The 56,601-nt window shown below is 70.5% G+C and carries 56 protein-coding genes and 2 pseudogenes (1 of these 58 only partly in view); 30 read left to right on the forward strand and 28 right to left on the reverse strand.

Annotated features, from left to right (window positions below; translation table 11 throughout):
- Window positions 1-116 precede the first annotated feature (116 nt).
- Complete coding sequence (locus ABZX37_RS34420; RefSeq protein ID WP_354746739.1) at window positions 117-1,142, reverse strand: bile acid:sodium symporter family protein; 1,026 nt, start codon at window positions 1,140-1,142, stop codon at window positions 117-119.
- A gap of 100 nt (window positions 1,143-1,242) precedes the next feature.
- On the opposite strand from ABZX37_RS34420, the gene ABZX37_RS34425 reads away from it, so the two are divergent.
- A complete protein-coding gene (locus tag ABZX37_RS34425; RefSeq protein WP_354746741.1) occupies window positions 1,243-2,109 on the forward strand; it encodes a LysR substrate-binding domain-containing protein in 867 nt (288 codons plus the stop codon).
- Here ABZX37_RS34425 and shbA read toward each other — a convergent pair.
- On the reverse strand, window positions 2,083-2,766 hold the full coding sequence (gene shbA, locus ABZX37_RS34430) for an RNA polymerase sigma factor ShbA (RefSeq protein WP_354746867.1): 684 nt from the start codon (window positions 2,764-2,766) through the stop codon (window positions 2,083-2,085). The genes ABZX37_RS34425 and shbA overlap by 27 nt on opposite strands.
- Window positions 2,767-2,817: 51 nt before the next feature.
- A pseudogene (locus ABZX37_RS34435) lies at window positions 2,818-3,342 on the reverse strand (sigma factor-like helix-turn-helix DNA-binding protein); the annotation flags it as partial.
- Window positions 3,343-3,675: 333 nt separating this feature from the next.
- Between ABZX37_RS34435 and ABZX37_RS34440 the strand changes: the two are divergent.
- Window positions 3,676-3,945, forward strand: coding sequence for a WhiB family transcriptional regulator (locus ABZX37_RS34440; protein WP_037812602.1), 270 nt, complete (start codon window positions 3,676-3,678; stop codon window positions 3,943-3,945).
- Between the two features lie 167 nt (window positions 3,946-4,112).
- Here the strand turns inward: ABZX37_RS34440 and ABZX37_RS34445 are convergent.
- From ABZX37_RS34445 to ABZX37_RS34470, 6 genes and pseudogenes are all read right to left on the reverse strand, one after another.
- Window positions 4,113-5,177 (reverse strand): annotated as a pseudogene (locus ABZX37_RS34445) (RNA polymerase subunit sigma-70); the annotation flags it as partial.
- A 44-nt stretch (window positions 5,178-5,221) separates the two neighbouring features.
- Window positions 5,222-6,781: an MDR family MFS transporter gene (locus ABZX37_RS34450; RefSeq protein ID WP_354746743.1), complete on the reverse strand. Its 1,560-nt coding sequence runs from the start codon at window positions 6,779-6,781 to the stop codon at window positions 5,222-5,224.
- 28 nt (window positions 6,782-6,809) lie between these two features.
- Complete coding sequence (locus ABZX37_RS34455) at window positions 6,810-7,418, reverse strand: TetR family transcriptional regulator (RefSeq protein ID WP_354746744.1); 609 nt, start codon at window positions 7,416-7,418, stop codon at window positions 6,810-6,812.
- Window positions 7,419-7,469: 51 nt separating this feature from the next.
- Entirely contained in the window at window positions 7,470-8,675 is a 1,206-nt protein-coding gene (locus tag ABZX37_RS34460) for an FAD-dependent monooxygenase (RefSeq protein WP_354746746.1), read from the reverse strand.
- Between the two features lie 12 nt (window positions 8,676-8,687).
- On the reverse strand, window positions 8,688-10,148 hold the full coding sequence (locus tag ABZX37_RS34465) for an MFS transporter (protein ID WP_354746748.1): 1,461 nt from the start codon (window positions 10,146-10,148) through the stop codon (window positions 8,688-8,690).
- A 103-nt stretch (window positions 10,149-10,251) separates the two neighbouring features.
- On the reverse strand, window positions 10,252-10,737 hold the full coding sequence (locus tag ABZX37_RS34470) for a MarR family transcriptional regulator (RefSeq protein ID WP_354746749.1): 486 nt from the start codon (window positions 10,735-10,737) through the stop codon (window positions 10,252-10,254).
- 128 nt (window positions 10,738-10,865) lie between these two features.
- Here ABZX37_RS34470 and ABZX37_RS34475 point away from each other — a divergent pair, with 128 nt between their 5' ends.
- Both ABZX37_RS34475 and ABZX37_RS34480 read left to right on the forward strand, forming a co-directional pair.
- A complete protein-coding gene (locus ABZX37_RS34475) occupies window positions 10,866-11,609 on the forward strand; it encodes an SDR family NAD(P)-dependent oxidoreductase (protein WP_354746751.1) in 744 nt (247 codons plus the stop codon).
- 158 nt (window positions 11,610-11,767) lie between these two features.
- Complete coding sequence (locus tag ABZX37_RS34480; protein WP_354746753.1) at window positions 11,768-12,991, forward strand: LCP family protein; 1,224 nt, start codon at window positions 11,768-11,770, stop codon at window positions 12,989-12,991.
- On the opposite strand, the gene ABZX37_RS34485 is transcribed toward ABZX37_RS34480, so the two are convergent.
- The 4 genes from ABZX37_RS34485 to ABZX37_RS34500 are packed head-to-tail and all read right to left on the reverse strand — an operon-like array spanning window position 12,988 to window position 15,639.
- On the reverse strand, window positions 12,988-14,346 hold the full coding sequence (locus tag ABZX37_RS34485) for a HAMP domain-containing sensor histidine kinase (protein WP_354746755.1): 1,359 nt from the start codon (window positions 14,344-14,346) through the stop codon (window positions 12,988-12,990). The two genes, ABZX37_RS34480 and ABZX37_RS34485, sit on opposite strands and share 4 nt — an antisense overlap.
- Window positions 14,343-15,023 (reverse strand): response regulator transcription factor, encoded by a 681-nt coding sequence (locus tag ABZX37_RS34490; RefSeq protein WP_354746757.1) that lies wholly within the window; start codon window positions 15,021-15,023, stop codon window positions 14,343-14,345. Before ABZX37_RS34490 ends, ABZX37_RS34485 begins: the two co-directional genes overlap by 4 nt.
- A 50-nt stretch (window positions 15,024-15,073) precedes the next feature.
- On the reverse strand, window positions 15,074-15,247 hold the full coding sequence (locus tag ABZX37_RS34495; RefSeq protein WP_354746759.1) for a hypothetical protein: 174 nt from the start codon (window positions 15,245-15,247) through the stop codon (window positions 15,074-15,076).
- The gene (locus tag ABZX37_RS34500) at window positions 15,244-15,639 is read right to left on the reverse strand and encodes a hypothetical protein (RefSeq protein ID WP_354746761.1); all 396 of its coding nucleotides are present in this window, start codon (window positions 15,637-15,639) and stop codon (window positions 15,244-15,246) included. Before ABZX37_RS34500 ends, ABZX37_RS34495 begins: the two co-directional genes overlap by 4 nt.
- Window positions 15,640-15,781: 142 nt before the next feature.
- Here ABZX37_RS34500 and ABZX37_RS34505 point away from each other — a divergent pair, with 142 nt between their 5' ends.
- Window positions 15,782-16,153: a helix-turn-helix domain-containing protein gene (locus ABZX37_RS34505; protein ID WP_344284560.1), complete on the forward strand. Its 372-nt coding sequence runs from the start codon at window positions 15,782-15,784 to the stop codon at window positions 16,151-16,153.
- 22 nt (window positions 16,154-16,175) lie between these two features.
- On the opposite strand, the gene ABZX37_RS34510 is transcribed toward ABZX37_RS34505, so the two are convergent.
- Entirely contained in the window at window positions 16,176-16,943 is a 768-nt protein-coding gene (locus tag ABZX37_RS34510) for an IclR family transcriptional regulator (protein ID WP_354746763.1), read from the reverse strand.
- A 157-nt stretch (window positions 16,944-17,100) separates the two neighbouring features.
- Between ABZX37_RS34510 and ABZX37_RS34515 the strand changes: the two genes are divergently transcribed.
- Window positions 17,101-17,811: a CoA transferase subunit A gene (locus ABZX37_RS34515; RefSeq protein ID WP_354746764.1), complete on the forward strand. Its 711-nt coding sequence runs from the start codon at window positions 17,101-17,103 to the stop codon at window positions 17,809-17,811.
- Window positions 17,808-18,437 carry a CoA transferase subunit B gene (locus tag ABZX37_RS34520; RefSeq protein WP_354746766.1) on the forward strand — a complete coding sequence of 210 codons (630 nt, stop codon included), beginning with the start codon at window positions 17,808-17,810 and terminating at the stop codon, window positions 18,435-18,437. The genes ABZX37_RS34515 and ABZX37_RS34520 overlap by 4 nt, the downstream gene beginning before the upstream one ends.
- Before the next feature lie 236 nt (window positions 18,438-18,673).
- Here ABZX37_RS34520 and fahA read toward each other — a convergent pair whose 3' ends face one another.
- From fahA to ABZX37_RS34565, 9 genes are all read right to left on the reverse strand, one after another.
- On the reverse strand, window positions 18,674-19,843 hold the full coding sequence (gene fahA / locus ABZX37_RS34525; protein ID WP_354746768.1) for a fumarylacetoacetase: 1,170 nt from the start codon (window positions 19,841-19,843) through the stop codon (window positions 18,674-18,676).
- Complete coding sequence (locus ABZX37_RS34530) at window positions 19,840-20,697, reverse strand: hypothetical protein (RefSeq protein ID WP_354746869.1); 858 nt, start codon at window positions 20,695-20,697, stop codon at window positions 19,840-19,842. The genes fahA and ABZX37_RS34530 overlap by 4 nt, the downstream gene beginning before the upstream one ends.
- On the reverse strand, window positions 20,664-21,863 hold the full coding sequence (locus ABZX37_RS34535) for a cupin domain-containing protein (RefSeq protein ID WP_354746770.1): 1,200 nt from the start codon (window positions 21,861-21,863) through the stop codon (window positions 20,664-20,666). Before ABZX37_RS34535 ends, ABZX37_RS34530 begins: the two co-directional genes overlap by 34 nt.
- 83 nt (window positions 21,864-21,946) lie before the next feature.
- Complete coding sequence (locus ABZX37_RS34540) at window positions 21,947-22,486, reverse strand: MarR family transcriptional regulator (protein ID WP_354746772.1); 540 nt, start codon at window positions 22,484-22,486, stop codon at window positions 21,947-21,949.
- 43 nt (window positions 22,487-22,529) lie between these two features.
- On the reverse strand, window positions 22,530-23,864 hold the full coding sequence (locus ABZX37_RS34545; protein WP_354746774.1) for an MFS transporter: 1,335 nt from the start codon (window positions 23,862-23,864) through the stop codon (window positions 22,530-22,532).
- A gap of 36 nt (window positions 23,865-23,900) precedes the next feature.
- Complete coding sequence (locus tag ABZX37_RS34550) at window positions 23,901-25,307, reverse strand: FAD-dependent oxidoreductase (RefSeq protein WP_354746776.1); 1,407 nt, start codon at window positions 25,305-25,307, stop codon at window positions 23,901-23,903.
- A complete protein-coding gene (locus ABZX37_RS34555) occupies window positions 25,304-26,098 on the reverse strand; it encodes an SDR family NAD(P)-dependent oxidoreductase (RefSeq protein ID WP_354746778.1) in 795 nt (264 codons plus the stop codon). Before ABZX37_RS34555 ends, ABZX37_RS34550 begins: the two co-directional genes overlap by 4 nt.
- Window positions 26,091-26,924 carry an SDR family oxidoreductase gene (locus ABZX37_RS34560; RefSeq protein ID WP_354746780.1) on the reverse strand — a complete coding sequence of 278 codons (834 nt, stop codon included), beginning with the start codon at window positions 26,922-26,924 and terminating at the stop codon, window positions 26,091-26,093. Before ABZX37_RS34560 ends, ABZX37_RS34555 begins: the two co-directional genes overlap by 8 nt.
- 23 nt (window positions 26,925-26,947) lie before the next feature.
- Window positions 26,948-27,367, reverse strand: coding sequence for a nuclear transport factor 2 family protein (locus tag ABZX37_RS34565; protein ID WP_354746782.1), 420 nt, complete (start codon window positions 27,365-27,367; stop codon window positions 26,948-26,950).
- Window positions 27,368-27,484: 117 nt separating this feature from the next.
- Between ABZX37_RS34565 and ABZX37_RS34570 the strand changes: the two genes are divergently transcribed.
- Complete coding sequence (locus ABZX37_RS34570) at window positions 27,485-28,162, forward strand: helix-turn-helix domain-containing protein (RefSeq protein ID WP_354746784.1); 678 nt, start codon at window positions 27,485-27,487, stop codon at window positions 28,160-28,162.
- Here ABZX37_RS34570 and ABZX37_RS34575 read toward each other — a convergent pair whose 3' ends face one another.
- Together ABZX37_RS34575 and ABZX37_RS34580 are read right to left on the reverse strand one after the other, a co-directional pair.
- Complete coding sequence (locus ABZX37_RS34575) at window positions 28,163-28,813, reverse strand: response regulator transcription factor (protein WP_354746786.1); 651 nt, start codon at window positions 28,811-28,813, stop codon at window positions 28,163-28,165.
- Window positions 28,810-30,021 (reverse strand): histidine kinase, encoded by a 1,212-nt coding sequence (locus tag ABZX37_RS34580; RefSeq protein ID WP_354746787.1) that lies wholly within the window; start codon window positions 30,019-30,021, stop codon window positions 28,810-28,812. Before ABZX37_RS34580 ends, ABZX37_RS34575 begins: the two co-directional genes overlap by 4 nt.
- 168 nt (window positions 30,022-30,189) lie before the next feature.
- Between ABZX37_RS34580 and ABZX37_RS34585 the strand changes: the two genes are divergently transcribed.
- From ABZX37_RS34585 to ABZX37_RS34605, 5 genes are all read left to right on the forward strand, one after another.
- Window positions 30,190-31,629, forward strand: a complete 1,440-nt coding sequence (locus tag ABZX37_RS34585) for a glycosyltransferase family 39 protein (protein WP_354746789.1) — start codon at window positions 30,190-30,192, stop codon at window positions 31,627-31,629.
- Window positions 31,626-32,255, forward strand: coding sequence for a GPP34 family phosphoprotein (locus ABZX37_RS34590; RefSeq protein WP_354746791.1), 630 nt, complete (start codon window positions 31,626-31,628; stop codon window positions 32,253-32,255). The genes ABZX37_RS34585 and ABZX37_RS34590 overlap by 4 nt, the downstream gene beginning before the upstream one ends.
- 79 nt (window positions 32,256-32,334) lie before the next feature.
- The gene (locus ABZX37_RS34595) at window positions 32,335-33,099 is read left to right on the forward strand and encodes an isocitrate lyase/phosphoenolpyruvate mutase family protein (RefSeq protein WP_354746793.1); all 765 of its coding nucleotides are present in this window, start codon (window positions 32,335-32,337) and stop codon (window positions 33,097-33,099) included.
- A 10-nt stretch (window positions 33,100-33,109) separates the two neighbouring features.
- A complete protein-coding gene (locus ABZX37_RS34600) occupies window positions 33,110-34,120 on the forward strand; it encodes an aminotransferase class V-fold PLP-dependent enzyme (RefSeq protein ID WP_354746795.1) in 1,011 nt (336 codons plus the stop codon).
- A 45-nt stretch (window positions 34,121-34,165) separates the two neighbouring features.
- Window positions 34,166-34,846 carry a hypothetical protein gene (locus ABZX37_RS34605; RefSeq protein WP_354746797.1) on the forward strand — a complete coding sequence of 227 codons (681 nt, stop codon included), beginning with the start codon at window positions 34,166-34,168 and terminating at the stop codon, window positions 34,844-34,846.
- A 95-nt stretch (window positions 34,847-34,941) separates the two neighbouring features.
- Here ABZX37_RS34605 and ABZX37_RS34610 read toward each other — a convergent pair whose 3' ends face one another.
- Window positions 34,942-35,835 (reverse strand): ferritin-like domain-containing protein, encoded by an 894-nt coding sequence (locus tag ABZX37_RS34610; RefSeq protein ID WP_354746871.1) that lies wholly within the window; start codon window positions 35,833-35,835, stop codon window positions 34,942-34,944.
- A gap of 161 nt (window positions 35,836-35,996) precedes the next feature.
- Between ABZX37_RS34610 and rimP the strand changes: the two genes are divergently transcribed.
- The 7 genes from rimP to ABZX37_RS34645 all read left to right on the forward strand — a co-directional run bounded on the left by rimP (window position 35,997) and on the right by ABZX37_RS34645 (window position 42,739).
- Window positions 35,997-36,524: a ribosome maturation factor RimP gene (rimP, locus tag ABZX37_RS34615; RefSeq protein ID WP_354746798.1), complete on the forward strand. Its 528-nt coding sequence runs from the start codon at window positions 35,997-35,999 to the stop codon at window positions 36,522-36,524.
- On the forward strand, window positions 36,521-37,579 hold the full coding sequence (gene nusA / locus ABZX37_RS34620) for a transcription termination factor NusA (RefSeq protein WP_344284628.1): 1,059 nt from the start codon (window positions 36,521-36,523) through the stop codon (window positions 37,577-37,579). Before rimP ends, nusA begins: the two co-directional genes overlap by 4 nt.
- A gap of 89 nt (window positions 37,580-37,668) precedes the next feature.
- Window positions 37,669-37,971, forward strand: coding sequence for a YlxR family protein (locus tag ABZX37_RS34625; protein WP_354746799.1), 303 nt, complete (start codon window positions 37,669-37,671; stop codon window positions 37,969-37,971).
- 88 nt (window positions 37,972-38,059) lie between these two features.
- Window positions 38,060-41,026 (forward strand): translation initiation factor IF-2, encoded by a 2,967-nt coding sequence (infB, locus tag ABZX37_RS34630; protein ID WP_354746873.1) that lies wholly within the window; start codon window positions 38,060-38,062, stop codon window positions 41,024-41,026.
- Between the two features lie 65 nt (window positions 41,027-41,091).
- Window positions 41,092-41,385, forward strand: coding sequence for a DUF503 domain-containing protein (locus tag ABZX37_RS34635; protein WP_354746800.1), 294 nt, complete (start codon window positions 41,092-41,094; stop codon window positions 41,383-41,385).
- 42 nt (window positions 41,386-41,427) lie between these two features.
- The gene (rbfA, locus tag ABZX37_RS34640) at window positions 41,428-41,901 is read left to right on the forward strand and encodes a 30S ribosome-binding factor RbfA (protein ID WP_354746802.1); all 474 of its coding nucleotides are present in this window, start codon (window positions 41,428-41,430) and stop codon (window positions 41,899-41,901) included.
- Between the two features lie 4 nt (window positions 41,902-41,905).
- Window positions 41,906-42,739, forward strand: coding sequence for an alpha/beta hydrolase-fold protein (locus ABZX37_RS34645; protein WP_354746804.1), 834 nt, complete (start codon window positions 41,906-41,908; stop codon window positions 42,737-42,739).
- Between the two features lie 95 nt (window positions 42,740-42,834).
- Here the strand turns inward: ABZX37_RS34645 and ABZX37_RS34650 are convergent, their stop codons facing one another.
- Both ABZX37_RS34650 and ABZX37_RS34655 read right to left on the reverse strand, forming a co-directional pair.
- A complete protein-coding gene (locus tag ABZX37_RS34650; RefSeq protein ID WP_354746806.1) occupies window positions 42,835-45,813 on the reverse strand; it encodes a hypothetical protein in 2,979 nt (992 codons plus the stop codon).
- Between the two features lie 165 nt (window positions 45,814-45,978).
- Window positions 45,979-47,013, reverse strand: a complete 1,035-nt coding sequence (locus ABZX37_RS34655; RefSeq protein ID WP_354746808.1) for an SAM-dependent methyltransferase — start codon at window positions 47,011-47,013, stop codon at window positions 45,979-45,981.
- Between the two features lie 25 nt (window positions 47,014-47,038).
- Here ABZX37_RS34655 and ABZX37_RS34660 point away from each other — a divergent pair, with 25 nt between their 5' ends.
- The 10 genes from ABZX37_RS34660 to ABZX37_RS34705 all read left to right on the forward strand — a co-directional run.
- On the forward strand, window positions 47,039-48,049 hold the full coding sequence (locus tag ABZX37_RS34660) for a DHH family phosphoesterase (protein WP_354746810.1): 1,011 nt from the start codon (window positions 47,039-47,041) through the stop codon (window positions 48,047-48,049).
- A gap of 481 nt (window positions 48,050-48,530) precedes the next feature.
- Window positions 48,531-49,868, forward strand: coding sequence for an MATE family efflux transporter (locus ABZX37_RS34665; RefSeq protein ID WP_344284655.1), 1,338 nt, complete (start codon window positions 48,531-48,533; stop codon window positions 49,866-49,868).
- Between the two features lie 57 nt (window positions 49,869-49,925).
- Window positions 49,926-50,747 carry a PhzF family phenazine biosynthesis protein gene (locus ABZX37_RS34670; protein WP_354746813.1) on the forward strand — a complete coding sequence of 274 codons (822 nt, stop codon included), beginning with the start codon at window positions 49,926-49,928 and terminating at the stop codon, window positions 50,745-50,747.
- 112 nt (window positions 50,748-50,859) lie between these two features.
- Window positions 50,860-52,179: an MFS transporter gene (locus ABZX37_RS34675; protein ID WP_354746815.1), complete on the forward strand. Its 1,320-nt coding sequence runs from the start codon at window positions 50,860-50,862 to the stop codon at window positions 52,177-52,179.
- Between the two features lie 653 nt (window positions 52,180-52,832).
- A complete protein-coding gene (gene truB, locus ABZX37_RS34680) occupies window positions 52,833-53,753 on the forward strand; it encodes a tRNA pseudouridine(55) synthase TruB (RefSeq protein ID WP_354746817.1) in 921 nt (306 codons plus the stop codon).
- A 41-nt stretch (window positions 53,754-53,794) separates the two neighbouring features.
- Window positions 53,795-54,760, forward strand: a complete 966-nt coding sequence (locus tag ABZX37_RS34685; RefSeq protein WP_354746819.1) for a bifunctional riboflavin kinase/FAD synthetase — start codon at window positions 53,795-53,797, stop codon at window positions 54,758-54,760.
- 159 nt (window positions 54,761-54,919) lie between these two features.
- On the forward strand, window positions 54,920-55,396 hold the full coding sequence (locus ABZX37_RS34690) for a helix-turn-helix transcriptional regulator (RefSeq protein WP_344284669.1): 477 nt from the start codon (window positions 54,920-54,922) through the stop codon (window positions 55,394-55,396).
- A 3-nt stretch (window positions 55,397-55,399) separates the two neighbouring features.
- Window positions 55,400-55,882 carry an RNA 2',3'-cyclic phosphodiesterase gene (thpR, locus tag ABZX37_RS34695; RefSeq protein ID WP_354746821.1) on the forward strand — a complete coding sequence of 161 codons (483 nt, stop codon included), beginning with the start codon at window positions 55,400-55,402 and terminating at the stop codon, window positions 55,880-55,882.
- A gap of 164 nt (window positions 55,883-56,046) precedes the next feature.
- A complete protein-coding gene (gene rpsO / locus ABZX37_RS34700) occupies window positions 56,047-56,316 on the forward strand; it encodes a 30S ribosomal protein S15 (protein ID WP_037812514.1) in 270 nt (89 codons plus the stop codon).
- Between the two features lie 236 nt (window positions 56,317-56,552).
- A protein-coding gene (locus tag ABZX37_RS34705) for a polyribonucleotide nucleotidyltransferase (RefSeq protein ID WP_354746823.1) crosses the window boundary here: on the forward strand, window positions 56,553-56,601 show its 5' end (the start). Its footprint extends 2,201 nt past the window's final position; 49 of the gene's 2,250 nt are visible here — the first part of the coding sequence; it begins with the start codon at window positions 56,553-56,555; its stop codon lies off the right edge, out of view.

Below are 56,601 nucleotides of genomic sequence, written 5' to 3' on the forward strand. Positions count from 1 at the left end.
CCACCAGTCCTACCGGGAGCTCACCCAACCTCAGGGCATCACCACGCCAACCACCCCATCCAGTTCTCAGACGCCCTCTCAGGGTTCCCCTCACGTACCGCGGAGGCGTATTAGCGTCAGCCGACTGCGGCGAGTGCGCCTGGTTCCTCCGCGGCCGCCTGCCGGGCGTAGCGGCGCGCCATCGCCGCGCACACGATCAGCTGAATCTGGTGGAACAGCATCAGCGGCAGCACGATCAGCCCGACCTCGGCGTGCCCGAACAGCACCGTCGCCATCGGGAGGCCGCTCGCGAGGCTCTTCTTCGAACCGCAGAACATGATCGTGATCCGGTCGGCGCGGTCGAACCCGAGCAGCCTCGCGCCGCCGCTGGTCGCGCCGAGCACGGCCGCCAGCAGGACGCAGCAGACCGCGACGAGCGCGAGCAGCGGGCCGACGTCCAGCTGGTGCCAGATGCCCTCGGTCATGCCCTCGCTGAACGCGGTGTACACCACCAGCAGGATCGAACCGCGGTCGACGATCTTCAGCGGCGCGGAATGCCGCTGCACCCAGCCGCCGATCCAGCGGCGCGCGAGCTGGCCGGCGACGAACGGCACCAGCAGCTGCAGCACGATGTCCAGCACCGCCGAACCGCTCACGCCCGGGCCGTCGGTGGCCAGCAGCAGCGCGACGAGCAGCGGCGTCAGCACGATGCCCAGCAGGTTGGACAGCGACGCGCTGCAGATCGCCGCCGCGACGTTGCCCTTCGCGATCGAGGTGAACGCGATCGACGACTGGACGGTCGACGGCAGCAGGCAGAGGAACAGCACGCCGGTGTACAGCGGCGACGTCAGCAGCCCGGGGGAGAGGAACGACGCGGCGAGCCCCAGCAGCGGGAAAAGCACGAAAGTGGCGCAGAGCACCGTGACGTGCAACCGCCAGTGCCGCATCCCCTCGACCGCTTCCTGACTGGAAAGCCTTGCGCCGTAAAGGAAGAACAACATCCCGACGGCGATCTTGGTCGCCACGCCGAACCCGGTCGCCACCGCGCCGGACGCCGGCAGCAGCGAGGCGATGCCCACGGTGACGAGGATCAGGGCGATGAAGGGGTCGATCCGCAGCTTGGCGAGCAAGGCCGAGACGGGGCGGGCGAACGAAGCGAGCACGGTGGATCTCCTTTCCCAGCCATTCTCTCGTCGCCGTCGGTCATTCGGAACCCCGATGACCGTACTGACTGCCATTGCGAAAGCCGATAAGATGTGACGCATGCTGGATCCGCGGCTGTGCCGTTCTTTCCTTGCTGTGGCGGAAACTCGCAGCTTCACCGCGGCGGCGAGGCGTTTGGGTGTGGGGCAGCCCACAATCAGCCAGCACATCCGGCGGCTCGAGTCCGAGGCCGGCGGATTGCTGTTCGCCCGGGACACGCACGCGGTCGACCTGACCGCGCGCGGACAGGCGATGCTCGGGTTCGCCCAGACCATTGTGGACACCGAGGACCGCGCGGCCCGGCATTTCCGCGGCGCGCAGGTGCGCGGCCGGGTCCGGTTCGGCGTGTCCGAGGACTTCGCGCTCGGCGAGCTGCCGGAAATCCTGCGGCGGCTGCGGGAAAGCCATCCGCTGGTGGACGTGGAACTGCACGTGGAACTGTCCGATGTGCTCGCCCGCCGCATCGCCGACGGCCGCCTCGACCTGGTGCTCGGCAAACGCCGCCCAGGCGCGCCCGGCCCCGGACGGCTGCTGCGGCGGGAACCGCTGGTGTGGATCGGCTCGGCGGCGACGGACCTCACACCCGGCCAGCCGGTGCCGCTGGTGCAGTACCCGATGCCGTCGGTCACCCGGCAGCTGGCGGTGGAAACGCTGGAACGCGCGGGCCTGGAATGGCGGGCGGCCTGCCTGACCTCGAGCCTGACCGGCCTGCGCGCGGCGGCGGCCGCCGGGCTCGGGATCACGGTGCACGCGCGGAGCCTGGTGCCGTCCGATCTGGTCGAATTGCCTGCCGAACTCGGCCTTCCGGACCCCGGTGACGTCGATTTCATCCTGCTGTCGAAAGACGGCGGCGAAGGCCCGGCGGCGGCACTGGCGGAGTTCGTGGTGGCGCGGATCGGGTCAGCGACGTCGTCGTTCGAGGGCTGACCGAAGCCGCAACAACGCCCGGTGCTGCGCCACGCGGACCGCGCCCGGCGTCGAGCTGACCGCTTCAGCCGCCTCCTCCGCGGAGAGCCCGACGACAACCCGCAGCAACACAATCTCCCGCTGCCGCTCCGGCAACAGCCGCAGCAACCGAGCCAGATGCCGATTCAGCTCAGCCCGCAACGCCCGTTCCTCCGGCCCGTCGGCAAGGTCAACCGCCTCCGGCAACTCCGCCATGGCGTCAGTCCGGTTACGCGCGTGCGCCCGATGCGCGTCAGCCACCTTGTGCTGCGCGATCCCGTAAACGAAAGCGAGGAACGGCCGCCCCTGGTGCCGATAGCCGGGCAGCGCGGTCAGCAACGCCAGGCAGACTTCCTGCGCCACATCGTCCGCCGACGAATACGCGTCGGCTCCGCCTAACCGCGCCCGGCAGTAGCGCACGATCAGCGGCTGCACTGAGGCGAGCAGGTCCTGCGCCGCGTCCGGATCGCCTTCGACTGCGGCGCGCACCGGGCCGTCGAAGCTGAAGCGGCCTGCCGGTACTCGTGGTGCGGCCAAGGCGGTCGCCTCGGTTTTCACCCGGGTCAACGCTTCTTCGACGTCTAGCGCCGAGCGCAGCGCGCCGACCAGTGCGGCGTCGGCCTCGCGCAGTGCGGTCATGAGGGCCTCCTCGCGCTCGGCCGGGCCGAGCCGGTGTTTCAGCCGTTCCCGGGCGTGCCGCAGGTTCGAGCGGACTGTGGTGCCCGCCATGCCGAGCGCTGCCGCGATCGCGGCGGGGGAGAACCCGTCGAGCGACCACGTCAGCACCGTGCGCTGGGTTTCCGGCAGCGTCGAGAGCAGTTCGACCCCGCGCGCGTTCCGCTCCACGACCGCGGCCAGCCGGTCGCCCGGCGGCTCCGCGGACGGGGCGCCGCCGTCGAACCACGTCTGCTCGGCGGCGAGCCGGACGGCGGTCAGCCGCACCGCCACGCGCGGGTCGCCCGGCGGCGGCCACGTCCCGGTTTCCTGGACGAACGCCTCCACCGCCACCTCGCGCGCGGTGCCCGGCCCGAGCCCGCCCGCGCACAGGAACGCCACGAGGCGAGGGAAATCGCCCCGGAAAAAGCCGTCGAACCCCGCCACGCGCACCCCCTCCCGAACCCGGACCCTGTCGAACAGGTGCGGTGGCGCGCCCGTGGGATGTAACGATCCGGTCACGGAAATGTGGTTAAGGGCGGGACGGGTGGGTACCTGCATCGAACGGGCAGTTCGCCCGAGACGGCGGCGGAAGGGGGAAACGGTGCGCGGAAAAGGAAATCCCGGACTCTTCGGCGTCGCCGGACGGCGGACGAGGGGGCCGTAGCACGCCCGGCGGCAACCGCGTCCGCGATGTGAGCTGAATCGAAATTTCGCGCGCGGACGGTGATCGGTGGTAACTTGGAAAGCCGGTCGTCCGCCGGGTCCTTTGCGGCCCGGGGCGGTTCGGCCGAAAAGCCCACCGAACACCCTCCGAAGGCATGGCTTGCCCGTGCGCGCGGAGAAGTCGGTTGACCACGGTTCGACAATGAGGACAGGAGGTGAAAAGCAACAATGGAACTCACGGCCACCAGCTGGCTCGCCCGCGCGGCGTGCCAGGACGAGGACCCGGAACTGTTCTTCCCGATTTCCGACATGGGTCCGGGGGCGCAGCAGGTCGCGAAGGCCAAGGCGGTCTGCGCGCGATGCCCGGTCCGCGCGGAATGCCTTTCCTATGCTCTCGACAACGGTCTCGGCAACGGGATCTTCGGGGGAACCACCGAGCTGGAGCGCCGGAAGCTGGTGCGAACCGGCTCCGCCGCCGCACGGCATCGAGTCGCCTGACCGCGAGCCGGTGACCATTTCCCGGCGGCGAGGGCGCTAGCAGTTTCCCCCACCACAACCGGCACGAAGCCCGGAACTCGGTGGTTGCGCCCGGGCGGCGATCGCATCAGCGGTCGCCGCCCGGGCGTTTTTTATTGCCGATCCGGCCGGAAGCAGGTGCGAACCGGTCAGCCGCCGATCCGCCCGAGGCGACCGGTTTCCGCCGTGGCGGTAGCCGGATCGGCAATCGTCGGCACAGTTTCTTCGAACGTTTCGGCGAGTCCGTACGGCGCCAATGCCGCCGTTTCGAACGCGGCCATCGCCGTGACCAGTCCGTTTCGCACGGTGAGCACGCAGACGCCGAAAGCGCGATAAACCGATTCGCCGGGCCGGCGCAGATATCCGGCGACGGCGGGCTGCCGGTTCGCCCGTACCGGCACCATCCGGAAACTGCCCCGGTAGTACGGCGAGGCGGGATCGAAACTCGGCCCGAGCGCGCCGAGAATCCGATCGCGACTGTCGAACCACAACGAGTACGGCGGCATCACCGCACGCGCGTCCTCGCTCAGCACCGCGGCCACGGCCCGCACGTCCGCCGATTCGTAGGCGGCGACGAACTTCCGCAGCAGTGCCGTTTCCTCGGCGGTCGTGCTGTCCGGAGCGGACCATTCGGCGCGCCGGGCGGGCAGCTTGGCGCGCAAGGTCTCCCTGCCCCGCTGCAGCGCGCTGTTCGCCGAGGCCACCGAAGTGCCCAGCAGTTCGGCAGTGTCCTTTGCGGACCAATCGAGCACGTCGCGAAGGATCAGCGCGGCGCGCTGCCGCGGCGGGAGCAACTGGATAGTGGCGAGGAACGCCAGTTCGATGGTTTCCCGTTCGACGACCGCGGCGCCGGTGTCGTCCGGCGCCGCGGGGTCGAGCAGCAGATCGGGAAACGGGCCGAGCCACGGCACGTCGAGCGCGGAGATCTGGCCCGCCGGGTCGGCCGCCGGACCCAGTTCGTCCGGCAGCGCGCGCCGCGGGCGGCGGGCGAGCGCGTCGAGGCAGACGTTCGTGGCGATCCGGTACAGCCACGTCCGCACGCTCGCCCGCCCGGCGAAGCCGCGGCGGCCTTTCCAGGCCCGGAGAAACGCCTCCTGGGTGAGGTCCTCGGCCTCCTCGAACGAACCGCTCATCCGGTAGCAGTGCACGCGGATCTCGCGCCGGTGCCGCATCAGGAGGGCGCTGAACTCCTCGTCGCTGGTCACCCGGGCAACGGTAGCTCGTGAGTGGCGATGCCGGTTCTAACCGGCGTCGCCACTCACGAGACCGCTTCGTCCGCGAGCCGTTCCAGGCCGCTCTTCGTCTTGAGCGGCACGTGCTTCAGGAACGCGACCGCGACCACCACGAGCAGCGCGATCGGCGCGCTGATCAGGAACAGATCGCTCGTCGCGACGCCGTAAGCGTCCCGGATCACCGCCACGACCGGAGCGGGCAGCTGCGCCAGGTCAGGCACCTTCCCGCCACTGCCGGACCCGCTGGCCGCGGCGGGCCCGAGCCCGTCGGCGATGAGCGTGCCGACCCGGCTGGCCAGCACCGCGCCGAGCGCGCTCACGCCGATCGACCCGCCGAGGCTGCGGAAGAACGACAGCGTCGAGGTCGCCGCGCCCAGGTCGGCGGCGGGCACGTCGTTCTGCGTCACCAGCACGAGGTTCTGGTTGAGCATGCCCACGCCGACGCCGAGCACCAGCATGAACAGGCTCAGCTCCAGCAGCGAGGTGTGCGCGTCGATCAGCCCGAGCAGGCCGAGCCCCGCCGCCATCAGCACCGCGCCGAGCAGCAGGAACGGCTTCCACTTGCCGGTGCGGCTGATCAGCTGGCCGGACACGGTCGACGACACCAGCAGCCCGAAGATCATCGGCAGGCTCATCAGCCCGGCCACCGTCGGCGATTTGCCGAGCGCCAGCTGGAAATACTGGGACAGGAACACGGTGCCGCCGAACATCGCGACGCCGACCAGGAAGCTCGCGACGGTGGCGAGCGTGACCGTGCGGTTGCGGAACAGCGCCAGCGGCACGACCGGCTCGCGCACCTTCGACTCCACCCACACCGCGAGCACCAGCACGAGCACGCCGGCGGGCACGAGCACCGAGGTCTGCCAGGAACCCCACTCGAAAGTCGAACCGGCCAGCGACGACCACACCAGCAGCGTCGAAACGCCGAGCATGATCAGGAACGCGCCGAGGTAGTCGACATGCACCTCGCGGCGCAGCGTCGGCAGATCCAAAGTGCGCTGCAGCAACAGGATCGCCGCGATCGCGAACGGCACGCCGAGGAAGAAGCACCAGCGCCAGCCGAGCCACGAGGTGTCCACCAGCACGCCGCCGATCAGCGGGCCCGCGACCGTGCCGACGGCGAAGACCGCGCCGAAGACGCCGGAGAACTTGCCCAGCTCGCGCGGCGAAACGATGGCCGCCATGATCACCTGCGCGAGCGCGGTGAGCCCGCCGCCGCCGATGCCCTGGGCGATCCGGCTGAGGATCAGGATGTCGATGTTCTGCGCGAACCCGGCCACCAGCGAGCCGACCACGAACAGCCCGAGCGAGAGCTGGATCAGCAGTTTCTTGTTGTACAGGTCGGAAAGCTTGCCCCAGAGCGGGACGGTCGCGGTCATCGCGAGCAGTTCGGTGGTGACGACCCAGGTGTAGGACGACTGGCTGCCGCCCAGCTCGGACACGATCCGCGGCAGGGCGTTCGCGACCACAGTGGACGCGAGGATGGCGACGAAAATGCCCATCATCAGGCCGGACATCGCCTGCAGCACTTGGCGGTGGCTCATCGCCGGGGAAGCCGCGGGCGGTTCCGCGGTGGACAGGGACATGACAGTCCTTTCCGGACTACGAAGGGTTTCAGCGAGGGTCGGGCAGGCCGGCGGCAGCGGTGGCGGCGGCCTCGTCGAAGATTTCGAGCAGCGGCTGGGCCCCGTCGCGGGCGGCCCAGCGGCTGAGCGAGGTGTTGAGCACTCCGCCGGCCACCGCGAGCAGCAGCGACGGGAACAGGTCGTTCTCCGCGTCGGTGCCGCTGCGCTGGGCGATCGCGGCGATCATCGGGTCGCGCGAGCCGGAGTTGAGCACGGTCGCCCGGATGAGCAGCGACGGATCGCCGTGGATGATGCGCAACCGGGTCAGCCATTCGTCGCGGTCCCGCTCGACGTCCGCGAGGTCCTCCCGGACGGTCGCGATGAACGCCGGAAAGGCGTCGATCCCGTCCGGCTGCGCCACGAACCGGGCGATCGTCTGCGCGGCCCGCTCCGCGTGGTCGGCATACGCGAGGAGCACGGCGTCTTCTTTGACCGCGAAGTAGTTGAAGAACGTGCGCGCGGACACGCCTGCTTCGGCGGCGATGTCGTCGACGGTGACCTGGTCCAGACCACGCTCGTCGATCAGCCGAAGCGCCGCGAGAGCGATGGTGCGGTGGGTTTCGAGCTTCTTGCGCTCGCGAAGGCCGGGAGTGGGCACGGGATCAGCGTAGCGAGATCTTGCAGAGTCTGCAAAGTTGCAGTTTGTGAATCAGGGCACCTCGTGCCGGGCGCAGGGGTAGGCGGGGAGGTCGACGGCTTCCGCGGGCGGGCTGGCGAACCGGGCCGTGACGCGGCTGATCCCGGGGCGGGCGGCGAGGCCGGCGACGGTGGTGAGGAGCCGGATGCCGGCGCGGGTTTTCGGGGCGGCCAGCCGCGGTGCGAACCAGGAGACGCGCTGGGCCTGGGCGACGTAGGGCCGCATGATGGTTTCGTAGCAGCGGAAGGCGTCGTGGTGGGCCGAGTGGCGGCTGAGTTCGCCGGCGAGGACGTAAGCGCCGACGAGGGCGAGGCTGGTGCCCATGCCGCTGAGCGGGGAGGCGCAGTAAGCGGCGTCGCCGACGGCGGCGATCCGGCCGCGCGACCAGTGCTCCAGGCGCAGCTGCCCGACGGATTCGAAGTAGAAGTCCGGGGAATCGCCCATCGCCTCGAGCACGCGCGGGGCTTCCCAGCCGGCGTCGGCGTAGTGGCGGCGCAGAAAATCCTGCTGTGCCGGGGCTTGCAGCCGGTCGAGCCCGGGACGCGGGTGCAGGAAGGACAGCGTGGCGCGGGTGGTGCCCTGGTTGTCGGGGCGCAGGAGGACGACGCGGCGGCCGGGGACGTTGTGCCAGCGGGCCCAGCGGCCGTCGGATTCGGTGCGGGGAATGGTGAAGTACGCGGTGTAGAGGCCGAACGACCGGACGCGGGCGAGGCCGGCGAAGACGAGGTCCCGGGTGCGCGAGCGGAAGCCGTCGGCGAGGACGACGAGGTCGAACCGCTGATCGGGGCCGGTGCGGAAGGTGACGTCCACGCCGTCGCCGGTGTCGGACAGGCCGGTGATCTCGTCGCCGAAGACGTACCGGGTGTCGTCGCGCGTGTGCCGGTAAAGCAGGTCGGCGAGTTCGCCGCGCAGGAGCTCCAGTTCGGTGACGAACCCGTCGCCGTCGAGGGCGTCGCTGCCGAAGGACGCGCGGACCCGGCCGCGGTCGTCGACGAAACGCAGTCCCTCCTCGTGCGTGCCGCGGTCGCGGGCGGCCTGTTCGAGGCCCATGCGTTCGATGACGGTGCGGCCGGCGCCGCGTAGGTCGACGGTCTGCCCGCCGAGCCGAAGCTCCGGCGCGCGCTCGACCACGGTCGCGGTCATGCCGTGCCGGTGGAGCCAGTAGGCAAGCGCGGGTCCGGCGATGCTGGCGCCGGAGATCAAAACGTTTCGGGACAAGGGATCCTCCCCTTAAGAAGTGGTGCGGGCGGCCGGGGCGGCGCTCTCCGGGGTCGTGGTTTCGTCGGGACGGGCGCGACGGGGGAACAGCGGTGAGATGAGCAGGAACAGGGCGATGACGATCGCCTGGACCACGAGGGCGTCGCGGAAGCTTTCGGTGACCTGGCCGGTGAGTGCACCAGCGAAGAACACCGTGCTGAACACCGCGACGCCGACCGAACCGCCGATCGACTGGACCGCGGACAGAACGCCGGAGGCGGAGCCGACCTCGTCGTCGGCGACGGCGCCGAGCACGGTGTTGAACACCGCGGCGATCACGATGCCCGCGCCGATGCCGGCGACGGCGCTGCCGGGCACGATCTGCCAGATCGTGAAACCGGTGGTGTCGGCGAGGGAAAGCCACAGCCAGGCGATCCCGGCGAACTGGACGACGGCCCCGGCTTGGAGCACGCGGCGGCCGAGTTTGGCGGCGAGCAGCCCGCCGCTGATGGTGCCGCCGACGGCGGTGCCCAGCGCGACCGGGAGGTTGCCCAGCCCGGCCTGTCCGGCGGTGAAGCCGTGGCCGAGCTGCAGGAAGAACGTGAGTACCAGCTGGGTGCCGATCAGCCCGCCGAAGAACAGCGCGACCGCGACCAGCCCGACGGTGAACGCGGACTTGCCGAACAGGCTCGGGGTGACCAGCGGCGTCCGGCCCTGGCGCACGGTGCGGCGTTGCCACAGCGCGAATCCCGCGTAGCCGATCGCCGCGGCGGACAGCGACAGCCACGTCCACAGGGGCCACCCCGAGGACTGTCCCTCGTTGAGCGGGAGAACCAGCAAGGCCGAGGCGGTGGCGACGAGGACGGCCCCGACAACGTCCACGCGCAACGTCCTGGTTCCGCTGCCGCGAGGCACCAGCCGCCAGGCCAGCGCCCATGCGGCGAGGCCGACCGGGACGTTGACCAGGAACACCAGCCGCCAGCCGAGGCCGAACAGGTCCCAGTCGACCAGTGCGCCGCCCAGCACCGGGCCGAGCACGCCGCCGAGACCGAGCACCGGACCGAACACGGCGAGAGCTTTCGTGAGCTGCCGGGGAGCGAGGTTGTCGCGCAGAATGCCGAGGCCCTGCGGCAGCATCATCGCCCCGGCCACACCCTGGACCAGCCGGAAAGCGATCAGCGGGCCGACGCCCGGCGCGGCCGCGCACAGCAGCGACGCGAGCGCGAAGGCGGCGAGTCCGGCCAGGAACACGGGACGGCGGCCGTAGCGGTCGCCGAGCCGCCCGCCCAGCACGAGGCCCGCGCCGAGCGTCAGGGCGTAGCCGCCGATGACCCACTGCAGCCCGACCGGGCTCGTCCCCAGCGACCGCTCCAGCGACGGCCCCGCCACGTTGACGATCGTCGAGTCGAGCAAGTCCATCAACTCGACCACGAGCACGGCGGCCAGCAGCCACCCCATCGCCCGCGGCGCGGCATTCTTCTCGGGTACGGACACGGTTCTCTCCGAATTCTGGTGCTGGCGCTCGTTTTCCGGGCGCGTTCGTACGCCGGGCGGGCATTGGTGCGGAACGAACGCGCCCGGTGGGGGCAGGTGGCGGTCAGCCCTGGGGGAAGGAATCCGCGGTGTCGGTGTAGATCCGCACGACCCCGGCCAGGAACGCCTTGACGACGTCCCGGTCGCCGGGGCGCAGCGCCTCGACGAGGCCCTCCACGCCGTGCAGCAGCGGGTGCAGGTGGCCGAAGAGCCGCTCCATCGACTCCGCGACCGGCTCGACCAGCACCTTGCGGCGATCGGTGGCGTGCGGGCGGCGGACGACGTGCCCGGCCCTCTCGAGCCGGTCCACGATGTGCGTGCTCGCCGCGGTCGAGACCCGCAGCCGGTCCGCCAGGTCCTTCGCCGTCAGCGGGCCGTCGGTGGCGAGGTGCTCCAGCGCCGCCAGGTCCGTGGCGTTGATCCCCAGCGCTCCGCTCAGCCGTTGTTCGATCACCCGCGTCAAGGTTCCTACCTCTTGCAGGCGCTCCATCACCGCGTTGCCCACGCCGGGGGATTCGGTTCGCCGCGAGCCGCGGGCTGAGGACGTCATGGGAAGAAGACTACTAGATAAGTAACTAACCAAGTTAGCGAAATGATGTGACGAGCGGCACCGGGTCGTCGAGAGCGGGTTCCGGGTCGGCCGCGGCAGCGACGGCGCAGCTGGCAGACTCACCGGTCGTGAGCGGAACGGTGCTGGTACTGGGCGGACGCAGCGAAATCGGGACGGCGGTGGCCGTCCGGCTGGCGCGCGGGGGTGCGAAGCGGTTCGTGCTCGCCGCGAGGCCGGGCGCGGACCTCGCGGCGCAGACCGCTGAACTGCGCGAGGCAGGCGCGGAGACCGTCGCGACTGAGGACTTCGACGCCGACGACCTCTCCGCACACCGCCCGCTGCTCGATCGCGTCATCAAGGAACACGGCCCGCTCGAGACGGTCGTGCTGGCTTTCGGCATTCTCGGAGACCAAGCCCGCGCGGAAACCGACGCCGCGCACGCCACCGCGATCGTGCACACCGATTACGTCGCCCAGGTGTCGGTGCTCACTCACACGGCGGAACTGTTGCGTACTCAGGGTTCCGGGAACCTGGTCGTCTTCTCGTCGGTCGCCGGGATTCGCGTGCGACGGGCGAATTACGTGTACGGCTCGGCGAAAGCCGGACTCGACGGGTTCGCTTCGGGCCTCTCCGACGCGCTGCACGGCACCGGCGTGCACCTGCTGCTCGTGCGGCCGGGTTTCGTGATCGGCCGGATGACCGAGGGAATGTCGCCCGCGCCGTTCTCCAGTACCGCCGATCAGGTTGCCGACGCGACTGTTTCCGCCTTGCGCCGCCGGCGTGAAGTGGTGTGGGTGCCGGGGCTGTTGCGCTTGGTGTTCGCGGCGATGCGGTTCGTGCCGCGCGCGGTGTGGCGGCGGATGCCGCGCTGAACTCCCTGTGCCCGAAGGGATACCGGCTGTCGCCGCGCGCTCGGCCGAACGGGCAGCATCACATCTTCGCGACAGGTTTCTCAGGCTATTCCCAGCTAACGCGGTGATCCTCGAACGCGGGGGTCGAAATCCGTCCCCGGGGAAGCGAGGAACCGGTCGTGCTGATCACGTCCCGGGGCCGCCGGATCGGCGGCCGGGCAGTGCTGGGGCTGGTGTCCACCCTGGTGCTGGGCGCCACCGGATTCGCGTGGTCGCAGTTGCACCGGCTGGACACCAGTCTCGTCACCGCCGACGTCATCCCGCCCTCGGCGCAGGTTCCGGACACTCCGGCCGGGGAACCGCTCACCGTCGCGCAGAACATCTTGTTGGTAGGTCTCGATTCCCGCACCAAACCGGACGGGACGCCGCTGTCTCAGAACGTGCTCGACGCGCTGCACGCGGGCAGCGGAGACGATGGCGGCAACACCACGGACACGATGATCGTGGTGCACGTCCCGGTCGGCGGGGCGGCGGCCACCGCGATCTCGATCCCACGCGATTCCTATGTGGACATTCCGGGTTACGGCAAGCACAAGATCAATTCGGCGTACAGTCGTGCCCGAGCCGATCAGCGGGGAAAGCTTGCCCAGCAAGGAATGAGCGGCCCGCAGCTGGAGGTGGCGGCCGACGCGGCCGGTGCGAAGTCGGCCATCGCCGCGGTGCAAAAGCTCACCGGGCTCACCATCAATCACTACGCCGCGGTCAATCTCTCCGGGTTCGCCGCGCTGAGCCAAGCGGTCGGTGGCGTCCAGGTGTGCCTGAAGGCGCCGGTGAACGATTCCTTCTCCGGAGCGAATTTCCCCGCCGGAGTGCAGACGATCTCCGGTACGCAGGCACTCGCCTTCGTGCGGCAGCGGCACGGCCTGCCGAACGGCGATCTGGACCGGATCGCGCGGCAGCAGGCGTTCATGTCGGCGATGGCGAAGACTGTCCTCGGCTCCGGCACCTTCACCGATCCCTCACGGCTTTCGTCCCTTGTGGACGGCTTGGAAGGTTCGGTCACCCTTGACCACGGCTGGAACCTGCTGAGCTTCGCCGAGCAATTGCACGGCCTCAGCTCGGGCGCGATCGCGTTCGGCACGATTCCGGTCCAGAGCCTGTCGCTGGCCACTCCGGCCGACGGGGACGCGGTGAAAGTGGATCCGGCGCAGGTGAAGCAGTTCGTGCAGACCCAGATCAGCTCGCCGGACGTCTCGGCCTCCGGGGGAACATCCGACCCGGGCACCGTCCACCCGTCGTCGAGCGGCGCGGTGCGGCCGATCGCGGAGACCACGACGCCCACTCCTCCGGCGGGCACTCCGGCGCAGCCGAAGATGACGACCGCCAGCGGGTGCGTGAACTAGGCCAGCGGCAGCGTGATGGTGAACGCGGCCCCGCCTTCGGGAGCCGGTCCGGCCGTCAGGGTCCCGCCCATCCGCGTCACCAGCCCGTGCGCCAGCGCCAGGCCGATGCCGGAGCCGACCGGGCGGCTGTCGCGGTACCGGGCATTGAGGACGCCGCGTTCAAACGCCACCGGATAGTCTTCGGCTGCGAGTCCCGGACCGCCGTCCCGGACCGACAGGTGCGCGTGGCCGTCCGCGACCGTCAGCGCGAATACCATCGGCGCACCGGCGGGCGTGACGCGCAAAGCGTTCTCCGCCAAGCCGTCCACGACCTGGTGCAGCCGCCGGGCATCGGCGGTCACCATGGCGGTTCCCGGGGGAGACTGCACGGTCAGCGGGACGTCCGAGCGGGCACAGCGCAGCTGCCACACCTCCGCGCAGTCCCGGACGAGTGCGGCGAAGTCGAAAACGTCCAGGTCGAGCTGGAATTCGTCGGCCCCGAGGCGGGCGAGTTCGAGCAGATCGGACACGAGCCGTTCCAGGCGTTGCGCCTCGCGGTGGATCGTCTCGCCGGCGCGCCGGGCATCCGGGCCTTCGGCGACTCCGTCGGCGATCGCCTCGGCGAAACCGGTCACGGCGGTCAGCGGGGTGCGAAGTTCGTGCGACACCGACAGCAGGAATTCCCGTTGGCGGGCTTCGCTCCTGGCCAGCGCGTCGGCGAGTTCGTTCAGCGAGCCAGCGACTTGCGCGACTTCGGCCGGGCCTTCGACCGGCACCCGGACGTCGCGTCGACCGGCGCTGAGACTGCCCGCGGCGGCGGCCGCGCGCCGGAGCGGGCGGCCGAGCAATCGTCCGGAGACGTATCCGGCGATGGCGGCGACCAAAAGCCCGATGCCGAGTGCGAGGAGGATGTTGCGCAGCAAAGCATGTTGGGTCGCCTCGGCACTGCGCACGGGCTGCACGAGCGCGAACGCGGCCTGCGGACCGACCGAGCGCACTTCCACGAGGTAATCGACAGTGCCGATCGCGACCCGTGTCGAATGGTCCTTTCCGGACGTCAGCCCGGCCCGTTCCGCCGCGCGCACCGCGATCGCCTGGCCGGAATTCTGGCCGTTGTCCCGATGCACGACGACCTCGATGCCTTGCCCCCGCACGACCGCGGCCGCCTTGCCGATCGCGAGCCGGTTGCCGATGCCGTTGCCGGTGCTGTCGAGCTGCCCGGCGACGACGTCCGCCTGATCCCGCAACGACTGCTGCAGGACCGAATCCGCGGTGTTGCGGACCAGCCGGGACGCGACCAGTCCGGCCACGAGCACCGCGATCCCGGCGACGGCCAGGCACACCACGGTGATCCGGAGCGCGAGCGTGGTCTTCATCCGCCGTCCGCCGCGTACCCGATGCCCCGGACTGTCCGGATTGGACTGTCCTCGCCGAGTTTCGCCCGCAGCTGTGCGACATGCACGTCGACGGTGCGGGTCCCGGCCGCGGCGGCGTAACCCCAGACCGCGCTGAGCAGCTGATCGCGCGACAGGACTTGGCCGGGATGACGCAGCAGGTAGGCGAGCAGATCGAATTCGGTGGAGGTGAGCGTGACCTCGGCTTCGCCTGCCCAAGCACGACGGCCGGGCACGTCGATGCGCACGCCGCCGCAAGCGAGTGTCGTGGCCGGACTGCCGGACGCGCGGCGCAGCACAGTTCGTACGCGGGCAGCGAGTTCGCGAGGGCTGAACGGCTTGGTGAGATAGTCGTCCGCGCCGATCTCGAGGCCCAGCAAGCGATCCAGCTCGTCATCGCGGGCGGTCACGAACAGCACCGGCGTCCAGTCGCCCGCCGCGCGCAATGCCCGGCAGATCTCAATACCGTCCATTCCGGACAGTCCAATGTCGAGCACCACGGCGACCGGCCGCAACCTGCGGATCGCCGCGAGCGCTTTCGCGCCGTCCGGCTCGACCTCCACCCCGAACCCGTCGCGCCGCAGGTAAAGCGCGGCGAGCTCGGCGATCGCGGTCTCGTCCTCCACGACGAGGACGAGACCGCGGCCAGCTGACCCCATGCGGGCTCCCGTTCCTCCGGCCGGCTACGTCGGGGGAAACGGTACGCGGGTCACCGCGACCCGTCGCCCGCCATGTCGGACTGGATCGAGTCCAGCGTGGACTGGATGCCGCTCAGGTCGCCGTTCGACGCCGCCCCCGACGACGGCGCCGAACCGTTGTCGCACGCCGCGCAGCCGAGACCGACGACGACCGCCGCTGCGGCGACCGCGATCAGCCGCTTCACTTGGGCGCCTGGCAATGCGCGGCGGTGAACGCGTCGAGCTGTTTCGTCGCGTCCGCCAGTTCACCGATCCGGCTCTGCCGTTTGTCCGCCCGCTTCTGCAGCCGGTCGGCCTGCGCGGTGTGCCCCTTCGTGCGGGCGTCGTTCGCGCGTGCCTTGAGATTGGCGACCGACCCCGAGACCTCAGGTCCGCCGTTGATCCGGTTGGTCAGGTTCTGGGCCTGCTTGTGCAGTTTCGGCACCCAGGCCGTGCACATCTGCTGCACCTCTTGCGGGCTCAGCGTGACCGGGGCCGGAGCCGGAGCCTGCGTGTCCGCGCTGGCGATCGGCGCGGCCACGAGCAGCCCGGCCGCGATCCCGCAGCCCGCCAGTGCCAGCCGCCTCGTTCCTCGCATCGTTCTCGTCCTCCTGTGTCGGTGTTCCCGATGCCCACCGTCGCGCGCGGGTGTACGGGGGGTGTGGGACGAATGTTCGGGTTCGGTAAAGCCTGCTGACCCGGGGGAGTGTTACTCTCTTGCGGAGAGCGAGGAGGCCGCCGTGCTGGGAAATCCGTACGACCGCGACTGCCCGACGCGCCAGCTGCTCGACCGGATCGGCGACCAGTGGACGGTGCTGATCGTCGGAGCCCTGGTGGACGGCCCGCTGCGGTTCACCGAGATCGGCAAGCGCGTCGAGGGAATCTCGCAGAAGGTCCTGACGCAGACCCTGCGCAGCCTGGTCCGCGACGGCATCCTGATCCGCACGGCGTACCCGGTGATCCCGCCGAAGGTCGAGTACGAGCTGACCCAGCTGGGCCGCAACCTCGCCGAACCGCTGGAACTGCTGGACCGCTGGGCCCGCCGGAACATGGACCAGGTGACGGCCGCGCGGGCGGCTTACGACGCGGAGAACGCCGCTACTGCCTCGTGAGTGTCTATGCCGGTTCAGACACTCACGAGGGCTGCCGGAGCACGTTCGTCAACGTGTGCGCCTCCTTGAGCAGCAACGCCCCCAACTCCGCCCGCCGCTCCTCCCGGAACCGCGATTCCACCCCGGTCAACGTCAACGCCCACGCGGGCTCCCCAGCCGGGGTGAAGACCGCCGCCGCCATCCCCCAGCTTCCCTCCACCACCAGCCCGGGATTGGTCGAGTACCCGTCCTCCCGCGTCCGCGCAACCCGGGCCCGCACGTCCTCCGCCCGGTGCGCCGGACCCCACTCCCCGGCCAGGTCCACAGTGGACAGATACTCCTCGACCTCCCGGTCCGGCAGCATCGACAGCACCACCAGCCCCGCCGACACCACGCCCAGCGGGAACCGCGCGCCCTCGTACAGCACGAACGAGCGGATCGGGAAGTCGCCGTCCTCGCGCAGCAGGCAGACCGTCTCGTTGCCGCGGCGGGCGGAGAAGAAAGCGCTTTCCCCGGTGGCCGCGGCCAGCCGGTGGACGCTCGCGCGGGCCTGCTGCGTCACGTCGTAGCGCGGGGCGGCGGCTTCGCCCAGCAGGTACAGCTCCGGGCCCAGGTACCAGCGGCCGCTTTGCCGGTCGCGGTCGACATAGCCCTCGGCGGCCAGCGACGCGAGCAGCCGGTGCACCGTCGGGCGGGCCAGGCCGCACTGGCGCGCCAGCTGCGAGGTCGACGCTCCGTCGCGGTAGGTGGACAATGCGCGCAGGACCGCGGACACCCGTCCGACTACGTGGTCAGGAGGCGAGGTGGGCACGGGTTCGAGGGTACGTCCGCTCAGTGGACGCATCGGGCGCGGGTGTTCGGTGCGCGAGAGGTTTGCCGGGGATCCCGGCGTGTCGGTTGACCCGTTTCGCCTGCGCTGGGTTGTATGCGGGGACTGACCACTCACCGAACGAAGTGGAGAGGATGCCGTGCCGACGAAGTACCGCAGCGCCGCGGAGGCCCTCGACGGGCTGCTCGAGGACGGGCTGACGATCGCGGTCGGGGGCTTCGGCCTCACCGGGAACCCGAACGACCTCATCGAGGCGGTCCGGGACTCGGGCGTGCGCGATCTGACGATCGTCTCGAACAACATGGGAGTCGACGGGGCCGGGCTCGGCATTCTGCTCGAGAACCAGCAGGTGCGGCGGGTGATCGCGTCGTACGTGGGCGAGAACAAGCTGTTCGCGCGGCAGTATCTCGACGGGACCGTCGAGGTCGAGTTCACCCCGCAGGGGACGCTCGCCGAGCGGATGCGGGCCGGCGGCGCGGGGATCCCGGCGTTCTACACCAAGTCCGGGGTCGGCACGCCGATCGCCGAGGGCAAGCCGCACGCCGAGTTCGACGGGGTCACCTACGTGCAGGAGCGCGGGATCGTCGCCGATCTTTCGCTGGTCCACGCGTATGTCGCGGACCCGGCCGGGAACCTGATCTACCGGTACGCCTCGCGCAACTTCAACCCGCTCGTCGCGACGTGCGGGAAGGTGACGATCGCCGAGGCCGAGCAGGTTTCGGACGAGTACCTCGATCCGGAGCGGATCACCACGCCGGGGATTTACGTGCAGCGGCTGATTCAGGCGACTGCGCGGGAGAAGCAGATCGAGAAGCGGACTGTGCGCGTGCGTGAGGAGGCGTCGGCGTGAGCTGGAATCGGGACGACATGGCCACGATCGGGGCCCGCGAGCTTCGGGACGGCGACTATGTGAATCTCGGGATCGGGATTCCCACGCAGGTGGCCAATCATATTCCGGACGGTGTGCAGGTTACGTTGCACAGCGAGAACGGGATTCTTGGATTGGGTCCGTTTCCTTGGGAGGGCGAGGAAGATCCGGATCTGGTGAACGCTGGGAAGCAGACTGTCACGTTGCAGCCCGGGGCCAGTTTGTTCGATTCCGCTGAGTCGTTTTCCATGATTCGCGGCGGGCATATCGACCTGGCGTTGCTCGGGGCGTTGCAGGTCGGGGCCAACGGGGATCTGGCTAACTGGACGGTGCCCGGTGCGCTGGTCAAGGGGATGGGCGGGGCGATGGATCTCGTCGCCGGGGCTCGTCGGGTGGTGATCATCACGGATCACACTGCCAAGGACGGGACGCCTAAGATCGTGGAGAAGTGCACTCTGCCGTTGACGGGGGCTGGGGTGGTGAATCGGATTATCACCAACTTGGCTGTCCTGGACGTCACTGAGGACGGGTTGAAGCTGGTGGAGCTTGCGCCTGGGGTTTCCCTTGCGGAGGTTCGGGAGAAGACCGGGGCGCCGATTGCTGAGTAGGGATTTTTCCGAAACCGTGGCCGGGCATCCCGAAGCCCGATTGTGCTGACGGAAGGCGGGGGTTTGTCAAGGCGGGAAAGATGCCTTGACAAACCCCCGCCTTCCGCAGGGAGGCTTCGTATCGGGATGCAAGGTGGGCTCTGGATGCCCTGGGTGCACCGGTGCGGCTTCAGAGAAGTACGTGAGGGGAACCCTGAGGGATTCAGAGTCCCTCAGGGTTCCCCTCACGGCTTTGGTTACCTGGCGGGGAGGATGCGGCCTCGGACTTCGCCGAAGCCCAGCTTCGCGCCGCTGCTGGCGGTGGCCGCGCCGGTGATCGCGACCTCGTCCCCGTCCTGCAGGAACGTGCGGGATTCGCCGTTGACGGTCATCGGGTCCCGGCCGCCCCACGAGAGTTCCAGGAACGAGCCCCGTTCCGCTGCTTCCGACCCGGAGATGGTGCCCGAGCCGTAGAGGTCGCCGGTGCGGGCGGAGGCTCCGTTGACGGTCAGGTGGGCCAGCATCTGGGCGGGGGACCAGTACATCTCGCGGTACGGCGGGCGGGCCACTTCCTGGCCGTTCCACTGCACCGTGAGGGTGATGTCCAGGCCCCACGGCGACGATTCCCGCAGGTAGGGCAGGGGTTCCGGCGACGTCTGGCCGGGCAGGGGCACGCGGGCCTCGGCCAGCGCGAGGATCGGGACCACCCACGGCGAGATCGACGTCGCGAAGCTCTTGCCCAGGTTCGGGCCCAGCGGGACGTACTCCCAGGCCTGGATGTCGCGGGCCGACCAGTCGTTCAGCAGGACGGCGCCGAAGACATGGCGGGGGAAGTCGTCGGGCGAGACGGGTGTGTTGGCGGGGGTGCCCGCGCCGACGATGAAGCCCAGTTCCGCCTCGATGTCCAGGCGGGTGCTCGGGCCGAAGACCGGACCGTCCTCGCCCTTGCGCTGGCCGCTCGGGCGGACCACGTCGGTGCCGGACACGTAGACCGTCCCGGAGCGGCCGTGGTAGCCGACCGGGAGGTGTTTCCAGTTGGGCAGCAACGGTTCCGCGTCCGGACGGAACAGGCGGCCGACGTTCGACGCGTGGTGTTCCGAGGCGTAGAAGTCCACGTAATCGGCGACGTCGATCGGCAGGTGCAGGGTGACGTCGCCGATCGCGTGCACGGCTTCGGCGGGCACCTCGCCGGTGACCAGCGTCTGAAGGCGCGTGCGGACCTCGGCCCAGCGGTCGTAGCCCTGCGCCATGAAGGCGTTCAGCGTCGGCTCGGCGAAGACCGCGTCGCCCAAGGCGATCGACAGGTCCAGCACGTGCTCGCCCACGCGCACGCCCACTCGGGGACTGCCGCCGCCTGCCGAGAAAACGCCGTACGGCAGGTTTTCGACGCCGAAGGGGGAGCCGGCGGGGATGTCGAGCACGGTCATGCGGTGGCTCCGATCAGGCCTAGGTCTGTCAGTTCGGTGAGCGGGTCGGTGATGCTGCAGGTGCCGAACGAGGTGAACTGCGCGCGGGCCGCGGCCAGGCGTTCCGGGGCCAGCGCGCGGATGCGGTCGGCGACCGCTGTGGCATCGCGTTCGGCAAGCAGCGCAACGACTTCCTCGTCCTCGGCACCGCGACCGACCGCTTCGGCGGCGAGCAAGAGGTTCAAGAATCCGTGCTGTTCAAAGCCGGTTGTCGGATCGGTGTTGCGGATCGCGTGGTGCAGGCCCGCGGTCGCCTTGAACGGGACGCCTGCCTCGGCGGTCGCGCGGATCGCGGCGGCGAGTTCGGCTTCGTCGGGGTAGTACTCGGCGGACGTGCCGCCGGTGCGGAACTTCGCCTTGTGCGGGGTGCCGGAAAGCGCCTGCAGCAACGGGACCCGGCGGTCGTCGCGCGGGATTTCCACGGCGATGGGAACCGGGCAACCGTCCACTGCGGACAGGAACTCGGCGACGCTCATTCCTTGCGGCACGGCGATTTCCAGCGATTCGACCGACACCGGCAGGCCGTCGACGGCCTTGAGCACGTCGGCGATCCCGCCTGGCCCGGCGGGCAGCGTCACGGTAAGCGGCAGGGTCGTCGAGCGGCCTGCGACGACTTCGGCCAGTTCCGCCAAACCGGACGCGGCGACCACCAGCGGGCCGACCATCGCGGCGTACCCGGAAGCGGTGTGCCGGTCGTGGGCGGCGACGGCGTCCGGCAGCGGTGCGAGGCCGGGCGGGAAGACGGCCGCGTCGTCGAGCAGACCCCGGGTCAGCGCGTCGGTCACGACTGCGGTCCCCGTCCTGCCCAGGTCCAGGCGTAACCGGGGTCGTCGCTCGCGTGGCCGCCCTCGCCGATCTCCAGCGGGCGGAACGTGTCGACCATGACGGCCAGCTCGTCGAAGAACTCCGCGCCGATCGAGCGTTCCACCGCCCCGGGCTGCGGGCCGTGGCTGTGCCCGCCGGGGTGCAGGCTGATCGAGCCCTGGCCGATGCCGGAACCCTTGCGCGCCTCGTAGTTCCCGCCGCAGTAGAACATCACCTCGTCGGAGTCCACATTGGAATGGTAGTACGGCACCGGGATCGACAGCGGGTGGTAATCGACCTTGCGCGGGACGAAGTTGCAGATGACGAAGTTGTTGCCCTCGAACACCTGGTGCACGGGCGGCGGCTGGTGCACGCGGCCGGTGATGGGCTCGAAGTCGGAGACGTTGAACGTGTACGGGTAGAGGCAGCCGTCCCAGCCGACCACGTCGAACGGGTGCGTCGGGTACACATAACGCGTGCCGACGACGCCGCGCGAGCCGCGGTGCTTCACCAGCACCTCGACGTCGGTGCCCTCGGCGAGCAGCGGCTCGGCCGGGCCGTGCAGGTCGCGCTCGCAGTACGGCGCGTGCTCCAGCAACTGGCCGTAGCGCGAGAGATAGCGCTTCGGTGGCGCGATGTGCGAGTTCGCCTCGATCACGTAGGCGCGCAACGGTTCCGGGCCCTTCGGCACCCAGCGGTGCGTGGTGGCGCGGGGAAGGATCACGTAGTCGCCAGCGCGGGCGGGCAGTGCGCCGAACACCGTCTCGACGACCGCTTCACCGGACTCGACGTACACGCACTCGTCGCCGATCGCGTTGCGGTACAACGGAGAAGCCTCGCCGGCGGCGACGTAGGAGATGCGCACGTCGCCGTTGCCGAGCACGAGCCGGCGGTTGCTGACGACGTCCGCGCGCTTCCAGTCCTGGCCCGGGAACAGCGTGTGCAGCTTGAGGTGCAACGGCTTGAGCGGCCGGTTCTCGGTGAGCGTCTGGTCCGGCAGTTCCCACGGCGTCGCGTCGACGATCGCGGACGGGATGCCGCGGTGATACAGCAGCGACGAGTCGGAGGAGAAGCCCTCCTCGCCCATCAGCTCCTCGGAATAGAGCCCGCCTTCGGGCGTGCGGTGCTGGGTGTGCCGCTTAGGCGGGATGCTGCCCGCGCTGCGGTAGTAGGCCATGGGTCGCCTCCTCGGCGCGAAGTAATCAAAGTATGTACTACTTTCAGGCCAGCCTAGTCCACGGACTGGCCTGGGGAAAGGGGTCAGCGGCGGGTGGCGAACCCGGCCCGGCCGGAGATGAGCTTGTCCAGCAGCAGCACCAGCACGCGCTGCTCGGCCTCGGTGAGCACCTCGACCCACCCGGCCTCGCGTTCGTTCTGCGCCTCGAACACCTCGAGCATTTCGGCGTGCCCGGCCTCGGTGAGCGACAACTGCACTGAGCGGCCGTCTGTCTCGCCCGGCGTCCGCGTCAGCAAACCCTCGCTGACCAGGGACTTCGCTAGATTCGACACCGCCGCCCGGCTCATGCCGGTGAGCCGGGCGGCAGCGGACGGTTCGAGCGGCCCGGCCAGCCACACGACGAACAGCACGCGGAACGCCGACCACGAGCGCCCGCGCGGCCGGTGCACGGCGGATTCGAGGTCGTAGGTCACCAGGTTCGACGCCCGGTTCAGCGTCAGCAGCACCTCGGTCGCCAGCTGGTGGCGGAACCCGAACTCCTGCGACAGCCTGCGGTTGGCCAGCGCGATGAACGACCAGAAGTCGAGCGAGTCCGGGTCCGGCGGCGCGGCGGAGTCCTGCATGGACAGCACGGTACCCGCGCCGCCGGGATAATCAAACTCGAAACTACTTCACTGGACGGGTCAGGCGGGCGCCCGCGTCACGTGGCACCTTCAGGAACGCCAGCATCACCGCGGCGACGATCAGGCAGCCGATCGGGAAGTACAGCCCGACCGTCACGTCGGTCTCGGTCGCCGCGAGCCCGATCGCGTACGGCCCGAAGAACCCGCCGAGTGCGGCGATCGAGTTGATCGCGGCCAGCCCGACCGCGGTGTGCTCCTTCGACAGCACCCGCGCGGCCATCGCCCAGTACGGCGCGAGGTAGCCGAGCACGCCGATCGCCGCCAGCGAGAGGCTGATCAGCGACAACGTGGGCACGGTCTTGAACTGGATCGCGCCGAAGAACCCGATCGCCGCCACCAGCACGGTGCCGATCACGTGGCCCTTGCGCTCGCCGGTGCGGTCGGAGTTGCGGGCGAGCAGCAGCATGCCGACCGCGCCGACGACGTACGGGATCGCGCCGAGCAGGCCGATGTTGGTCGAGGAGTACTTCGGGTCGAGCTGTTTCACGATCAGCGGCAGGAAGAACGTCAGCCCGTACAGGCCGCAGGCGATGAAGAGGTTGGAAATCGCCAGCAGCATGACCTTGCCGTCACGCACCGCGCGCAGCTGCCCGAGGAACGTCTCCTTCTCCTCCGGCACGTACTCGCGGTCGATCTCGGTCTGCAGCCAGGTGCGTTCCTCGGCGGTCAGGAACTTCGCGTCGGCGGGCTTGTTCGGCAGGTAGAAGAAGGTCAGCAGGCCGATCAGCACCGCGGGCGCGCCCTGCAGGATGAACACCCACTGCCAGCTGCTCATGCCGGCCCAGTGCACGTGGTCGAGGATCCAGCCGCCGAACAGGCTGCCGAGGATCAGCGCGATCGGCTGTGCGAGCGCGAGCGTCGCGATGGCCCGGCCGCGTTCCTTGCCGCGGAACCAGAAGGTCAAGTACAGCAGCAGCCCGGGGAACAGGCCCGCCTCGGCGATGCCGAGCAGGATCCGCGCGATCATCAGGTGCGTCACGCTCGCGACGAACCCGGTCAGCACGGTCACGATGCCCCAGCTGACCGCGATCCGGCTGAGCCACAGCCGGGCCCCGACCTTCTTCATGATCATGTTGCTGGGGACCTCGAACACCACGTAGGCGAGGAAGAAGATCGCCGACGCGACGCCGAAGGTCGCGGCCGTGATGGTGAGCTCTTTGGCCATGCCGAGCTGGGCGTAGCCGATGTTCGCCCGGTCCATGTAGTTGAAGATGTAGAGCAGCAGGACGATCGGCATGACGCGCACGCCGACCTTGCGGACGGTGCGTCTGGCCAGCGGGGAGTCCGCCGTGGTGGCGGCTGCGGCGGGGACGGACATGGGTTCTCCTCGACGGTGAGCAGTAAGTCTGAAGGGTCAGGCAGCGGCGGAGCGACCGGCGATGCGGCCCATGGTGACGGCGTTGGCGACCGCGTTGCCGCCGCCGACATAGCGGAAGCCGAGCACGCCCGCCCCAGCCTCGCCCGCGGCGAACAGTCCGGGCACCCGGTTCCCGCGGACATCGAGCACGGCGGCGCTGGAGTCTATCTCCAGCCCGGCGTGCGTGCAGACCAATTCGGCGGGCAGCGTGCGGGCGGCGAAGAACGGACCGGTGGCGATCTTCGCGGGCGGCTCGGTCGCGCCCTTGGCGGACAGCGTTTCGTGCCGCAGGAACTCCGGATCCTCGCCGGTGGGGAGCTGGGCGTTCCATCTGTCCACAGTGGCCCGTAGAGCTCCGGCGGGCACGTTCATCTTGCCTGCCAAGGCCTCCAGCGTGTCGGCGCGCAGGGTGCGGCCAGCGTCCGCTTCGGACAGTACGTGGTCGGCGTTCCAATGCGCGTAGCCGGGCGGGAGGTCGCGGCGCGCCCGCTCGTCGAAGACCATCCACACTGGACCGTCTTGTGCGGAAATGATGCCGCTGGACACCGCGTACGACGCGTCCTCGTCCATGAACCGGCGGCCGTGCGCGTTCACCAGCACGCGCGAGCGCGGCGGGAAACCGGACTGCCAATGGTGCAGGCGCTGGAAATACGCCGTCGGCAGCAGCAATCCCCAGCCCTCGCCGGTGATCGAAGCGGACACCTGCTCGCCGAACGCGAAGTGGTCGCCTCGGGAACCGGGCGCGGCGACGACGAACAGGTCCTCGCCCGCCGCGTCCGCGTCCGGGTAGTACCGCGAGCGCAAGGCGGGGTCCTGGGCGAACCCGCCGCTGGTCACGATCACTGAGTTCGCGCGGACCTCGATGCCGTCGGCGACCACGCCGGCGACCCGGCCGTTCTCCACGAGCAGCCGTTCGACGCGGGTGTTCAGCACCGCTTCGGCACCAGCCTTGCGGCGAGCGCGGTCGAGCACCTGGACGAGGCCGTAGCCCTGGTCCTTCGGCACGTGCCCGCGCCAGACGTCCTCGACGCCCGCGCGGGTCAGCCCCGGCGTGTGCGCGTCGTGCGACACCTTCGCCGGGATCTCCGCGCCGAGCCCGATCAGCCATTCGACTGCGGGACCGGCTTCACGGCAGAAAGTCTTGAGCAGCCCGGGTTTCAGCTGCCACTGGTTGAGGTCGAGGTAGTGCTGGAAGAACCGTTCCGGAGTGTCCTCGATGCCCAGTTCGCGCTGGACGCTCGTGCCCGCCGCGGTGAGCATGCCCGCGGACAGCTGGGTCGAGCCGCCGAGCTCCTTCTCCGACTCGAACAGCATCACCGAGGCACCGTGCTCGGCGGCGGAGACGGCGGCGGCCAGACCCGCACCGCCTCCGCCGATCACTACTACGTCAGCGTCGACGCTCATCCCAGATCACCTCCGGTTTCGGCGAGAATGCGATGGTAGAGACCGTTCGAGACAAGGCCGCCGTCCACAGTGACCTCGCTGCCGGTCAGATAGGTGGAGCGATCCGAGAGCAGGAACAGCACCGTGTCGGTGATTTCCTTGGGGTCGGCCATCCTTCCGGCGGGCACACTGTCCACAGCGGACTTGACGAACGCGTCCGCGCCCGCCAGCAGCCCGGTGCCGACCAGTCCGGGATGGACGGAGTTGACCCGGATCCGCCACTTCGCGAAATTGCCCGCAGCGGACTTCGACAGTCCGGTCAATCCCCATTTGCTCGCCGAGTAGGCGGGGGAGAAGTACCCGATCTGGCCGGAGATCGACGAGATGTTCACGATCGAACCGCCGCCCGAATCGCGCATCAGCGGTGCCGCCGCGCGCATCCCGTGGAACGGCCCGGACAGGTTCACCGCGAGCACCCGGTCCCAGACCTCGGCGGTGGTGTCCTGGAATTCCAGCCGCCGGGAGATCCCGGCGTTGTTCACGAGCCCGCCGAGCGAACCGTGCTCGGAACGGATCTTCTCGAGCACGCGAGTCCACTGTGCTGGCTCGACAACGTCCATTGTGTACGGAGTTGCCGCACCGCCCGCCGCGCGGATCTCGTCCGCGATTTCCTCCGCACCAGCGAAATCCGCGACGCAGACGTGCACGCCGCGTTCGCCGAGCGCGCGGGCGTGTTGCGCGCCCATCCCGTTCGCCGCGCCCGTCACGAGCACGACGTCCGGGTAGCGCACGGCTTCGGTGGCGTCAGACATGCCGGGAGCCGCCGTCGACCGCGAGGCTGTGCCCGGTCACGTACCGCGAGCTGTCCGAAAGCAGGAACAGCAGCACGCTGCACACCTCTTCCGGCGAGCCGATCCGGTGCAGCGGAACCGCGTCCAGCGCCTTCGCCAGCGCTGGCGCGTCGTCCTGGATCCAGCGCGTCATCTCGGTGTCGATGTAGCCCGGGGCAATGGAATTGACGCGGATGCCCTGGTCGCCGAGTTCCACCGCGAGCGATTCGGTGAGGTGCGCGACGGCCGCCTTGGAGCTGCAGTACGCCGCGCGGCCCTTGCGCACGCGGACCGCGGACACCGACGCCATGTTGACGATCGCGCTGCCCGGTTCCATCCGCGCGGCCGCCGCCTGCGCGCCGAACAGCACGCCCTCGACGTTCACCGCGAGCGTCGAGCGGATCTGCTCCGGGGTGATGTCGGGAACCTCCCCGTAGGGGAAGATCCCGGCGTTGTTGACCCAGAAGTCGATGCGGCCGAACTCGTCGATCGCGCGCTGGGCGAGCGCGACGTGGTCCTCGGCGCGGGTGACGTCCACAGCGGACGCGACGATCCGGCCCGGCTTGTCCTCAATGGACTCGGCGGCGAGCGCGGCGGTCAGCTCGTCGGCGGTGGCGGTCATCGCGGCGGTGTCGAGATCGCCGCCCACCACGTGCACCCCGCGCGTGGCGAGACCGGCGGCGAACCGCGCGCCCATTCCGCGAGCCGCGCCGGTGACCACGGCGACCTTGCCCGGCATCTCCGGGTACCGCGCGGTCGCGGGCTGGTGCAGCACCCGGCCGGGGCCGGTGGGCTCGAGAGTGGTCATCTGCGTTTTCTCCTCGTTGTTTCTCAGGGCTCGCGGTGCACGGTGCGACGGCGCACGCGCCAGCCTTCCGCGGTGCGCACGAGTTCGTCGTCCAGCACGGTGAGCCGGTGCAGTCGCGGGGATCCGCCTTCCGGCGTCCCGACGATCTGCAGATAGGCGAGCGCTCGCAAGGCATCCCCGGACTGTCCTGACCGGACCTCCACTGTGGACACCACGTGCCGCAGCCGCTCCCCGGACTCCACGCACCCGGCGTGAAAGCGTTCGGCGAACGCGGTCAATGCGGCCGTGCCGACAGCGGGTTCCGGGTAACTGGGCGAGACGAACTCCCCGTCCGGCGTGAACGTGGCGGCCCAGCGCGCGGCCTGCCCGGAGTCGATGGCGTGGCTCTGGCGGCCGTAGAGCTGATGCACCGCCACCACGTCCTCGACGGGGACTTCGCTCATGTCAGGGACCTCGATCCGCGGGGAGTTGCCTCGAGCGGCAAACGTGCTATATTCGCACGCACCGTGCGATATGTAGGAACAGTAGGTCGCCGGACAAGCTGTCGTCAAGGGAGTCGTGTGTCCGAAACGGGGACGTCGAAGACGCTGAGCCACGGGCTTCAGGTCCTGGAGCTGCTGGTGGAGCATCCACAGGGGCTCACGATGACCGAGATCGCCGAGGGGATCGGCGTGCACCGGACGGTCGCGCACCGCCTCGTGCGCACGCTGGAGGCGCACCACCTCTGCCGGCGCGACCGGTTCAAGCGGATCTCGCTCGGCACCGGCCTCGTGCGCCTGGCCGAACCGGTGGAACAGGACCTGCGCACGCTCGCGCGCCCGGTGCTGGAGGAGCTCTCGGACGCCGGTCGGGCGTCGGCGCACCTGGTCGTCCGCGAAAACGTCGAACAGGTGCGGATGCTGATGATCGTGGAACCGCGGCAGGCGCGGATGCACGTGTCGTTCCGCAGCGGCCAGCTGGACCCGATAGGCCGCGGTTCGGCCGGGCTCGCGCTGCTGTCGGCGGAGCCTCCGGTGGAGGGGGAGCGTGAGGAGATCACGCGCGCCCGGTCCCGGGGTTATGCGGTGTCGGTGGGGGAGATCGCGCCGGGGATCACGGGGATTTCGGCGGTGGTGCCGACTGGTCGTGACGCGCCGGGTACGAGTATCGGGCTGTCGCTGTTCGAAGCTCCGGACCCGGACGAGCTGGGCCGCTTGGTGGTGGCCTCAGCACAGCGCCTGGGCTCGCTGTTGAAATAGCTACCGGCCGACGAGCCCAGCCTCGTGCGCCAGCAACCCGGCCTGGGTCCGGTTCGTGCAGTCGAGCTTCACCAGCATCCGCGACACATAGCTCTTCACCGTCGCCTCCGCCAGATGCAGCCGACCGGCGATGTCCGCATTGGACAGTCCTTCTCCCAAGCAGGCCAGCACATCCCGCTCGCGCTCAGTCAACCCGGCGGTCCGGCGGCGGGCCTCGTCGTCGCGGCGGTGGCCGTCCGACGACAGCGCCACCAACCGGCGCGCGGCCGAGGGCGAAAGCACGGTGTGCCCGTCCGCGGCGACCCGGACCAGGCCGATCAGGTCCTCCGGCGGCGTCGATTTCACCAGGAACCCGGCCGCGCCCGCGCGGAGGGCGCGGATGACGTAGGTGTCCGCGTCGAACGTCGTCAGCGCGACGACCGCGGGCGGCTCCGGCAGCGCGCAGATCCGCTCGATGGCGGCCAGCCCGTCGACGCCGGGCATCCGCAGGTCCATCAGCACCACCGACGGCCGGTGCCGGACCACTTCCTCGACCGCCTCGGCGCCGTCCCGCGCCTGTGCGACTACCTCGATGTCGCCGGCCGAACCGAGGATCGTGCGCAGGTGCGCGCACACCATCGGCTCGTCGTCGGCCACCACGACCGTGATCACCGGGCAGCACCTTCCGTGGTCGGGACGTAGGCGGGAAGTATCGCACCGATCCGGAACCCGCCGCCGGGCACGGCGCCCGCCTCGAAGGTCCCGCCGACCAGTTCGACCCGCTGCCGCAACCCGCTCAGCCCCGCGCCGGAGCCACTGCGCGCGAGCGTCGCGTCCGGCGGCTTGGCTGAGCGGGTGTTGGCGACGGCCACGTCCAGTCCACCCGGGTGATAGCGCAGCGAAACCGTCGCCGAGCAGCCCGGCGCGTGCTTGCGGATGTTGGTGAGCGCCTCCTGCACCACGCGATACGCGGTGCGTGCCACGGTCGGCGACACCGAAGTCCGGTCGCCGGTCACGGAAAGCTCGGTCGCGATGCCGACCGCGACCGATTCGGCGACCAGGTCCGCCACCTCGCCGGGAAGCGGCGGATTCGGCACCGGCGGTTCGATCCCGGTGCCGTTGCGCAGCACGCCGACCAGGTCCCGCAGCTCGTCCAGGGCATGCGCGCCCTCGCGCCGGATGTCCTCGGCAGCCGACTTCACCGACGGATCCGGCGACGTCACGCCGAGCGCGCCCGCGTGCAGCACCATCAGGCTCAGCCGATGGGTCACCACGTCGTGCATCTCGCTCGCCAGCCGCCGCCGCTCCGCCGCCAGCGCGTGTTCGGCGAGCAGATGCTGTTCGCGTTCCGCGCGTTCGGCCCGGTCCCGCAACGAACTCAGCAGCTGCCGGCGCGCCTCGAAGTACAGCGAGACAGCCACCGGAAGCGCGGTGCTCAGCAAGCCGAACGGCGTCGTGTTCCAGGCCGGGTTCCACGGCCGCGTCGCCAGCAGCGCCAGGAATCCGGCGATCCACAACAGCCGCCGCCGATCCAGCTGCCGGACGAGCTGCGCCAGCACGATCGGCGTGATCGTGGGAACGGTCATCAGCGTCGGCTGGCGCGTGGGCACGAGCAGGCCGGGGGAGAAGAGGTCGGACGCCAGCATCGCCAGCGAGGCCACGATCAGCAGCCCGGCCACCGCGTTCGGGAAGCGCGCCAGGAGAAGCAGGGACGCGTCGCAGACGAGTTCCAAGACGAGCGTCGCGTATGGCCCCAGGAAACCGGTGGTGGGTCCGGAGGCGAGAAAGAGCCCGAAGTCGAGGCAGGCGAACGCCAGCGCGGCACCGCCCAGCCAGAGCCAGTCGGTCGACCGCGGCCAGGAACGGCACGTGCTGGTCACCCGGTCACGGTATCCGTTCGCCGACCGGGCCGCGCCGGATCCGCACCGCCCGGGTGGGCGGCTACCGCCGAAAGTTGCGGCTCGGGCGGAAGTGATCCACTTTCGTCGCTGCGAGTCGCTACCGAGCACGCTTACCCCGCACCCGCCCGGCGCGGTGGACTCGACGCCATGACGAGCGAAGGAATCCCGCGGTTCGCCCGGCTGCCGGTGCTGGCGGTCGCGGCGGCCGCCGTCGCGCTGCTGGTGGCGACGAGCACCCGGTACGCGCACGGGTTCGACGAGCTGTACTTCCTCGTGGCTGGTCGAGATCACCTGGCCTGGGGGTATTTCGACCAGCCGCCGCTCGTCCCGCTGCTGGCCGGAGCCCTCGACCAGTGGTTCCCCGGTTCGCTGGTCGCGTTGCGCTTGCCGATGGCGCTCGCGGCCGGCGCCGGGGTCGTGGTGACCGCGTTGACCGCCCGCGAACTCGGCGGCGGGCGCGGGGCGCAAGTGATGGCTGCGGGGGCGTACGCGACGTCGGGGCTGATCATCATCAGCCACTGGGTCGCCACCTACGTGCTGGATCCGTTCTTCTGGACGCTCGTGGTGTTCCTGCTCGTGCGCTGGACCCGGACCCGGCGCGACGGCCTGCTCGTGTGGGCCGGAGCGGTCACCGCGGTGTCGCTGCAGACGAAGTTCCTGATTCCCGCGTTGTGGGGCGCGGTGCTGGTGTCCGCGCTCGTGCTGGGACCGCGAAAGCTGTTTTCCCGGCCGAAACTGTGGCTGGGCGCGCTGATCGCCGTCGTGGCGACCCTGCCGACGTTCTTCTGGCAAGCGACGCACGGCTGGGCTTACACCCAGATGGGCGAAGTCGTCGCGGCCGAATTCCCCGGCTACCTCGCCTTCGCACGCGACGGGGTGCTCGGTGCCGGAATGGGAATCGGCGTGCTGGCGCTGCTGTACGGAATGTGGCGGCTGTTCCGTTCGCCGGACCTGATGCCGTACCGATACCTCGCTGTGGCGTTGCTGCTGGTCGTGGCGGTGATCATCGCGACGCACGGCCGCTCGTACTATCTGATGAGCCTGTATTCGCTGCCGTTCGCCGCCGCGGCGACGGAGCTTTCGCGGCGAAATCTGGTGCGGTGGTGGAAGATTCCCGTCGGAATCGCGTTCGTGCTTTCGGCGGCGGTCACCGTGGCCGGGCTTCCGGTGTGGCCGGCGTCGATGAAAGCGACGTCGTTCGGCCCGATTTCGCTCGGCACCGTCTTCGCGGCAGGGGAGACCGCACAACAGCAGGTGGCGGATGGCGTCGGGCAGACCTATCGGTCGCTGCCCGATTCCGTACGGCGAGAAACCGCGGTATACGGGGAAATCTACCCGTTCGCCGCGGCCGTGGAGTACTACGGCCCGCGGTACGGGATCAACAATGTCTACAGCGGACACCGAGGATACTGGTACTTCGACCGGCCGCCGGATTCCGCGAAGAACGTGCTTTTCGCGGGCTTCGACCCGGCGTTGCTGAGACCGTACTTCTCTTCGGTGACTGAAGTGGTGCCCGGACTGATGTGGCTGTACACCGGGCGGAAGCAATCCTGGGAAACGATCTGGCCAGAGGTGAAGAAACAATGAGCGATTCCTTGCCCGCGCGAGCGTATTTTCTCGCCTGCGACCCGGAAGGCGGCCCGGTCTCCCGCCGCTCCAACGCGGCCCTGCTGGTCCGCGCCGCCGCGGTGACCGACCTGGTGCTGCGCGGCAACCTCCGCGACCAGCGCGGCCACGCCGAACCGACCGGTGCCGCCCCCACCGGCGACCTCCTTCTCGACGACCTGCTCGCCGATGTCCGCGCGCACCGCCCCGGATCGTGGCGCGCGTTGCTGCGGCGCGGAAAGAACGACACGCTGCAGTCGCTGGAAACGCAGCTCTCCGCGGCGGGTTTGCTCGAAGAGGGAACCAGCTCGGTCTTGCACCGCAAGGTCTTGGTCCCTTCCGACCCGACGCGAGTACGCGACGCGCATGCGCGGCTCGACCACGCCCTGACCTCCCCACTGTCCGAAGTGGACGCTCCAACCGCGGCGCTGGCCGCCCTGGCCGCTGCCTCCGGAGCCGGGATGTCCCGATCGGACGCGCGGCACCACGCCGATCGGCTGGCGGAGCTGGAGAAGCTCGCCGGACCAGCGGTGCCAGCGCTGCGCAAGGCAGTGGCGGGCCGACGGGCGGCGCGGATCGCCGCGTTCTCCGGCGGTTCCGGAGGCTGAACTGGGACTGTCGGTCAGCCGAGGGGGCTGACCGACGGTTCGGCCGCCGCCGAAGCGTCGAGGTCGTACCGTTGCGGACATGACCTCCTTCGCCGCGTTGCACGTCCCCGGCCGTCCGCTGCTTCTGCCGAACGTCTGGGAGTTCGGTTTCGCCGCTGCCCTCGCCGACGCGGGCCACCCGGCCGTCGGCACCACCAGCCTCGGCGTCTCGGCCGCGGCCGGGCTCGCCGACGGCGCCCCGGAATCCCGCGCCGCGACCGTCGCACTGGCGAAATCGCTGGCACCACTGGACATTCTGGTCAGCGTCGACCTCGCCGACGGCTTCAGCACTGACCCCGCCGAAGCAGCGGACCTCGTCGCGGAACTCGCGGACGCCGGGGTGGTCGGCGTCAACCTGGAAGACGGCCGAGCCGACACCCTCGCCCCGATCGTCGTTCAGGCCGCGCTGCTGGCCAAGGTGCGCGAACGAGTCCCGGGAATGTTCCTCAACGCCCGCACCGACACGCATTGGCTCGGCACCGGCCCGGTCGCGGACGCCATCACCCGGGCCTGCGCGTACGCTGACGCTGGCGCCGACTGCGTCTTCGTCCCCGGCCTGCACGATGCCGCGGACGTGACCGAACTGGTCGAAGCGGTCGAAGTCCCGGTGAACCTGCTGTACCTGCCCGGGAAAGCCACTTTCTCGGAATTGGCTTCGTTAGGCGTGGCGAGGGTCAGCCTCGGCTCAACGCCTTACCGCGTAGCACTTTCCGCCGCACTGGCCACAGTGGACTCCGTACGGGAAGAGACGGAACTGCCGATGAATCCGCCGTCGTACGGTGATATCACGGCGCTGCTCCCGTAATCTTCACGACATGATCTTCGGAGGAAACACCGACTTCGCCGTCCCCGCCGGATACCTCAACACGCCCAGCATCGGAATCCCGCCCACGCCCGTCGCCGAAGCGGTCGACGCCGCGGTCGCCCGGTGGCGCACCGGGCAGAACACCCCGTCGGACTTCGACGAGGCGGTGTCCCGTTCCCGCAACGGGTTCGCGCGGCTCGCGGGCGTTCCGGCGGATCGGGTGGCGATCGGCGCGTCGGTGTCGCAGCTGGTGGCGAACGTCGCCGGCGGGCTGGCTCCGGACGCCCGCGTTCTGGTGGCGGAGAACGAATTCACCAGCGTCACGTTCCCGTTCGCGCAGCGGGCGACCGTCACCGAGGCGCCGCTCGCCAAGCTGGCGCAGCACGTCGAAGGCCACGACCTCGTCGCGGTCAGCCTCGCGCAGTCCGCCGACGGCGCGCTCCTCGACACCGCCGCGCTGCGGGCCGCCGCCGAAGCCGCGGACGTGCCCGTTCTGATCGACGTCACGCAAGCCGCCGGCTGGCTCCCGCTGGACGTCGCGTGGGCGGACTGGATCGTCTGCGCGGGCTACAAATGGCTGTTCTCGCCGCGCGGCTGCGCCTGGCTCGCGGTGCACCCGCGGGCGCACGAGCGGACCCGTCCGGTCGCCGCGAACTGGTACGCCGGCGACGATCCGTGGTCCTCGGTATACGGAATGCCACTGCGCCTGGCCGGAAACGCCCGCGGGTTCGACCTTTCGCCGGTATGGCTGTCGCACGTAGGCGCAGCGGAATCGTTCGACTACTTCGCGTCACTGGACCTCGCCGCGGTGCGCGAACACAACACCGGTCTGGCCGATTCCCTGCGCGCCGCAGCGGGTCTGGAGCCGCAGGGGAGCGCGATCGTGGCGCTGGAAGCCGATCCGGCGCGGCTCGCCGAAGCCGGGGTCGTCGCGAGCGTCCGCAACGGGCGGGTACGGGTCGGTTTCCACCTCTACAACGGCCCTGACGACGTCGAACGCGTTCTGGGCGCCCTGGGCTGAGCGTCTGGGCTCACCGCCGGGGAAGCGGTGAACTACGGTGGTCGCGTGTCGCACCCGCAGTTCACCCCCGGTACCCCCGGCCTTTCGGACACGGCCCCGATCCCGGCCGTGCCCGCGCAACCGGGCCCGCCGCCGTCCGGCCCGCCGCGCAACAACCGCACCCTGCTGCTGCGCGGCGCCGGACTCGTGGCGATCGCCGTCGTGGCCGGACTCGTCTGGTACCTGATCCGGCACGAAAGCACGCCGTACACGCCCGTCGCCGAACCCCCGGCGACCACGACGAAGCCCGCGTTCGACTACAAGCTGGCCGAAGGCCCGGTCAAGGCCACCGACTGCGCCGCCAACGCCTACACGGACGCCAAGAAGTTCTTCCAGGACAACCCGTGCAAGTCCCTGGCGCGGGCGCTGTACACGGTGCAGTCCGGCGACGCGAAGGCGCTGGTCTCGGTCGTGCTGGTGACGATGCCCGACGCGGCGAAGGCGACCGAGTTGAAGCAGCTCACCGACCGGGACGGCACGGGCAACGTGAGCGACCTGGTCCGCGACGGCACCTTCCACGACACCGACGCCCCGAAGCTGAGCGGCGACCAGGCCGCGTACGAGTCGAAGGCCAGCGGCGTCGAGGTGACGATCGTGCTCACCGACTTCTACTACGGCCACCACGACAAGCAGCTGCTGACCCGGATCGCGAAGAACGCGGTGAAGCTGTCCGGGAAGCTCCGCTGAGCGGTCCCGGACGACGTGACCGCGGGCTTTGAGCGCTTGTGCCGGTCAGAACCGGCACAAGCGCTCACGACGTCCGCCCGGCCTGCGCGCTTTTTTTAGGAAGGCTGCCCAGGCAACGCCACGGCAGCGGGCTTCTGACCCGCTTCCTGCCGCCAAGGCATCCCGCGCCGCGAAGCAGCCACCAGCGCCTGCAACGCCATCCCGCGCAACCCCGCGTCATCGGTATGCGTAAGCACGGCAAGCCAAGCCGCCGCCGTGTCCGCCTCCGCGCTCGCCACGAGCGCAGCAGCCGAAGCAGTGTCCGTAACCGGCTTAGGCGGCACGTACGCGGCTTCAGGCGCAACCGGCGTAGCCGAAGCCGAAGTGATCATCTGCGTCACCACGTCGCGCCGCGCGGTGTGTTCCGCGCGCCCAGCCTTCACCGCGTCCCCGAAATCGCCCGGCAGGAACGCCGTCACCAGCCCGTACACCCACAGCGACGCGTGCTCGGCCGCCAGCGCCTTCTGCAGCGGATCCACCGCTTCCTTCGGCACCGACGACGGCGCGGCCGCGGCCTTGGCGTCGGCCCCCGGCCCGAGTTCCGGCGCGATCCGCTGCAGCCCGGCGCATCCGGCGGCCACCGACGCGACGAGCCCGGCCCGGTACGCGGGCAGTGCCGCCACCAGGTCCTCGGCCTGCTTGCGCGCGGCGGCGAGCCGGTCCTTGAACCCGCCCAGATCCGCGGGCGCGGGCGGGACGTTCGCCGCCTTCTTGGGCCGGTTCAGCCGGTCCGCCTCGGCCTTCAGCGCGGCCGCCTGCGCGGCTCTGGCGTCGGCCACCTGGCCGGCCGCGTCGCCGCCGGACGGCAGCTTCCTTGCCGCGGCGGCGTCCGCCTCGGCCATCGCCAGCAGCGGGGCCAGCGGATCGGGGGCGTCGTCGTAGCCGCCCGAGCAGGCGGCGAGCGGCACAGCCGCGGCGACAGTGGCGCTCAGTGCGCCCAGACGCAGCACGGCGCGCCGGGAGAGGTCTGCGGTCACGTCGGCCCATCCTGCCAGGCCGCCCGGGTGCGCCGCCGCTCGCGCGTCTTCGCGGGGGCGCAGGATAAGCTTGACCTTCACCGACCACAGCCGTGACCAGCCCGCGTCACGACGGCCGAACAGGAGTGCTCCACGTGCCCAACGAACTCGCCAGCCGGCTGGAGCCGATCGTGGCCGAAGCCGTCACGACCGCGGGCTTCGACCTCGACTCGCTCGAGGTGCAGCAAGCCGGACGGCGACAGCTGGTGAAGGTGGTCGTCGACTCCGACGACGGCGTCGGGCTGGACGAGGTCGCCGAGGTCAGCCGCACCGTCTCGGCCGCGCTCGACGAGAACGAGCACGTGCTGGCGAGCGCCTACACGCTCGAGGTCACCTCGCCCGGCCTCGACCGGCCGCTCACCGAGCGGCGGCACTGGCGGCGCGCCCGGTTCCGCCTCGTCAAGATCACGCCCGTCGAGGGCGCGGCCTACCTCGCCCGCGTCGGGCACGCCGGCGAGAAGAGCGTGCGCGCGCTCGTGGACGGCCGGATCAAGGACGTGCACTACCAATCCGTCGCGAAGGCAGTGGTGGAAGTCGAGTTCAAGCAACCGCCCGCCGAAGACCTCAAAGCCCTGACCGAAGACGGCCCTGCCGAAAACGAGAAGAAGGAGGAGTCGAAGTGAACGTGGACATCGCCGCGCTGCGGGCGATCGAACGGGACAAGGACATCCCCTTCGACACGGTCATCGAGGCCATCGAGACCGCATTGCTCACCGCGTACAAGCACACCGAGGGCCACCAGTCGCACGCCCGCATCGACATCGACCGCAAGACCGGCCTCGTCCGCGTCCTCGCGCACACCCTCACCTCCGAGGGCGAGGTCGACGAGGAGTGGGACGACACCCCCGAGGGCTTCGGCCGGATCGCCGCGACCACCGCGCGCCAGGTCATCCTGCAGCGGCTGCGCGACGCCGAGCACGAGAAGACCTACGGCGAGTTCTCCGCCAAGGAGGGCGAGATCGTGGCCGGCGTGGTGCAGCGCGACGCGCGCGCCAACGCCCGCGGCATGGTCGTGATCCAGGTCGGCGACACCGAGGGCGTGCTGCCGCAGGCCGAACAGGTCGCGGGGGAGTCCTACGAGCACGGCACCCGGATCAAGGCGTTCGTGTTCGGCGTGTCGCGCAGCAACCGCGGCCCGCAGATCATGCTGTCGCGCTCGCACCCGAACCTGGTGCGCAAGCTGTTCGCGCTGGAGGTCCCGGAGATCGCCGACGGCACCGTCGAGATCGCCGCGGTCGCCCGCGAACCGGGACACCGGTCGAAGATCGCCGTGCGCTCCACCATCCCCGGTGTGAACGCCAAGGGCGCCTGCATCGGCCCGATGGGCGCGCGCGTGCGCAACGTGATGAGCGAGCTCGCCGGCGAGAAGATCGACATCATCGACTGGTCCGACGACCCGGCCAAGTTCGTCGGGAATGCATTGTCGCCCGCGAAGGTTGTCTCGGTACGTGTCGTGGACGAGCGGGCCAAGACGGCGAGGGTCGTCGTGCCGGACTTCCAGCTGTCGCTCGCGATCGGCAAGGAAGGCCAGAACGCCCGGCTGGCGGCCCGGCTCACCGGCTGGCGGATCGACATCCGGAGCGACGCGGCGCCCGCCGAACCGGCCGGTCCGGCGGAGGGTGAGCAAGACCACGCCGGCCAGGCGCGGCCCGCCGCGGCAACCGGTTCGGCCGACTGAAGGTGCAGGCGCTAGACTCGACAACGGTTCAAGACCCGCGAAGGGCTACTGGGGACACCCCCGACCTCCAGCGTCACCGGCAGTCGCCGGTGCGCACGTGTGTCGGCTGCCGGAAACGGGACTTGACCGGTGAACTGCTGCGCGTGGTCGCGGCGGACGGGCGGCTGGTCGTCGACGAACGTCGGCGGCTGCCGGGCCGGGGAGCGTGGCTGCACCCCGGAACGGACTGCCTGGCCAAAGCCGAGCGGAAGCGGGCGTTCCCCCGGGCTCTTCGAGTCCAGGGCGCGCTCGAGGCCGAAGGGCTGCACGACCACGCGGCGTTCGCCGCGGACGACGACTCCGGGACCAACCCGGGATCGCGAGAAACAAGGAAGCAGGTCGACCCGTCATGAGTCAGCCGTGAAGCTGAAGCCATGAACGCGCGACGATAAGGACGAGGTCAGCGGGTCCCCGCCTGGCCTCCCCTAGATGAGGAGAGCTGTGCCAGGCAAGGCCCGTGTACACGAGCTCGCTAAGGAGCTCGGGATCACCAGCAAAGAAGTTCTCGCCAAGCTCAAGGAGCAGGGCGAGTTCGTGAAGTCCGCGTCGTCCACCGTCGAGGCGCCCGTCGCCCGTCGGCTCCGCGACGCGTACCCCGCCAAGGGCGGGAAGAAGCCCGGCCCCACTCCGGGACCGCGGCCCGCTCCGGCGGCCCCGAAGCCGCCCGCCCAGCAGCAGAGCGCTGCCCCGCAGGCCCCGGCCCAGCCGGCTCCCGCGCCGCAGCAGCAGGCCCCGGCCGTGAAGCCGGGTCCGCAGGCCGTGAAGCCGGCCGCCGCCGCGGGCCCGAAGCCCGGCGGTCCGCGTCCCGGTCCGCGCCCGCCCGCGCCGGCCCAGCCGGCCCCGGCCCCGGAGGTCCCGGCCGCCAAGGCCGAGCCCGCCGCGCCCAAGCCGGCCCCGAAGCAGCAGGACTCGTCGTCCGCCGGTTCGGTCGTGCCGCCCAAGCCGCAGGGCCCCAAGCCCAGCGGCCCGCGTCCCGGCCCGCGGCCTCCGCGGGTCGGCAACAACCCGTTCGGCGTCGGCTCCGGTTCCCCGGCTCCGCGTCCGCCCGCTCCGCGTCCCGGCCCCGGCCAGGGCGGCGGCGACCGTCCCCCGCGTCCGGGCGGCGGCCAGGGCGGCGGAGAGCGTCCGCCGCGTCCCGGCGGGCAGGGCGGCGGCAACCGGCCGAGCCCGGGCAACATGCCCCCGCGCCCGAACCCCGGCATGATGCCGGGCCGCGCCCGTCCTGCCGGACCGGCAGGCGGCCGAGGCGGTCCCGGTGGCGGTGGCGGTCGTCCCGGTGGCGGTGGCGGCGGTCGTCCCGGCGGCGGTGGCGGCGGCTTCCGCGGCGGCCCCGGTGGCGGCGGCGGTGGCGGCGGTTTCCGTCCCGGCGGTGGCGGCGGCGGTGGCGGCGGCTTCCGTCCGGGCGGCGGCGGTGGCGCCCCGGCCGGCGGCGGCGGTTTCCGCGGTGGCGGCGGCGGTCGTGGCGGCCCCGGCGGTCGCGGCGGCACGGCCGGTGCCTTCGGCCGTCCCGGTGGACCCTCGCGCAAGGGCCGCAAGTCGAAGCGGCAGAAGCGCCAGGAGTACATGGACAACATGCAGGCGCCCAGCGTCGGCGGCGTCCGCCTGCCCAAGGGGCAGGGCGAGACGATCCGGCTGCCGCGCGGCGCTTCGCTGACCGACTTCGCCGAGAAGATCGACGCCAACCCGGCTTCGCTGGTGCAGGTGCTCTTCCACCTCGGCGAGATGGTCACCGCGACGCAGTCCGTGTCGGACGACATCCTCGAGCTGCTCGGCGGCGAGATGAACTACGTCGTCCAGGTCGTCTCCCCCGAGGAGGAGGACCGCGAGCTGCTCGAGACCTTCGACATCACCTACGGCGACGACGCCGGCGGCGAGGAGGACCTGCAGGTCCGGCCGCCGGTCGTCACCATCATGGGTCACGTCGACCACGGTAAGACGCGACTGCTGGACACGATCCGCAAGACGAAGGTCCGCGAAAGCGAGGCCGGCGGGATCACCCAGCACATCGGCGCCTACCAGATCGAGACCGAGCTCGAAGGCGTCGAGCGGCTGATCACCTTCATCGACACCCCGGGTCACGAGGCGTTCACCGCCATGCGTGCCCGAGGCGCGAACTCGACCGACATCGCGGTGATCGTGGTGGCGGCCGACGACGGCGTCATGCCGCAGACGGTGGAGGCGATCAACCACGCGCAGGCCGCGAAGGCCCCGATCGTGGTCGCGATCAACAAGATCGACAAGGAGGGCGCGAACCCGGACAAGATCCGGCAGCAGCTCACCGAGTACAACCTCATCGCCGAGGAATACGGCGGCGACACGATGTTCGTCGAGATCTCCGCACGGGAGAACATCAACATCGACGGGCTTCTCGAGGCGATCCTGCTGACCGCGGACGCGGCCCTGGACCTCCGGGCCAACCCGGACATGGAGGCACAGGGCGTCGCGATCGAGGCACACCTCGACCGCGGCCGCGGCCCGGTGGCCACCGTCCTGGTCCAGCGCGGCACGCTGCGCGTGGGCGACTCGGTCGTGGCGGGCGACGCCTACGGCCGCGTCCGCCGGATGGTCGACGAGCACAACGAGGACGTCACCGAGGCGCTGCCCTCGCGTCCGGTCCAGGTCATCGGGTTCACCTCGGTGCCGGGAGCGGGCGACACCTTCCTGGTGGTCGACGAGGACCGCGTCGCCCGGCAGATCGCCGAGCGCCGCTCCGCCCGCACCCGCAACGCGCTCAACGCGTCGCGCCGCAAGCGGGTCAGCCTCGAGGACCTCGACTCCGCCTTGAAGGAGACGAGCAGCCTCAACCTGATCATCAAGGGCGACAACTCGGGTACCGTCGAGGCGCTCGAGGCGGCGCTGCTGCAGCTGGACGTCGGCGAAGACGTCGAACTGCACGTCGTGCACCGCGGCGTCGGCGGCGTGACCGAATCGGACATCGACCTGGCGACCGCGTCCGACGCGATCGTCCTCGGGTTCAACGTCCGGGCGCAGGGCAAGGCGACCGAGCGGGCCACCCGCGAGGGCGTCGACGTGCGCTACTACACGGTCATCTACCAGGCGATCGAGGAGATCGAGCAGGCCCTGAAGGGCATGCTCAAGCCGGAGTACGAAGAGGTCGAACTGGGCCGCGCCGAGGTCCGGGACGTCTTCAAGTCCTCCAAGATCGGCACGATCGCGGGTTGCCTGGTCATGTCCGGCGAGATCCGGCGCAACGCCAAGGCCCGCCTCCTGCGCGACGGCAACGTCGTGGCGCAGAACCTGCCGATCAACTCGCTGCGCCGCTTCAAGGACGACGTGGTCGAGGTCCGGGAAGGGTACGAGTGCGGTCTCACGCTGGGCTCGTACAGCGACATCAAGGTCGACGACGTGATCGAGACCTACGAACAGCGGGAGAAGCCCCGTGCGTGAGTGACCGGTCCGGGGTGCGCCAGGCGCGCACCCCGGACCGCCCTCGCGGCATAACTTCGCTGCCTATGTTTGTCGGAGCCTTAGAGCTCGACCTGCTGCTCGACGACGTGCATTCGTTGAAGCAGAAGCGATCCGTGGTGCGGCCGGTGGTGGCCGAACTGCGGAAGCGGTTTTCCGTCTCGGTCGCCGAGGCGGGACATCTGGACCTGCACCGGCGCGCGCTCATCGGCGTCGCCGCGGTCGCCCCCGACGTCGAGCACATCCGGGACGTGCTCGACGCGTGCGAGCGGTTCGCGGCCGGACGCCCTGAGTTCGAACTGCTCTCCGCGCGCCGCCGGCTGCTCGGCCCGGACGACTAGAACACCCGGACACCCGGAAACCCGGAGAAGGAGACCTCAGCCATGGCCGATCCCGCTCGGGCACGCAAGCTCGCCAAGCGGATCTCGCAGATCGTGGCCTCGGCGATCGAACACGACGTCAAGGACCCGCGACTGGGCTCGGTGACCATCACCGACGCCCGCGTCACTGCGGACCTGCACGACGCCACGGTGTACTACACGGTGCTCGGCGAAAGCCTCGACGCGGAGCCGGACTTCGCGAGCGCCGCGGCGGCGCTGGAAGCCGCGCGCGGCGTCCTGCGCACCAAGGTGGGACAGGGCACCGGCGTCCGCTACACCCCGACGCTCGCCTTCGTCGCGGACAGCGTCCCCGACGACGCCCGCCGCATCGAAGAACTGCTCGCGAAGGCCCGCGAGTCGGACGCGGAGGTGGCGCGCCGGGCGACCGGGGCCCAGCCTGCGGGCGAAGCGGACCCTTACAAGGCTCCTCGTGCCGAAGAGGACGAGGAGCAAGCAGAAGAGGAGACGCGCGGCTGAAGCGATGCGGTCAAAGCCCGGTGTCACGCGACGCGGCCTCCTGCTCGGCAGTGCCGCGGCGCTCGTCTCCGCCTGCACCGGGCGCTCCGCCCCGGTGGCTGCGCCGACCTCGGCTGCCCCGGCCTCCAGCCCGTCGCCCCTGAGGGCGTCGATCACGATCCACCGCAGGCACTCGGCGGCCCGCGGCCGGGACGTCGACGTGGTGCTCATGACGCCCGACGGCGTCCCCAGCCTCGGCCTGCCGGTCTGCGTCGCGCTGCACGGCCGCGGCTCGAACGCCCGCACGTTCCTGGACCTGGACCTGCCCGCGGCCCTCACCGCCGCGGTGCGGTCCGGCGTCCCGCCGTTCGCGGTCGTCGCGGTCGACGGCAGCCACTACTGGGTCCCCGACGGCAGCGACGACCCGCGCCGCATGCTCGCCGACGAACTCCCCGGCTGGCTCTCCGAAGCCGGTCTCCGCCCGATGACCGGCGTCCTCGGCATCTCCATGGGCGGCTTCGGCGCCCTGAACCTCGCCCGGCGCCGCCGCGACGTGCGGACCGTGGCCACCTGCAGCGCGGCCCTGTTCCGCACCTGGCCCGAAGCCCGCACCCGGCACATCTTCCCGTCCCAGGACGACTGGACGGCCGCCGAACCGCTGCAGCACGTGGACGAACTCCCGACCCGGGGCCTCGGCGTGTGGTGCGGCGACGGCGACCCGTTCCTGGCGGCCAACCGGAAGCTGATCAGCAGCGCCAAACCGGAGGTCTCGCGGATCACGGCGGGGGAGCACACGGAGGAGTACTGGCGGGGTGTGCTGCCGGAGGTGCTGCGCTTCCTCGGACCGCGGCTGGCGTAGCGGGATCACCGGTTCGGGTAGCCGGGGTTGTGTAGGCAATTGGTAACACCGAGCTTTCCCTGGTGACCAGTGAACGAGCGCGGGACGGTGCGGCTTCATCCGTTGTCCTCGCCCGGCACCGAAATCTCCCAGTCCGGCGCGATCTCCCCGCGCGGATCGAGGCCGTGCTTCCGCAACTGCGTGTGCTCCCAGGCGCGGCCGTCCGCCGCGTCGAGGAGGTGGTTGATCCGGAGGCGCGCGCCAGGATGGCCGTGGGCCAGCGCGAGGCAGTAGAGATCGAGCACCCTGGTCTGGTCGCCCGCGCCCCGGCGAAGATCGCCCAGCAGCACCAAGGATTCGACGTCCCCGCCGCGCGCCCCGCGCTCGGCGATGTCCTGCGCTTTGACGTACTCCTCGTGCAGGTTGAAGCCCCGGGCGACCCCGGCGGCCGCGCTGAAGTCGTCCTCGTCGAGCAGTTCTTCGAGCAGTTGTTCGGCATCCTTCAGCGCGCCGTGTCCGGCGAGGGCTTCCGCCAGCAGCGCCCGCAGCCGCCGCGGCACAGTCTCGTGGCCCGAGCGGATCAGGTGCATCGCCTCGACGAAGTTGCGCGCGTCCATCAGCAGGCGGACGGCACGTTCCTCGACCCGCGGGGTCCCCGACTTGGCAGCTTCCTTGTACAGATGGCCCGCCAGCACCAGCCGCGAGGGGGTCGCGCGGTGCGGGCCGTTTCCGCTCACCGTCGTCCGGCCGGTTCCGCCGGACGGGGCTTCGAGGAGTTCGTCGGCCGTCCAGGCCAGCGCCCGCCACCGCGGCAGGTTCTTGCGGGACCGGACTGCCTCGGCCACCGTCATCGCTTCAGGGAGATCCTTGATATGCCGGGCGATCGGAGCGAGCGACCCCGGAACCGTGGCGACGTACCATTCCAACGCCTCGGTGACCTTCCCAGCAGCGCAGAGCAACCGGACGATCTCGGCCGGATCCGGTGCGCGGCCAGCCAAATTCGCCCGCCGGCAGTAACCGAAGGCTTTGTCGAGCATGCCGTGCTGGGCCGCGGCGAGCGCAGCCGCGCTGAAGGCGGCGGGCGCGTCGCCGGACGCCGCGTCGTCGTAGCACCTGAGCGCTCGTTCCGGAAGCGGGGGATCGGAGTTGGCGAAGGCGTCGCCGACCTCGATCAGCGGAGCCGCGTCTCCCTCCGCCGCGGATTCGAGCGCGCACTGCTGGGCCGCGTCGAGCAGGCGGGCGCGCAGATTCACCCGCGCTGCGACAGCGGCGCTGCCGGGGACGCCGTGCCGCCGAGCCGACTCCACCCACGTCAGTGCTTCTTCGGCCCGCCCGACCGCAGACAGTGCTTCGGCACCAATCAGATACGCGCCGGGCAGGTCGTAGTCGGTCGCCTCCTCGGAAAGCATCTCCAGCACCGCGTCGATCCCCAAGGCGTCCATCGTCAGGTCAGTGATCAGGGGAAGCAGATCGCACTCGAGGCGCCCAGCCAGTCCGGTCAGCCAGCGCACCGCTTTGTCGAGTTCTTTCCGACGGCGGATCCGCTGTTTCTCTCGGTCCTCGGCAGACAGCGGACCACGGGAATCGACCAGGATCTCGGGCGAGACCATGCTCGCCGCCACGTAAGCCGCCGATCGCAGGTCGCCGTTTTCCGCACGTCGGCGGTGCACGGCCAGCGCCAGGTCCGGTTGGCCGCACCGGAGGTGGGCGACCTCGACGTGCAATGCGGCCGAACGGTTCCCCGTTTCGGCGAGCGGGCCCAGCCAGTCCAGGACGTCCTTTTCGCGTTCGGCGGCGAAGAGAATGTTCGCCCCCTGGTTGATCGCCTCCTCGACCTCGGCACCGACCCGCGTGAGCCTCCGGTACTGGGCGATCGCCTCGTCGATCCGCCCGGCCTTCGCCAGCATCGCGGCGAGCTCAAGGCGCGCTCGCGGCGTGTCGCTTTTCAGGTAGAACTGAGCGCTCAGCTCCAGGAGATGGCGTCGTCGGCATTCCCGGGCGATGTCGAGACTGTCGTGCCCCGCAACGGTTTCCAGCAGTACGGGCCACAGGCTCGCGCGCGGAAGGATCGGCTTCGGCGCCTCGGTCGCGTACAGCCGGTCGAGACACGGGGCAAGCCGATAGCCGTCCGTTTTCGTCTCTTTGGCCAGTACTGCGGCACCGCCGCGTACTGGCGTCGTCAGTTCTTTCAGCGCCTTGTCGAACGACTCGTCGGTGTCCGGTCCGTCGGGGAAGGCTTGCGCACCCTTGCGGAGGAGCGTCCAGGACATCGCTGGGCCGTGACCTGCGTGCCGGGCCTCGATCACGAAATCCAGGATCGCCCGAGCGAACGGGCTGATCCGCTGGCAGCGCGTGCGCAGTGCCGGTCCGGCGACAAGAGTCTGGATCACCTGGCCGTTCGGTGCGTTCGCCGCTGCTTCGGAGACTCGCGGGTCAGGGGAGGCGAGTGCCCGGGTGACCTCGGTTTCGGTGAAGGTGTCGGGCACCGTGATGCTGGTGCCCTGCAGCAGCAGGTGGACGTGCGACCGGTCGACGCCCCCTTCCGGCGGTGCGGTGAGGTCTTGCCAGTACTCCGGGGTCAGGCTCGCGAGAATCAGGATCGGCGCACGCTTGGCGTCGAGCAGCAGATTCCGCAGGGTGTCGGCAACTTCATTGCCTTTTTCGTGGCCGCACAAGAAAAAGTAACGTTCTGCGGAAGGAAGCCACACGACGGTATTTTTCTGAAATCCCTTCGCGCTCGCCAGCAGTTCCTCCGGGTTGCGCGGACTGAGACCGGGCCAGATTTTCCAGCCGTAGAGCAGCAATTGCTCATCGGGACCCTTGGTGTATGCGGCTTCCAGCAGCGCGCGTTTCTTCCCCGTTGCCGGTCCGCCAACGACGGTGGCGATTCCGCTTGTCCCGCATGCGGCGGCCTCGACGATGGAAGCCAGTCTGCGATCGTGGGCACGACGACGATAGGAAGTCAGGTAGGGCAAGGACTCGTCGGGCTGACCGGCCTCGCTCAACGGGGCAATTTCCAGCTGGCGCGGATGGCAGGTCACCAATTCGACTGCCTCGGTCGCCAAGGGCGGGATTCGCTCTGGTGTCGTGTCCATTTCAAGGCCGACCCTGCCGTACGAAATGCGCCACAGGAGGCTTGATGCGATGAACGGTCAACTCTGAGCGGTAAAAGCACGACAGTGATCCGCCCGTGCTATCTGGCTTTCACTCAATCCAGTGAATGTAGTCTGCGCGCTGTAACAACAATGCCCAGCGCGCGTTCAGGCCGGCTTTCCCGCCACCACAAGATCCCGCACGATCGCCTGGTCCACCCGGTGCGCCAGCTCCTCATAAGGCCCGCCGGATCGCACCGCCAGCCCCGCGCGTTCCAGGATCGCCACCAGCTCCTCGCGCGGCAGCACGTGCGTGTTCCACGAGATCCCCATCGCCCCGCCCGGCCGCAGCACCCGGTTCCACACCGGGACCGCCGCCGCGAGGAGGTCGCGCGGGCTGCGGGCCAGGCCGGTGTCGCGGTGGCTGCCGTGCTGCACGCCGTACGGCGCGTCGGTCACGATGAGGTCCACCGACGCCGGGCGAAGGACCTCGTCGGTGGTCAGGGTGTCCGTGTTGAGATAGCTGAGCCGTCGGACGCGGCCGGCCTTGTAGTCGTCCTTGTCGAACGCGTACTCGATGTCCAGCCGACGGCCAAGGCGGACCTTGTTGCGGCGCAGCTGCCCGGCCTCCGCGGTGTGCTTCACGCGCTTCGTGCGCAGCCACGTCTTCACGAACTGCTCGTACGCTTCGAAATCGCGCTCGTCGACGTCCAGGCCGGTGGCGTCGAAGCCGTACATGACGGCCTGGTTGAGCGTCGTTCCGCGGCCGCACAGCGGGTCGAGCAGGTGCAGTTCGCGGTCCGGCCAGTCCGCGGGCCGCGCGGTCGCCAGCAGGGTGAGGTTGAGCAGCAGTTTGGTGAACTGCTCGTTGGTCTTGCCCGGGTACTTCTGGATGGTCAGCAGGTCCGAGTCGGCCTTCGCCAGCGGATGCACGGCGACCGGCCGCAGCACCCCGTCGCCCAGTTCGAACAGGGCGTACAGCGAGGACAGGTTCGACAGCAGCGCCAAGTCTCGCTCACCGAGAGGCGCCGCGCAGGTGAATTTCACGTACCCGACGCCGCCGAGTTCGATCTCTTCGATCGCCGACACTTCGGCGGAAAGACCAGCGCCGAAGGCCGCCAGCTCGGCGCGCAGCAGCGCCGGCGACGACGCGGCGTACACGCGGTTGGCGGAAGGAAGAACGAGGATCACGTACTCAGGCATCCCGCAGAGCGTAGCGTGACACTTTGTGACAGCTTCCCTGGTACAGGACATCGAGGCCGCCGCCGCACTGCTGGCCGGGGCCACCGACGTGACGCTGCTCGGACACGTGCGCCCCGACGCGGACGCCCTCGGCAGCGCGCTGGCCCTAGGCCACGTGCTGCATCGCGGCGGCGCTCGCGTGCGGGTCGCCTTCGGAGCGCCGGACGAGGCCCCGGAAACACTGGCCTGGCTGGACGTCGACGGCCTGATCACCCCGGTGGACGCCCTCCCTCCGGCCGACGGCCTGCTGGTCGCACTGGACACTCCGACCCTGGCCCGCCTGGGCAGGCTCTCCCCACGCGTGGCCGCAGTCCGCGATGCGGGCGCTCCGGTCCTGGTCGTCGACCACCACGCGACGAACGCCCGCTACGGCACTCACCACGTCGTAGACGAGACCGCCGAAGCGACAGCGATCCTGGTCACGCGCATCATCGAGGCAATGGGCGTCGAACTGGACGCAGCCGCCGCACGCTGCCTGTACGCCGGGGTGGTCACCGACACGAGCGGCTTCCGCCGGGCAAGCCCCGAAACGCACCGAATCGCCGCGCGCCTCCTGGAAGCCGGGGCGGACCCGGGCGAGGTAGCCCGGAGAATCGTCGACGACCACCCGTTCGCGTGGCTGCCGATGCTGGCGACGGTCCTCTCCGAGGCGAGGCTGGAACCCGAAGCGGCACAAGGATTCGGCTTCGTCCACACGGTAGTCCGCGCGGCGGCTGCGGCGACGGTACGACTGGAAGAGATCGAGTCGGTGATCGACGTGGTGCGCGCCACTCGGGAAGCTGGCGTCGCGGCCGTGCTGAAGGAGGCCGGGCCTGGTCCAGTGTGGACAGTCTCGCTTCGCTCCGCCGGTGACATCGACGTGTCAGCCGCCGCCGCGGAGTTCGGCGGGGGAGGCCACCGGATGGCCGCCGGGTGCACGGCGGAGGGCCCAGCAGAGGAGGTATTGGACCGGCTGCGGGATGCACTGGGGAGGGCGCCGCTGCTGCGAGCTTCCTGACCCGGGCGGGCTTCTGGCGCAGGTTCGCCTGCGCCCCTGGGGACGGTCTCCCGGCACGCATCTGCACCCCCGCGGCCTGCGATAGCCGACCGGGGAGATGCGGGCACTGTCCGCCGACTGGCTACCCGCTCCGCGACGTGGTCGGTTAGCGGTGTTCCCGGGTATGTCCGTCTGGCACGTCTGCGGTCGAAGCCGAGCCAGCCGAACGTTCGCCTTGCGGAGAGGCGGTCCGGTGACCGTGCTTCTGGGCGTGCCAGTCCGGTATGCCCGCAGCTGGAGCTGAGCCCAGCCATGCCCCTCCAGCATGTCCGCAACCGAACCCGAACCACCCGAGCAAACCTCCCACATCTCAGGAATCCGCCGCTAACGCAGCCGAATTCCGTTGCCCCACAACCAATTCTCCCGCCCCCGTCACCCACTTCAGCGAACCTCGGCCCTCCGCCCCGCCGGAATTGTCGGACCCGGTAGCTACTCTCGTCTCGTGTCCGAAAACGCCACGACCACCGCCGTAAGCGGTGACCGCATCCCGCCCCGCCGAGTGTTCGGGCTCGCCGTGCCCGCGCTCGGCGTGCTCGCCGCCGAGCCGCTCTACGTGCTGGTCGACACCGCCGTCGTCGGCCATCTCGGGGCGTTGCCGCTCGCCGGCCTCGCGCTGGGCGGCGTGGTGTTGTCGCAGGTCTCCACGCAGCTCACCTTCCTGTCCTACGGCACCACCTCGCGCACCGCGCGGCTGCACGGCGCGGGCAGGCGCGCCGACGCGGTCCGCGAGGGCGTGCAGGCCACCTGGCTCGGCGTGCTGGTCGGGCTGGTGCTGCTCGTCGCGGGACAACTGCTGGCGGAGCCGATCGCCCGCGCGCTTTCGGGCAGCGACGAGATCGCCGCGGCGGCCGTCTCCTGGCTGCGGATCGCGTTGTTCGGCGCGCCGCTGATCCTCATCACCATGGCGGGCAACGGCTGGATGCGCGGCGTGCAGGACGCCACCCGTCCGCTGCGCTATGTCTTGGCGGGCAACGGAATCTCGGCCGTGCTGTGTCCGGTGCTGGTGTACGTCGCCGGTCTCGGGCTGGAGGGGTCGGCGATCGCGAACGTCGTCGCGCAGGTCGTGTCCGCGTCGATGTTCGTCGCCGCGCTGGTGCGCGAAAAGGTGCCGTTGCGCCCGGATTTCGCGGTGATGCGGGCGCAGCTGGGGCTCGGCCGGGACCTGGTGTTGCGCAGTTTCGCGTTCCAGGCGTGCTTCGTGTCCGCCGCCGCGGTGGCCGCGCGCACCTCGACCGAGGCGGTCGGGGCGCACCAGGTGGTCCTGCAGCTCTGGACGTTCCTGTCCCTGGTGCTCGATTCGGTCGCGATCGCCGCGCAATCGCTCGTCGGCGCGGCGCTCGGCGCGGGAGCGGCGCGGCAGGCGCGCGGGGTGGCCAACCAGATCACCGGATACGGCCTCGTCCTGGGCTGTTTCCTGTGTGTGCTGTTCGCCGCGTTGTGGAGCGTCCTGCCGCACGCGTTCACATCCGATCCTGGAGTGCTCGGCGAAATCCCGCACGCGTGGTGGTTCTTCGTGGCGCTGCAACCGATCGCGGGCGTGGTGTTCGCGCTCGACGGTGTTCTCCTCGGTGCGGGCGACGCCGCCTTCCTCCGCACCGCGACGCTCGTCAGCGCCGGTCTCGGATTCCTGCCGCTGATCTGGCTGTCGCTGGCGCTGGGCTGGGGATTGAGCGGGATCTGGACCGGGCTGTCGCTGTTCATGGTGTTCCGGCTGGCGGCGGTCGTAGCGCGGTGGCGGTCCGGGCGGTGGGCCGTGGTCGGCGCGGTGCGGGAGGCTTGATGGCATAACGGCGAAACCCGCTCGCCGCCGTCGCCCGGCGGATGCGAGGGTGGGCGCATGCCGAAGTTCACCCAGGTCGACGTCTTCACCGACGAGCTCACCCGCGGCAATCCGCTCGCTGTCGTGCACGGCGCGGACGGGCTGTCCGACGAGCACATGGCCGCGTTCGCCAGCTGGACGAACCTCAGCGAGACCACGTTCCTGCTGGAGCCGTCCGACCCGGCCGCCGACTATCGCGTGCGGATCTTCACCCCGCACGGCGAGCTGCCGTTCGCCGGGCATCCGACGCTCGGGTCGGCGCGGGCGTGGCTGGCCGCAGGGGGAGTGCCGAAAGCCGGGCACCTCGTGCAGGAATGCGGGGCCGGGCTGGTCCGGGTGCGTCGCGACGGCGACCGGCTGGCGTTCGCCGCGCCTCCGCTGCGCCGTGGCGGCCCGGTGGACGACGCCGACCTCGCCGCGGTGAAACGCGGTCTGCACCTCGGCGACGCCGACGTCCTCGACGCGCGCTGGGCGGACAACGGCCCCGGATGGGTCGCGTTGCTGCTGCGCGACGCGGCGACCGTCCTCGCGATCGAGCCGGACTTCGGTGCGCTCGGCTCGTTCAAGGTGGGCGTCGCCGGTGCGCAGCCCACTGGGTCCGACACAGCGTTCGAGGTCCGCGCGTTCAGCGACGTCGTCGAGGACCCGGTCACCGGCAGCCTCAACGCGGCGCTCGGCCAGTGGCTGATCGGCGACGGCATCGCGCCCGAGTCGTACGTCGCGGCGCAGGGCACGCGGCTCGGCAGGCACGGGCGGGTGCACGTCGAACGGGACGGCGACGACGTCTGGGTCGGCGGCGAAACGGTCGTCGGAATCCGGGGCGAAGTGGATCTGTGGTGAAACACACCCCGGTCACGGCTATGTCTCGAGGTTGCTGAGGCGATACAACTATCGAGGCGGCAGCGTCGTCGTCCTCCTCTGTCCGACGCTCGCCTGCTCTCTGGAGGAACCCTTGACGCCCGCCGGCCGCGCCCCTGTCCGGTCCTGGCTCATCTGGCTCACCGCGGTCACGGTGTACCTGCTCGCCGTCTTCCACCGCACCTCGTTCGGCGTCGCCGGGCTGAAAGCGGCCGAACGCTTCGGCGTCGGATCCGCCGCGCTCGGCATCTTCACCGTCCTGCAGGTCGGCGTCTACGCGGCCATGCAGATCCCGACCGGCGTACTGGTCGACCGCTACGGCCCGCGCCGCGTGCTCACCGCCGCCGTCCTGATCCTCGGCTCCGGGCAGCTGCTGCTCGGCCTCGCCGACACCTACGCGCTCGGCCTGGTGGCCCGCGGCGTCCTCGGCCTCGGCGACGCGCTCACCTTCGTCAGCGTCCTCCGCCTCGTCGCGGCGCACTTCCCAGCCCACCGCTACGCGCTGCTCGCGTCCTTCACCTCGTGCGTCGGCTACATCGGCAACCTCGCCGCGACGGTCCCGCTCACCCTGCTCCTCGACGGTCCAGGATGGACAGTCACCTTCCTCGCCGTCGGCGCGGTGACGGTCCTGTTCTCGGTGCCGGTCGCGCTGCGCGTCCGCGACACCCCGGAAGGCGTGCCGGAACGCAAACGCGAACCCGTGCGCCCGGCGGAACTGGCCATGCAGGTCAAGCTGGCTTGGCGAACCCCCGGCACCCGGCTGGGTTTCTGGGTGCACTTCTCGACGATGTTCGCGCCGAACGTGCTGACCCTGTTGTGGGGCATGCCATTCCTGGTGCAAGGCGAGGGTTTGCCCGCCGCGACCGCGAGCGCGCTGCTGACCGTGTTCGTATTCGGCTCGATGGCGGGCGGTCCGCTGCTGGGCGCGCTGATCGGCCGCTCCCCGGCACTGCGGGTGCCGCTGGTCGTCGGCTACCTCAGCGGCGCAGCGATCGTATGGGCGGTGCTGCTCGGCTGGAACGGCCACGTCCCGGTGGGCGTCCTCGTCCCGGCATTCGCGTTCCTCACCCTGGGCGGCCCGGCGTCGATGATCGGCTTCGCCATCGCCCGCGACTACAACCCGCTGTCCCGCGTCGGAACCGCGACCGGAGTGGTGAACGTCGGCGGCTTCCTGGCGACCACCGTGACCGCCCTGCTGATCGGCATCCTGCTCCAGGCCACCGGCGGCAACTTCCGGATCGCCCTGCTGGTCATCGTGGCCGTGCTGGCGTTCGGCGCCACCAAGATGCTGATGTGGTGGCGACGGGCCCGCGCCCACGTGTTCGCCGCGGCGGCACGCGGGGAGGAAGTCCCGGTCCAGATCCGGCGGCACCGCTGGGACCACGCACCGGAAGAGGCCGTGGCCGCCGCCTGATCGAACTGCCCGAACCCTTCCGGCGACAGCCACCCGCCCGCGTCGTCCGACCTGCTCTCTCCGGGCACTCGTGAGTGGCGATGCCGGGTTCTAACCGGCATCGCCGCTCACGACAACCCAGCCCCTTACTGCTCGCGCCGAACTCCAGCCCGTTTCCGCCACCCCGGCCGCTAACGCCATTCGCCCGAGCCCCGTCCTCCGCCCCAGCCAGGCCGCTCGGACCGGTCGCCGTAGCTCTTCCGTCGCCTAGCGCGCCCGGGAGTTCCTTCGTCCGTTCGGCTCCGGCCGTTCGCGTCGGACTCCAACCGGCTTCCGCGCCCCAGCCCGGCCGCTCGGGCCAGTCGCCGCAGTCCTTCCGCCGCCTAGCGCACCCGGGAGCCCTTTCGTCTGTCCCGCTCCGACCGTTCGCGTCGGACTCCAACTGGCCTCCGCGCCCCAGCCCAGCCGCTCGGGCCAGCCACCACAGCTCTTCCGCTGCCTAGCGCGCCCGGGACCTTTCCTCCGTCCCGCTCCGGCCGCGCGTGCCGGATTCCAACCGCCCTCCGCACCCCAGCGCGGCCGCTCAGGCCAGCCGCCCCAGCCCTTCCGCCGCCCGCCGCGCCCGCCCGAACCACCCGCCGCCCGCGAAACCCCGGCTAGGTAAGGTTTCCGCCGTGTCTCGCCCGAAAGAACCGCGTCGTCCCGCTCCTCCGCCCGGACTGCTCATCGTCGACAAACCGGCGGGAATGACGTCGCACGACGTGGTCGCGCGGGCGCGGCGGATCATGGGCACCCGCAAGGTCGGCCACGCCGGCACGCTCGACCCGATGGCGACCGGCGTTCTCGTACTCGGCATCGAACGCGCCACCAAACTGCTCGGCCACCTCGCGCTCGACCGCAAGACCTACCTCGCCACCCTGTCGCTCGGCCGGTCCACCACCACCGACGACGCCGAGGGCGAACCGCTGGCCGAAACCGATGCCGCGCCGGAAATCCTCGCCGCGGTCACCGATGAGCAGATCGCCGACGGCATCGCCGCGCTGACCGGCGACATCCAGCAGGTGCCCAGCGCCGTGTCCGCCGTCAAGATCGACGGCAAGCGCGCCTACGCCCGGGTCCGCGCAGGCGAAGACGTCGTCCTCCCGCCGCGGCCGGTGACCGTGCACCGGTTCGACGTTCTGGGGCTCCGCCGCGAGGACGACCGGATCGAGATCGACGCGATCGTCGAATGCTCGTCCGGCACCTACGTCCGCGCGCTCGCCCGGGATCTCGGCGCCGGGCTCGGCGTCGGTGGGCACCTGAAAGCCTTGCGCCGCACCACAGTCGGGCCGTTCACGCTCGCCCGCGCGCGCACGCTCGACCAGCTCGAAGAAAAGCCGGAACTGTCCCTGGACCTCGACGCCGCCGTCGCCGCCGCGTTCCCGCGCCGGGATCTCGACGCGGCCACGGCCAAAGCGGTCCAGTACGGCAGGCGCATCCCGGCGGGCGGAATCGAGGGCACCTACGGGCTGTTCGCGCCGGACGGCCACGTGCTCGCGCTGGCGTCCGACACCGAGGGAGTGACCCGCTCGGTGGTGGTCCTCCTGCCCGCATAGGGTGGGGGCAAAGGCACCTCGCTCGGGGAGAGTTGACAACAGTGCAGCGGTGGCGTGGGCTCGGGGACCTCCCGGGCGGCTGGGGACGGTGCGTGGTCACCATCGGCGTGTTCGACGGCGTGCACCGCGGGCACCAGGAACTGATCAAGCGCACCGTGGCGACGGCGGCCGAACGGGGCGTGCCCAGCGTGGTGCTCACCTTCGACCCGCATCCGTCCGAGGTGCTGCGCCCGGGGAGCCATCCCGCGCAGCTGACCACGTTGCGGCGCAAGGCCCAGCTGGTCGAGGGGCTCGGCGTGGACGTGTTCTGCGTGCTGCCCTTCACCCTGGAGCTGTCCCGGCTCAGCCCGCACGAGTTCGTGCACGAGGTGCTGGTCGACCGGCTGCACGCGGCCGCGGTGCTGGTCGGGGACAACTTCACGTTCGGGGCCAAGGCCGCGGGCAACGTCGCGCTGCTGCGCGAACTCGGCCGCCGCTTCGGGTTCGTCGCCTACGGCGCGGAGCTGCAGGGCCGTTCGCTCGACGACGACCGCGGCGCCAACGACATCACCTTCTCCTCCACCTACGTGCGCTCGTGCATCGACGCCGGCGACGTCGTGGCCGCGTCCGACGCGCTCGGCAGGCCGCACCGGCTGGAGGGCATCGTCGTCCGCGGCGACGGCCGGGGCCACGACCTCGGCTACCCGACGGCCAACCTGTCCACCGCGAGATTCGCCGCCGTGCCCGCGGACGGCGTCTACACGGCCTGGTTCAGCAGGCTGTCCGACCCGGACCGGCGGCTGCGCGCGGCGGTGTCGGTGGGCACGAACCCGACGTTCTCCGGCCGCGAACGCACCGTCGAGGCGTTCGTGCTGGACGTCGACGAGGACTTCTACGGCCAGCACGTCGCACTGGACTTCGTCACCCGGTTGCGGGATCAGGCGCGGTTCGGCGCGTCGGCCGATCTCGTGAAGAAGATCGACGAGGACGTGGCCCGGACCAGGGAAGCGCTCGGCTCCGACAGCTGAGCGGACCTCGTCCCGGGGCGGGCCGGACCCGGGGCGAATCGGGCGTTCCGGCCCGCCGGGGGCGTCCGGAGTGGCAAGATGGGCCGGCGGCGCCGGGCCGGGGGAGCAAGTCCCCCGGCTGGCGGCCGCGGGACGACAGCGCTAGGGGAGCGGAGCTAGGTGGAGGACCACAAGATCGTCCAGCGGAACATCGCGCTGCAGCGGGAGTGGTACGGGGAGCCGCTGGGCGATCGGGTGCGCAGGCTGGTCGTGGCCTTCGACGTGTCGCAGGCGTTCCTGGCCGAGGTGCTGGGGATCAGCGCGCCGATGCTGAGCCAGGTGATGAGCGGGCGGCGGGCGAAGATCGGCAATCCGGTCGTGCTGGCGCGGATGATCATGCTCGAACGCAAGATCCTGGTGCCCGAGGTCGCCGCGGGCGACCGCGACGCGATGCAGGCCGCGCTCGAGGACGTGCGCGATTCCCGGCCCACCGTCGGCCGCGACAACATCCCGGTCAACTCGGACGAGAAGATCCTGCTCGCGGGCATCCGCGACGTCGCCGAGGACGAGAACCTCGCCGAGGCGGCGAAGCTGCTCGACGACGACTACCCGGCGATCGCCGACCTGCTCCGCCGCGCGGGAGCCTCGGGCCAGTAGCCGATGCGGTTGTTCTCCGCGCTGCGCCCGCCCGCCGACGTCGCGGCGGAAATCGACAGCGCGCTCGGCTCCCGGGACCGGCTGCTGCGCTGGTCCGACCCGGCCGGATGGCACATCACGCTGGCCTTTTACGGCGAGGTCGACCCCGCCGAACGCGGCTCCTTCCTCGACCGGGCGCTGGACGGCCGGAAATCCGTTGACGTCCGGCTCTGGGGTTCGGGAACATTTCCGGGAGTGCTGTGGTTGGGAGTGGCGGGGGAGGGCCTAGCCGACCTGGCCGCAGCCGCAGCCGCGGGCTCCGGCGAGGAACGCCCGTACCGGCCGCACCTGACGCTGGCGCGGTGCTCGCGCACCCAGCCGCCCACCGAGTGGACGGAACGGCTCGCGGGCTTCCGCAGCCGCGTCTGGACCGCGGACCGGGTCGAGCTGATGGGCGGCGGCAGCCCGTACCGCACGCTGCGGACTTGGCCTCTGCGGCGCGGGTGAGGCTGTGCTGCCCAGCTAGCCGCACGCGCCTGAAGCCGCAGTTCAACCGGCTGGTAACCTCGGCAACCGGGTCCGGCTGCAGTCCGTGGCGGCCGTGACCGTCTCACCCGGCCGCGTGGCGCGGTGCGGGCCTCACGGCACTAGATGCACAAGGAGCACCACCAGTGGCGCTGTCCACCGATGAGAAGAAGACGATCCTCGCCGAGTACGGGCTGCACGACTCGGACACCGGATCCCCCGAGGCCCAGGTCGCGCTGCTGACCAAGCGGATCATCGGCCTCACCGAACACCTGAAGACCCACAAGCACGACCACCACTCCCGTCGCGGTCTCCTGCTGCTGGTCGGCCGTCGCCGCCGGCTGCTGAACTACACGGAAAAGGTGGACGTGGCGCGGTACCGCGACCTGATCAAGCGTCTCGGCCTGCGCCGATAGCGTGCTGACGAGGGGGAGCGGCTTCGGCCGCTCCCCCTCGCCGCAAGCACACCCCCACACGGCGCGAGCGCGCTGGAGGAACGATCTCGCCGGTCCTCGGTAGTGGTTCCCGGGCAACGGACCCGGGGGCTTCGATCGAAGACCGGCCTCACACCTCCTCGAGCGTCCTCGGGCGAACCGGGTCCCACAGTGGGAGACTCGCGTCGTACGAAGGAACCAAAGAGGAGATTGACCATATGACCGACTCCACCGGAGTCACCGTGTTCGAGACCGAAGCCGTTCTGG

The sequence above is a fragment of the Amycolatopsis sp. NPDC004079 genome, from assembly GCF_040610415.1.
In the GTDB taxonomy this organism is placed as follows: Bacteria; Actinomycetota; Actinomycetes; order Mycobacteriales; family Pseudonocardiaceae; genus Amycolatopsis; species Amycolatopsis halotolerans.

Coding starts and splice junctions, on each gene's coding strand:
- ABZX37_RS34590 (WP_354746791.1), top strand. CDS start 31,626: ATGAGCGATTCCTTGCCCGCGCGAGCGTATTTTCTCGCCTGCGACCCG.
- ABZX37_RS34485 (WP_354746755.1), bottom strand. CDS start 14,346: ATGAAGACCACGCTCGCGCTCCGGATCACCGTGGTGTGCCTGGCCGTC.
- ABZX37_RS34535 (WP_354746770.1), bottom strand. CDS start 21,863: ATGGCCTACTACCGCAGCGCGGGCAGCATCCCGCCTAAGCGGCACACC.
- ABZX37_RS34645 (WP_354746804.1), top strand. CDS start 41,906: ATGCGGTCAAAGCCCGGTGTCACGCGACGCGGCCTCCTGCTCGGCAGT.
- ABZX37_RS34450 (WP_354746743.1), bottom strand. CDS start 6,781: ATGTCCCTGTCCACCGCGGAACCGCCCGCGGCTTCCCCGGCGATGAGC.
- ABZX37_RS34560 (WP_354746780.1), bottom strand. CDS start 26,924: ATGACCACTCTCGAGCCCACCGGCCCCGGCCGGGTGCTGCACCAGCCC.
- ABZX37_RS34425 (WP_354746741.1), top strand. CDS start 1,243: ATGCTGGATCCGCGGCTGTGCCGTTCTTTCCTTGCTGTGGCGGAAACT.
- ABZX37_RS34555 (WP_354746778.1), bottom strand. CDS start 26,098: ATGTCTGACGCCACCGAAGCCGTGCGCTACCCGGACGTCGTGCTCGTG.
- ABZX37_RS34540 (WP_354746772.1), bottom strand. CDS start 22,486: ATGCAGGACTCCGCCGCGCCGCCGGACCCGGACTCGCTCGACTTCTGG.
- ABZX37_RS34600 (WP_354746795.1), top strand. CDS start 33,110: ATGATCTTCGGAGGAAACACCGACTTCGCCGTCCCCGCCGGATACCTC.
- ABZX37_RS34585 (WP_354746789.1), top strand. CDS start 30,190: ATGACGAGCGAAGGAATCCCGCGGTTCGCCCGGCTGCCGGTGCTGGCG.
- thpR (WP_354746821.1), top strand. CDS start 55,400: ATGCGGTTGTTCTCCGCGCTGCGCCCGCCCGCCGACGTCGCGGCGGAA.
- ABZX37_RS34440 (WP_037812602.1), top strand. CDS start 3,676: ATGGAACTCACGGCCACCAGCTGGCTCGCCCGCGCGGCGTGCCAGGAC.
- ABZX37_RS34635 (WP_354746800.1), top strand. CDS start 41,092: ATGTTTGTCGGAGCCTTAGAGCTCGACCTGCTGCTCGACGACGTGCAT.
- rbfA (WP_354746802.1), top strand. CDS start 41,428: ATGGCCGATCCCGCTCGGGCACGCAAGCTCGCCAAGCGGATCTCGCAG.
- ABZX37_RS34650 (WP_354746806.1), bottom strand. CDS start 45,813: ATGGACACGACACCAGAGCGAATCCCGCCCTTGGCGACCGAGGCAGTC.
- ABZX37_RS34500 (WP_354746761.1), bottom strand. CDS start 15,639: ATGCGAGGAACGAGGCGGCTGGCACTGGCGGGCTGCGGGATCGCGGCC.
- shbA (WP_354746867.1), bottom strand. CDS start 2,766: ATGACCGCACTGCGCGAGGCCGACGCCGCACTGGTCGGCGCGCTGCGC.
- fahA (WP_354746768.1), bottom strand. CDS start 19,843: ATGACCGTGCTCGACATCCCCGCCGGCTCCCCCTTCGGCGTCGAAAAC.
- ABZX37_RS34655 (WP_354746808.1), bottom strand. CDS start 47,013: ATGCCTGAGTACGTGATCCTCGTTCTTCCTTCCGCCAACCGCGTGTAC.
- ABZX37_RS34550 (WP_354746776.1), bottom strand. CDS start 25,307: ATGAGCGTCGACGCTGACGTAGTAGTGATCGGCGGAGGCGGTGCGGGT.
- ABZX37_RS34545 (WP_354746774.1), bottom strand. CDS start 23,864: ATGTCCGTCCCCGCCGCAGCCGCCACCACGGCGGACTCCCCGCTGGCC.
- ABZX37_RS34490 (WP_354746757.1), bottom strand. CDS start 15,023: ATGGGGTCAGCTGGCCGCGGTCTCGTCCTCGTCGTGGAGGACGAGACC.
- ABZX37_RS34670 (WP_354746813.1), top strand. CDS start 49,926: ATGCCGAAGTTCACCCAGGTCGACGTCTTCACCGACGAGCTCACCCGC.
- ABZX37_RS34595 (WP_354746793.1), top strand. CDS start 32,335: ATGACCTCCTTCGCCGCGTTGCACGTCCCCGGCCGTCCGCTGCTTCTG.
- ABZX37_RS34470 (WP_354746749.1), bottom strand. CDS start 10,737: ATGACGTCCTCAGCCCGCGGCTCGCGGCGAACCGAATCCCCCGGCGTG.
- ABZX37_RS34565 (WP_354746782.1), bottom strand. CDS start 27,367: ATGAGCGAAGTCCCCGTCGAGGACGTGGTGGCGGTGCATCAGCTCTAC.